This is a genomic window from Pleomorphochaeta sp. (assembly GCF_050031695.1).
GTDB lineage: Bacteria > Spirochaetota > Spirochaetia > Sphaerochaetales > Sphaerochaetaceae > Pleomorphochaeta.
The window spans coordinates 1-53,529 of the sequence record NZ_JBNAIC010000062.1 but is presented as its reverse complement, the minus strand read 5'-3'; the positions used below and the strand labels follow the sequence as shown (position 1 = coordinate 53,529).

General features: G+C 27.1%; 47 protein-coding genes. 20 read left to right on the top strand and 27 right to left on the bottom strand.

Going from position 1 to position 53,529, the window contains the following annotated elements:
* The first annotated feature begins 139 nt into the window (after positions 1-139).
* The 4 genes from pth to ACPKM0_RS11155 all read left to right on the top strand — a co-directional run bounded on the left by pth (position 140) and on the right by ACPKM0_RS11155 (position 6,330).
* The gene (gene pth, locus ACPKM0_RS11170; RefSeq protein WP_472475995.1) at positions 140-640 is read left to right on the top strand and encodes an aminoacyl-tRNA hydrolase; all 501 of its coding nucleotides are present in this window, start codon (positions 140-142) and stop codon (positions 638-640) included.
* Between the two features lie 131 nt (positions 641-771).
* Positions 772-4,104: an alpha-amylase family glycosyl hydrolase gene (locus ACPKM0_RS11165; protein WP_472475993.1), complete on the top strand. Its 3,333-nt coding sequence runs from the start codon at positions 772-774 to the stop codon at positions 4,102-4,104.
* Positions 4,105-4,214: 110 nt separating this feature from the next.
* Positions 4,215-5,483 (top strand): cation:dicarboxylate symporter family transporter, encoded by a 1,269-nt coding sequence (locus tag ACPKM0_RS11160; protein ID WP_472475991.1) that lies wholly within the window; start codon positions 4,215-4,217, stop codon positions 5,481-5,483.
* Positions 5,484-5,562: 79 nt separating this feature from the next.
* Positions 5,563-6,330 carry a hypothetical protein gene (locus ACPKM0_RS11155; RefSeq protein ID WP_472475989.1) on the top strand — a complete coding sequence of 256 codons (768 nt, stop codon included), beginning with the start codon at positions 5,563-5,565 and terminating at the stop codon, positions 6,328-6,330.
* A gap of 59 nt (positions 6,331-6,389) precedes the next feature.
* Here ACPKM0_RS11155 and gpmI read toward each other — a convergent pair whose 3' ends face one another.
* The 3 genes from gpmI to lgt form a co-directional block, all read right to left on the bottom strand.
* Positions 6,390-8,036 (bottom strand): 2,3-bisphosphoglycerate-independent phosphoglycerate mutase, encoded by a 1,647-nt coding sequence (gene gpmI, locus ACPKM0_RS11150; RefSeq protein WP_472475987.1) that lies wholly within the window; start codon positions 8,034-8,036, stop codon positions 6,390-6,392.
* 129 nt (positions 8,037-8,165) lie between these two features.
* Entirely contained in the window at positions 8,166-9,944 is a 1,779-nt protein-coding gene (locus ACPKM0_RS11145; protein WP_472475985.1) for an aminopeptidase P family protein, read from the bottom strand.
* Positions 9,931-10,902: a prolipoprotein diacylglyceryl transferase gene (gene lgt / locus ACPKM0_RS11140; protein ID WP_472475983.1), complete on the bottom strand. Its 972-nt coding sequence runs from the start codon at positions 10,900-10,902 to the stop codon at positions 9,931-9,933. The genes ACPKM0_RS11145 and lgt overlap by 14 nt, the downstream gene beginning before the upstream one ends.
* A 64-nt stretch (positions 10,903-10,966) precedes the next feature.
* On the opposite strand from lgt, the gene ACPKM0_RS11135 reads away from it, so the two are divergent.
* Positions 10,967-12,385, top strand: coding sequence for a S41 family peptidase (locus tag ACPKM0_RS11135; RefSeq protein WP_472475982.1), 1,419 nt, complete (start codon positions 10,967-10,969; stop codon positions 12,383-12,385).
* Positions 12,386-13,141, top strand: coding sequence for an RsmE family RNA methyltransferase (locus ACPKM0_RS11130; RefSeq protein WP_472475980.1), 756 nt, complete (start codon positions 12,386-12,388; stop codon positions 13,139-13,141). It abuts the gene before it with no gap.
* Positions 13,142-13,171: 30 nt separating this feature from the next.
* Here ACPKM0_RS11130 and ACPKM0_RS11125 read toward each other — a convergent pair whose 3' ends face one another.
* The 5 genes from ACPKM0_RS11125 to murA all read right to left on the bottom strand — a co-directional run bounded on the left by ACPKM0_RS11125 (position 13,172) and on the right by murA (position 17,776).
* Complete coding sequence (locus tag ACPKM0_RS11125) at positions 13,172-13,303, bottom strand: FeoB-associated Cys-rich membrane protein (protein WP_472475979.1); 132 nt, start codon at positions 13,301-13,303, stop codon at positions 13,172-13,174.
* Positions 13,304-13,312: 9 nt separating this feature from the next.
* A complete protein-coding gene (gene feoB, locus ACPKM0_RS11120) occupies positions 13,313-15,349 on the bottom strand; it encodes a ferrous iron transport protein B (protein WP_472475977.1) in 2,037 nt (678 codons plus the stop codon).
* Between the two features lie 23 nt (positions 15,350-15,372).
* Entirely contained in the window at positions 15,373-15,600 is a 228-nt protein-coding gene (locus ACPKM0_RS11115; RefSeq protein ID WP_472475975.1) for a FeoA family protein, read from the bottom strand.
* A 45-nt stretch (positions 15,601-15,645) separates the two neighbouring features.
* Positions 15,646-15,858: a FeoA family protein gene (locus tag ACPKM0_RS11110; RefSeq protein WP_472475973.1), complete on the bottom strand. Its 213-nt coding sequence runs from the start codon at positions 15,856-15,858 to the stop codon at positions 15,646-15,648.
* Positions 15,859-16,492: 634 nt separating this feature from the next.
* Positions 16,493-17,776 (bottom strand): UDP-N-acetylglucosamine 1-carboxyvinyltransferase, encoded by a 1,284-nt coding sequence (gene murA, locus ACPKM0_RS11105; RefSeq protein WP_472475971.1) that lies wholly within the window; start codon positions 17,774-17,776, stop codon positions 16,493-16,495.
* Positions 17,777-18,031: 255 nt separating this feature from the next.
* On the opposite strand from murA, the gene metK reads away from it, so the two are divergent.
* On the top strand, positions 18,032-19,186 hold the full coding sequence (metK, locus tag ACPKM0_RS11100; RefSeq protein WP_472475969.1) for a methionine adenosyltransferase: 1,155 nt from the start codon (positions 18,032-18,034) through the stop codon (positions 19,184-19,186).
* Positions 19,187-19,292: 106 nt separating this feature from the next.
* Here metK and ACPKM0_RS11095 read toward each other — a convergent pair whose 3' ends face one another.
* The 9 genes from ACPKM0_RS11095 to dnaA all read right to left on the bottom strand — a co-directional run bounded on the left by ACPKM0_RS11095 (position 19,293) and on the right by dnaA (position 27,670).
* Positions 19,293-19,874: a hypothetical protein gene (locus tag ACPKM0_RS11095; RefSeq protein WP_472475967.1), complete on the bottom strand. Its 582-nt coding sequence runs from the start codon at positions 19,872-19,874 to the stop codon at positions 19,293-19,295.
* 144 nt (positions 19,875-20,018) lie between these two features.
* Positions 20,019-20,669, bottom strand: a complete 651-nt coding sequence (gene jag / locus ACPKM0_RS11090; RefSeq protein WP_472475965.1) for an RNA-binding cell elongation regulator Jag/EloR — start codon at positions 20,667-20,669, stop codon at positions 20,019-20,021.
* Positions 20,670-20,717: 48 nt separating this feature from the next.
* Positions 20,718-22,568 (bottom strand): membrane protein insertase YidC, encoded by a 1,851-nt coding sequence (gene yidC, locus ACPKM0_RS11085; protein ID WP_472475963.1) that lies wholly within the window; start codon positions 22,566-22,568, stop codon positions 20,718-20,720.
* Positions 22,569-22,622: 54 nt separating this feature from the next.
* Positions 22,623-22,973: a ribonuclease P protein component gene (gene rnpA, locus ACPKM0_RS11080; protein ID WP_472475961.1), complete on the bottom strand. Its 351-nt coding sequence runs from the start codon at positions 22,971-22,973 to the stop codon at positions 22,623-22,625.
* Positions 22,954-23,121, bottom strand: a complete 168-nt coding sequence (rpmH, locus tag ACPKM0_RS11075) for a 50S ribosomal protein L34 (RefSeq protein ID WP_472475959.1) — start codon at positions 23,119-23,121, stop codon at positions 22,954-22,956. Before rpmH ends, rnpA begins: the two co-directional genes overlap by 20 nt.
* A 104-nt stretch (positions 23,122-23,225) precedes the next feature.
* Positions 23,226-23,534, bottom strand: a complete 309-nt coding sequence (locus ACPKM0_RS11070) for a DciA family protein (protein ID WP_472475957.1) — start codon at positions 23,532-23,534, stop codon at positions 23,226-23,228.
* The gene (recF, locus tag ACPKM0_RS11065) at positions 23,527-24,615 is read right to left on the bottom strand and encodes a DNA replication/repair protein RecF (RefSeq protein ID WP_472475955.1); all 1,089 of its coding nucleotides are present in this window, start codon (positions 24,613-24,615) and stop codon (positions 23,527-23,529) included. Before recF ends, ACPKM0_RS11070 begins: the two co-directional genes overlap by 8 nt.
* Positions 24,615-25,733: a DNA polymerase III subunit beta gene (gene dnaN, locus ACPKM0_RS11060; protein WP_472475953.1), complete on the bottom strand. Its 1,119-nt coding sequence runs from the start codon at positions 25,731-25,733 to the stop codon at positions 24,615-24,617. The genes recF and dnaN overlap by 1 nt, the downstream gene beginning before the upstream one ends.
* A 518-nt stretch (positions 25,734-26,251) precedes the next feature.
* Positions 26,252-27,670: a chromosomal replication initiator protein DnaA gene (dnaA, locus tag ACPKM0_RS11055; protein WP_472475951.1), complete on the bottom strand. Its 1,419-nt coding sequence runs from the start codon at positions 27,668-27,670 to the stop codon at positions 26,252-26,254.
* Between the two features lie 334 nt (positions 27,671-28,004).
* On the opposite strand from dnaA, the gene gyrB reads away from it, so the two are divergent.
* A complete protein-coding gene (gene gyrB, locus ACPKM0_RS11050; RefSeq protein WP_472475949.1) occupies positions 28,005-30,041 on the top strand; it encodes a DNA topoisomerase (ATP-hydrolyzing) subunit B in 2,037 nt (678 codons plus the stop codon).
* Positions 30,042-30,053: 12 nt separating this feature from the next.
* A complete protein-coding gene (gene gyrA / locus ACPKM0_RS11045) occupies positions 30,054-32,540 on the top strand; it encodes a DNA topoisomerase (ATP-hydrolyzing) subunit A (RefSeq protein ID WP_472475948.1) in 2,487 nt (828 codons plus the stop codon).
* A 521-nt stretch (positions 32,541-33,061) separates the two neighbouring features.
* Here the strand turns inward: gyrA and ACPKM0_RS11040 are convergent.
* Positions 33,062-33,280, bottom strand: a complete 219-nt coding sequence (locus ACPKM0_RS11040) for a NifU family protein (RefSeq protein WP_472475946.1) — start codon at positions 33,278-33,280, stop codon at positions 33,062-33,064.
* Positions 33,281-33,419: 139 nt separating this feature from the next.
* Between ACPKM0_RS11040 and ACPKM0_RS11035 the strand changes: the two genes are divergently transcribed.
* From ACPKM0_RS11035 to radA, 4 genes are all read left to right on the top strand, one after another.
* Positions 33,420-34,181 carry a ParA family protein gene (locus tag ACPKM0_RS11035; protein ID WP_472475944.1) on the top strand — a complete coding sequence of 254 codons (762 nt, stop codon included), beginning with the start codon at positions 33,420-33,422 and terminating at the stop codon, positions 34,179-34,181.
* On the top strand, positions 34,171-35,106 hold the full coding sequence (locus ACPKM0_RS11030; protein ID WP_472475942.1) for a ParB/RepB/Spo0J family partition protein: 936 nt from the start codon (positions 34,171-34,173) through the stop codon (positions 35,104-35,106). The genes ACPKM0_RS11035 and ACPKM0_RS11030 overlap by 11 nt, the downstream gene beginning before the upstream one ends.
* An 11-nt stretch (positions 35,107-35,117) precedes the next feature.
* The gene (locus ACPKM0_RS11025) at positions 35,118-36,065 is read left to right on the top strand and encodes a peptidylprolyl isomerase (RefSeq protein ID WP_472475941.1); all 948 of its coding nucleotides are present in this window, start codon (positions 35,118-35,120) and stop codon (positions 36,063-36,065) included.
* A 105-nt stretch (positions 36,066-36,170) separates the two neighbouring features.
* Complete coding sequence (radA, locus tag ACPKM0_RS11020; RefSeq protein ID WP_472475939.1) at positions 36,171-37,514, top strand: DNA repair protein RadA; 1,344 nt, start codon at positions 36,171-36,173, stop codon at positions 37,512-37,514.
* Between the two features lie 62 nt (positions 37,515-37,576).
* Here radA and ACPKM0_RS11015 read toward each other — a convergent pair whose 3' ends face one another.
* Positions 37,577-38,770 carry a TraB/GumN family protein gene (locus tag ACPKM0_RS11015; RefSeq protein ID WP_472475937.1) on the bottom strand — a complete coding sequence of 398 codons (1,194 nt, stop codon included), beginning with the start codon at positions 38,768-38,770 and terminating at the stop codon, positions 37,577-37,579.
* Between the two features lie 103 nt (positions 38,771-38,873).
* Between ACPKM0_RS11015 and ACPKM0_RS11010 the strand changes: the two genes are divergently transcribed.
* Positions 38,874-39,893 (top strand): LysO family transporter, encoded by a 1,020-nt coding sequence (locus tag ACPKM0_RS11010; protein ID WP_472475935.1) that lies wholly within the window; start codon positions 38,874-38,876, stop codon positions 39,891-39,893.
* On the opposite strand, the gene ACPKM0_RS11005 is transcribed toward ACPKM0_RS11010, so the two are convergent.
* Positions 39,882-40,352, bottom strand: coding sequence for a hypothetical protein (locus ACPKM0_RS11005; protein WP_472475934.1), 471 nt, complete (start codon positions 40,350-40,352; stop codon positions 39,882-39,884). The two genes, ACPKM0_RS11010 and ACPKM0_RS11005, sit on opposite strands and share 12 nt — an antisense overlap.
* Positions 40,353-40,387: 35 nt before the next feature.
* Here ACPKM0_RS11005 and ACPKM0_RS11000 point away from each other — a divergent pair, with 35 nt between their 5' ends.
* Complete coding sequence (locus ACPKM0_RS11000) at positions 40,388-41,098, top strand: M48 family metallopeptidase (RefSeq protein WP_472475932.1); 711 nt, start codon at positions 40,388-40,390, stop codon at positions 41,096-41,098.
* A 126-nt stretch (positions 41,099-41,224) separates the two neighbouring features.
* Positions 41,225-42,436 (top strand): FprA family A-type flavoprotein, encoded by a 1,212-nt coding sequence (locus tag ACPKM0_RS10995; RefSeq protein WP_472475931.1) that lies wholly within the window; start codon positions 41,225-41,227, stop codon positions 42,434-42,436.
* Positions 42,437-42,493: 57 nt separating this feature from the next.
* On the opposite strand, the gene ACPKM0_RS10990 is transcribed toward ACPKM0_RS10995, so the two are convergent.
* The 4 genes from ACPKM0_RS10990 to ACPKM0_RS10975 all read right to left on the bottom strand — a co-directional run bounded on the left by ACPKM0_RS10990 (position 42,494) and on the right by ACPKM0_RS10975 (position 47,393).
* Entirely contained in the window at positions 42,494-43,243 is a 750-nt protein-coding gene (locus ACPKM0_RS10990; protein WP_472475929.1) for a gamma-glutamyl-gamma-aminobutyrate hydrolase family protein, read from the bottom strand.
* Between the two features lie 61 nt (positions 43,244-43,304).
* A complete protein-coding gene (locus ACPKM0_RS10985) occupies positions 43,305-44,744 on the bottom strand; it encodes an aminoacyl-histidine dipeptidase (RefSeq protein WP_472475927.1) in 1,440 nt (479 codons plus the stop codon).
* Positions 44,745-44,756: 12 nt separating this feature from the next.
* Positions 44,757-45,935 carry an N-acetylglucosamine-6-phosphate deacetylase gene (nagA, locus tag ACPKM0_RS10980; protein ID WP_472475925.1) on the bottom strand — a complete coding sequence of 393 codons (1,179 nt, stop codon included), beginning with the start codon at positions 45,933-45,935 and terminating at the stop codon, positions 44,757-44,759.
* Positions 45,936-46,043: 108 nt separating this feature from the next.
* A complete protein-coding gene (locus tag ACPKM0_RS10975; RefSeq protein WP_472475923.1) occupies positions 46,044-47,393 on the bottom strand; it encodes an MATE family efflux transporter in 1,350 nt (449 codons plus the stop codon).
* A 349-nt stretch (positions 47,394-47,742) separates the two neighbouring features.
* Here ACPKM0_RS10975 and ACPKM0_RS10970 point away from each other — a divergent pair, with 349 nt between their 5' ends.
* The 4 genes from ACPKM0_RS10970 to ACPKM0_RS10955 all read left to right on the top strand — a co-directional run bounded on the left by ACPKM0_RS10970 (position 47,743) and on the right by ACPKM0_RS10955 (position 51,933).
* Positions 47,743-48,678 carry a diacylglycerol/lipid kinase family protein gene (locus ACPKM0_RS10970; protein WP_472475921.1) on the top strand — a complete coding sequence of 312 codons (936 nt, stop codon included), beginning with the start codon at positions 47,743-47,745 and terminating at the stop codon, positions 48,676-48,678.
* 150 nt (positions 48,679-48,828) lie between these two features.
* On the top strand, positions 48,829-50,253 hold the full coding sequence (locus ACPKM0_RS10965) for an MGH1-like glycoside hydrolase domain-containing protein (RefSeq protein ID WP_472475919.1): 1,425 nt from the start codon (positions 48,829-48,831) through the stop codon (positions 50,251-50,253).
* Positions 50,253-51,041, top strand: a complete 789-nt coding sequence (gene djlA / locus ACPKM0_RS10960) for a co-chaperone DjlA (RefSeq protein ID WP_472475917.1) — start codon at positions 50,253-50,255, stop codon at positions 51,039-51,041. Before ACPKM0_RS10965 ends, djlA begins: the two co-directional genes overlap by 1 nt.
* Positions 51,042-51,084: 43 nt before the next feature.
* On the top strand, positions 51,085-51,933 hold the full coding sequence (locus tag ACPKM0_RS10955) for a patatin-like phospholipase family protein (protein ID WP_472475915.1): 849 nt from the start codon (positions 51,085-51,087) through the stop codon (positions 51,931-51,933).
* A gap of 40 nt (positions 51,934-51,973) precedes the next feature.
* Here the strand turns inward: ACPKM0_RS10955 and recR are convergent, their stop codons facing one another.
* The 3 genes from recR to ACPKM0_RS10940 all read right to left on the bottom strand — a co-directional run.
* Complete coding sequence (gene recR / locus ACPKM0_RS10950) at positions 51,974-52,561, bottom strand: recombination mediator RecR (RefSeq protein WP_472475913.1); 588 nt, start codon at positions 52,559-52,561, stop codon at positions 51,974-51,976.
* Entirely contained in the window at positions 52,561-52,866 is a 306-nt protein-coding gene (locus ACPKM0_RS10945) for a YbaB/EbfC family nucleoid-associated protein (protein WP_472475997.1), read from the bottom strand. Before ACPKM0_RS10945 ends, recR begins: the two co-directional genes overlap by 1 nt.
* A gap of 86 nt (positions 52,867-52,952) precedes the next feature.
* The coding region (locus ACPKM0_RS10940; RefSeq protein ID WP_472475911.1) for a hypothetical protein at positions 52,953-53,529 on the bottom strand (577 nt) is incomplete at its 5' end.

The window sequence follows — 53,529 nt, the reverse complement described above, 5'->3', positions numbered from 1 at the left end:
AGCAGTAATCATAACCACTAACTTTACCGGCTCCTGCATCAAACATTGCAGATTTTACTAACTCTAAATGTGATGTTGGAACATATACAAATACATGATACATCTTGTAATTACCTCTTGGTATTATTATAGTATAAATATGATAAAAATGATTGTATTTTTGGGCAATCCCGGTAAACAATATTTAGACACTAGGCACAATATTGGTTTTAGTATTTGTGATTACAAATATAACAATATTTCATTTCAAAAGAAATTTAATAGCTTATTTGCCAATGTAAATTCTATAAAGATTCTTAAACCACAAACTTTTATGAATAATAGCGGAAAAGCAATTCAAGCTGCTATGTCTTATTTTTCAATTCAAAGCAATGAAATTTTAGTTGTTCATGATGATTTAGAACTTGATTTTTCTAATATAAAAATCCAACAAGGTGGAGGGTTAAAAGGACACAATGGGTTAAAAAGCATTAAAGAACAAATTAAAAAAGATGATTTTTATAGACTCCGCTTTGGTATAGGTAGGCCTAAGCATAAAAATGTTTCTTCTTTTGTTCTTTCTAAATTTGATAATGATGAAAAAATTAGTTTACCAATATATATAGAAAAAGCTAGTAAGTTAATTGATTCTTATATATAAATTGAATTTTTCTTATTACTATAAGGAATAAAATATTTTACTTAAAATAAATAAATTTACATTTTTTAGATTATTCTATTATTTAACTTGTAAAATAAAATATGTTATACTTTCTTTCAACAGGAGGCCACATGACATCAAGAGATTTTAGGCTATCAAATATTATTAGAACTGAATTAAAAGATTATTCAATTTATTTTCAAACTAACAAAAAAATTAGCTCTTTTTACAAACAAGCACAAGAACTTTCTTATAACTACAACACTACAACGTTAAAGAATGATTATTTAAGTGCTTCTAAAGTAAATGCTTGTGCAATTTTACACACTTTATACCAAAATTTAATAACTAATTATATTAAAAATTCAGATTCAAGCTTCTTTTCAAGAATGCTTCCTCTTGTTTCAAAAAACAAAGATGCAAATGAAGTTTTAGCATTTTATTCAAAAGAATTTCCATCTCCTTTATTAACAGATCAACAAGTTTCAATAGAACAATATACGGAAGAAACAATTAGAGCTTTTTTTGTTCATAGAGTTATGACTCATAACCCAGCTCTATTAAAATCAATTAGACCTTTAATTTATAGAGATGAATTAATATTTCCAAGTGCATCAAAAGCTTTATCAGCAATAATGGGAGAATTTTCCTCATCAAGACCTACTGTTGAAGGTAGTGATGAAGATTTATTTGCTTTCTTATTAACCCCTTCAAGGCTACATCCAACTTCTTTAATAGATCAAATTAGCTTTATCTTAGAAGAATGGTCACATCTAATTTCAGATGAATTAAAAATAAACCTATTAAAAGCTATTGATTTAGAAAAAGAAGAAAATAAACCAGTTTTCTTTGATAATACAGGTGGAAATGCTAATGCAGAGACATACGTTCCTGACTACTCTCATTTTAATGAAGAATATGAAGCATTTTCTGAAGATAGAAATTGGATGCCTAATGTTATCATGATGGCTAAAAGTACTCTAGTATGGTTAGATCAACTTTCTAAATATTATAAAAGACCAATTATTACTCTAGATCAAATCCCTGATCAAGAACTTGATAATCTTAGAAATAGAGGATTTACAGCTCTTTGGTTAATAGGATTATGGGAAAGAAGTGATGCTAGTAAAAAAATAAAAAATCTTTGTGGTAACCCAGAAGCTGAAGCTTCAGCCTATTCATTAAAAAATTATGAAATATCACATTCTATTGGAGGATGGAGAGCTTTAGAAGAATTAAGAAGCCGTTGTGAAGAAAGAGGGATTAGACTAGCATCTGATATGGTACCAAACCATACAGGTTTAGATAGTGATTGGGTTTTTAATAAACCAAATCTATTTGTTCAACAAAATTATCCGCCTTTCCCGTCCTATACTTATAATGGCGAAGATTTATCAAATAACCCTGATATAGAAATAAAAATCGAAGATCATTACTTTGAACAAAGCGATGCTGCAGTTACATTTAGAAGAAGAGACAAAAGAACAAATGAAACAACTTATATTTTCCATGGAAATGATGGAACATCAATGCCATGGAACGATACAGCTCAACTTGATTTTTTAAATCCATTAACTCGTGAAGCTGTTTTCCAACAAATAAGACATGTTGCTAAAAACTTCTCAATTATTCGTTTTGATGCCGCTATGACGCTTGCTAAAAAACATATTCAAAGATTATGGTACCCTAAACTCGGACACGGTGGAGATATTGCCGGTAGAACTATATATAGTTTAAGCGATAAAGAATTTGATGAATTAATTCCAAAAGAATTCTGGCGTGAAGTTGTAGATAGAATGGCCGAAGAACTACCTGATACTCTTTTATTAGCTGAAGCGTTTTGGATGATGGAAGGTTATTTCGTTCGTACTTTAGGAATGCATAGAGTATATAATAGTGCATTTATGAATATGCTTAAAAATCAAGAAAACAAAAAATATAAAGATTCTATTAAAAAAACATTATCTTTTGACCCTGAAATATTAAAAAGATATGTTAACTTCATGAGTAATCCTGATGAAGAAACTGCAATTGGTCAATTTGGTGATGGCGATAAATATTTTGGAGTATGTACTCTTCTCTCTACAATGCCAGGATTACCAATGTATGGACATGGACAAATTGAAGGTTTGAAAGAAAAATATGGAATGGAATATAAAAAAGCATATTGGGATGAATGGCCAAATGATTCTTTAATTGAAAATCATTACAAAAAAATATTCCCTCTACTAAAAAGAAGATATTTATTCAGTGGATCAGAACACTTTAACCTTTATGATTTATATAATAATGGTATTGTTTATGATTCTGCATTCTGTTATTCAAATGGAACAAATGAAGAAAAAACTTTGGTTTTATATAATAACCAATATGAAAGTGTAGAAGGCTATATTAAAACATCTACAGAAAAACTAAATAAATCAACAAACCAATTATTTACTTCAACTATATCCTCAAATCTTAATTTAACTTTAAGTGGAAAACATTTTTTAGTTTATAAAAACTTTAATGATGGCTTAACTTATTTAGCTCCTTCAATAAAAATTTATGATGAAGGCTTTTGGGTAAAATTAAACGGATACGAAACAAAAGTATTAATTGATATTCGTGAAATTGAAGATATAGATGGATCTTACTCAAGATTATATTCAAAAATATCTAATAATGGTGTTTTAGATTTAAATTTAGAAATTACAGCAATACGCTTAAACCCAATCCTAAAAGAAATGGATGCACTAAAATCTCCAGAACTATTAAATAATATAAAAAATCTATCTAAAGGTATTGTTTCAAAAACAGAAAATAAAAAATTAATTTTGCAAATAGCTCAATTATATTCAACATTACCTTCAGCTTATGATAATTTAACTGGATTTGCTAAATCTTATCTGTCAACAAAACCTAAAGAAATTGATCCAAAAAAGATGTTAGAAATATTTGAAAAATTCTCTACAGTTTTCCAAGAAAACTTATCATTAAGAAATCTTGGAAACACTTTAGATGAGTTACCAATTATTATTTCCTCTAGTTTGTTTATCTATCCGTTCTTGAAAGAAGATAGTACTGTTGAAGATATTTATAAACTTTGCAAAAAATTTATATTACATTATTTTTATAAAGATAGTTTTAAAAAATTAAATCTTAATAAAAATGAAATTGTTCATATATTAAATGGAAGTGCTATCTTTTTAAGAAGCTATAAACTTTTAGAAGAAAATCCTAGTGAATCATTTAAAGAATTATTTAATAATAATTTCTTTAAGAAATATACATTATGTAATGAATATCAAGGAATTACATGGTTTAAAAAAGAAGCTCTTCAGGACTTAATAGTTCTAACGGCTCTTTCTAAAGCTTTATTTGATTATAATAATTTTGATATTGATTCTTATTTATCAAGTCTATTATTAGCAGAAAACAAATCTGAATACCAATTAGATTTATTTTTATCAAATATTAATTAGCTGTTAAAAAACTAAATATCAAGCTTATATTTAAGGCTTAAAACCCTAAAATATAGCTTGAATATAGTTATTTAATTGACTTGTATCAAATGTTAAGGTAATCTAAATACATGAAAACTTGGATAACTTATTTAGTTGCAACATTTATGGGCTTAGCAACAACTTTACTATTAGGACAATTTGAAACCTATATTACATTTATTCAATCCTTTTCTACCTTGGTAATTCAATTTGGTGGATTTGTTTTATTTCCAATAGTATTAATTACTTTTACTTCAGGAATTGCTTCTCTTAGAAAAAATGGAATGGGTGGTAGATTAGCGGCTTCAACTTTTGTATGGAGTATTTTATCTACATTACTATTATCCTTTGTTGGTGTGTTTTTATTTAAAGTAATGCCAGTATCCTTTCCTGTTACATCAAGTGCTGGTGCTGGAACTTCAGCAGTAATTGAGTACATTAAAACTTCATTCTCATTAGTAAAAGATGTTTTTGAACCGATTAATCCTTTTTACTCAATAAGTGCGACACAGAATTTTCTGTTACCAATTGTTCTAGTAGCCTTTTTATTTGGTTATTTTTTAAAACCTTCAAGTGATGTAATTAGACCTGCATATGTTATTGTAAATTCATTTAGTGAAGTAATGTATAAAATATGTAGAGCTTATTCTTTATATGGTTTTGCTTTTGTTTATATTCTTTCTGCATCATTCTTTGCAACACTTCAAGATGAAGCAACTATTTTTGTTGCACCTAACTTTGTATTAAAACTTATATTATTAACATTAAGTGCTATATTCATCTTTTTACCATTATTATTTTCAATAGTGACAGGGTTTAAAGAAAACCCATATAAAATATTATATAGAACAACCGCTGCTTCATTAGCAGGATTATTTTCCGCAAATATTTTCTTTGCAACACCAATTAATTTTTCTCTATCAAGAATGAATTTAGGTGTTCAAAAAAGAGTATCATCTACATCCATTTCCTTGACTACTATTTTTGCTAGAGGTGGAAGTGCCATGGTTTCTTCATTTACAATTGCAGCTTTACTATATGCAGCTACTAATAAAGTTCCAGAAGTATCAATACTAATTTTCATAGCTCTATTTTCAGCTCTTATCTCCTTTATTAGCAGTGCTTTTTTAGGCTTTGAAGTATTCTTTATTATTTATTTTACATTAAAAATCTTATCAATAGATTTATATAATGCAGAAATGACAGTTGTTGGATTAATTCCTTTGCTATGTGGTCTAGGTACAATGATCGATGTAATTATTGGTGCTCTTGGAGCTGCTATTTCAAATATTTGGATATTACATAAAGAAAAAGGCTTGTCTCAGCTAATACATGTTCCTTATAAAAACATGCTCTAAATAACTAAATTATGTATCAAAAAGGGCATTTTGTTATTATTTCAAAATAGCCTTTTTTTATGAAAATATAAGAGGATTTATGAAAAAAAAAGGTCAATTATCAATAATTATCACACAATCTATAATAACAGCTTTTTTATTATTTTATATTCTTATTTCAATAGTTGATTCTTTTAGATTTTTCTCTAGTAATTATATGCTAAATTTAAAAGCATTATCTGATTTACTTCAGTTATTTTGTTACTTATATCTTTCGCTTAAGATATATCAAATGAATGAACCAAGAAGACAGACTTTTACAATTAATTTTTTATTAGTTCTCTTAAATTTATCTATAGATGCCTTTATTGTAATTACAACAAGGTATAATACTTTTAATTATGTATATTTTTCACCAATTTTTATTGGAAAACTTCATATTTTTACATTATTAAATTCTGTTCTATTTTTAATTTTATGTGGAATAAATCAAAACGGATCAAATACTAAAAATTTAAATTATGAAATTTCAATAACTTTTCTCCTATCTTTTGCATTAAGCTATATTTTTCCTGTTAATAGTCCGACTATTGAGAATCCTTCATTAATGATTAATACTTCGCCTTATTTTAAAATGCTGTTTGTTCTTCTAATTGTTATTGCTATTTTTAGCTATATACCATCATACATCCAAGATAAAACAACTCACAATAGATTAAAGACTTTATCTTTTATATTATTTACAATCTCAATTGGAATACTTAATTTCTCATTAAATACAAATTTTATATTAGGAATAATAGCTTTATTCACCCTTACCTTTTCATCAATATATTTAATTATTAATTTAAAATCATATTCTATATAAAAAAAGAGATGAAACAAAGTTCCATCCCTCTTTTTATGTTTATAAATAAAATCTATTTCTTATTTTAATGTAATAATGGACTTATCATAATCTTCAGGAGCATCTAGTCCTAAAAAGTTCATTATAGTTGCAGGAATAGAACTAATACCTAAACCTTCATTTAAATTTTTATCATATTCACCGTTATACGCTGGATCAACAACAATACAAGGAACAGGATTTAATGAGTGTGAAGTTTTAGCTTTTGGAGAACCATTATCTTTAACTTTCACATCACCATTTTTAGCATGTTCAAACATATCATCAGCATTACCATGGTCAGCAGTAATAATCATTACACCACCAGCTGCTTCTACAGCCTTTTTAATTCTACCAATTTGTAAATCCATAGCTTCCATTGAACAAATAACTGCTTCAAAAATACCAGTATGGCCTACCATATCTCCATTAGGGAAATTTAATTTAATAACATCCCATTTATTTGCTTCAACTTCTTTGATAACTCTATCAGCAATTTCTGCACATTTCATCCATGGTCTTTCTTCAAAAGGAACAATATCTGACAATACTTCAACATATTCTTCTAAAGAATCATCAAACTTACCTGTTTTATTACCATTAAAGAAATAAGTTACATGACCAAATTTTTGTGTTTCAGAAATAGAAAATTGTTTAACACCAGTTTTACATAAGTATTCTGCCATAGTTCTATCAATAGATGGAGGAGAAACTAAATATTGAGAAGGAACATGTAAATCACCATCATATTCCATCATACCAGCATATTGTACTTTAGGATGACGTTTTCTATCAAATTCACTTAATTCTTCAGCTTCAAAAGCTTTTGTTATTTCTAAAGCTCTATCTCCTCTAAAGTTAAATAAAATTACGCTATCATCATCTTCAATTGTACCAACAGGAACGTTATCTTTTGCAATTACAAAAGGAGGTAAATCTTGGTCAATCGCACCGGTTTCATTTCTTAAAGTTTCAATTGCTTCATGAGCTGATTCAAATTGTCTTCCTTCACCTAAAACATGTGTTTCCCAACCTTTTTTAACCATATCCCAGTTAGCATTATATCTATCCATAGTAATAACCATACGGCCACCACCTGATGCAATTTTTGCATCAAAATTTTCATCAGATAAATCAGCTAAGAAAGCTTCAAAAGGATCAAAATAATCGAAAGCACTTACTTCACCTACATCACGGCCATCTAATAATGCATGAACTCTTACTTTTGAAACTCCATCTTCTTTAGCTTTTTGTACCATAGATTTTAAAGTATCAACATGTGAATGAACATTACCATCAGATAATAAACCAATAAAATGTAAAGCTGTGTTTTTTTCTTTAGCGTTATTTACTAATTTAACCCAAGTTTCACCTTCAAACATTTTGCCAGAAGCAATTGAATTAGCTACTAATTTAGCACCTTGTGCAAAGACTCTACCACAACCCATTGCATTGTGACCAACTTCACTATTACCCATATCTGCATCAGTAGGTAACCCAACAGCTGTTCCATGAGCTTTTAGTTTTGTCCAAGGATATTGCTTGTATAAAGAATCTAAAACTTCAGTATGTGCTTCTTCAACAGCATCACCTGTTTTATATTTTCCAAAACCAACACCGTCCATAATTACAAGAACGACTGGTCCTTTACGTTTAATTTTACCATTAGATTTTAAGGCTTCAACCATATTTAAAGTCTCCTTATTTTATTTATTGATAATAATTTATTCATTTTATTATGTCTAGATTATAGAATATTTATACTTTAGTAAAGCTATCATATTATTGTAGTTAATTTTTTTTATAGAATATAATTATTATTTTATTTGTAAAGGTTGTGTTGCTCTAATTAAGTACTCAAGAGCACTATCATCAACAAAATCTTTTAGCTCTTCATATACCCAAGAATGATAAGAGTTAACATAATTAATTTCTTTTTCATCTAAAAGAGAAATATCAATTAATTTTCTTTCATAAGGACATAGCGTTAATATTTCAAAGTGTAGAAATTGTCCAAACTCTGTTTCAATATCATTTTGAACAGCTACAAGATTTTCTATTCTAATTCCATATCTACCTTCTTTATATAAGCCTGGTTCATCACTAATAACCATTCCTTTTTGAAGTTGATATTCATTATAAACTGTTGAAATTCTCTGAGGTCCTTCATGAACATTCAACCTATGACCTACACCATGACCGGTACCATGAAAATAAGTTAATCCATAATTCCATAAAAATTGTCTAGCTAGTACATCTAATTGACTTCCGGTTGTTCCTTTTGGGAAAGTTTGGAGAGCTAATGCAATATGTCCCTTTAATACTAATGTATAATCTCTGATTTCGTCTTCAGTAGCTTCACCAAATAATAAGGTTCTAGTAACATCAGTTGTTCCACTTTGATAAGTTCCGCCACTATCTAATACTAATAAACCATTACAGTCTATTTTTTTAGAACTATCTTCACTTACACTATAATGACATAATGCTCCATTTTCTTTAAAAGCTGAAATTGTATTAAAGGATAAATTTAAACATTCTTTATTTCTTCGTCTTTGTTTTTCTAGTTCATTAGAAAGTGCAATTTCACTATATTTTCCATCTTTAAAATCAAGACTTGCTAAGAAATTTACAAGAGCTACACCATCTAATAAATGAGCTCTTCTCATTCCTTCAAGTTCTGTTTCATTTTTACAAGCTTTAAGTCTAGTTGTAACTTCAAGTTCATTAATCACATTTAAATTTAATTCAGATATATCATCTTCTAATAAAGTATTAACTCTCTTTTCATTTAATAATATAGTTTTATCTTTTTCTATTATTTCTTTTAATTTACTTACTAATTCTTCATAAGGATATACTTCTAAATCTTTTGTAACATTTTCAAAAATTTCTGTACTAAAACGTTTTAAACTTGTAAATAAATAAGCCTTTTCCTTTGATACTAAAAGATAAGAAATAAAAACAGGATTATAATCAATATCACTACCCCTTAAGTTTAAGGTCCAAGCAATATCATCTAAAGATGAAATAAAAGCATAATCCGCTTTAGTTTCATTTAAATATATTCTAATCATATTTAACTTTTGAGCACGAGAAAAACCTGTTAATTCAACACTTAATTCATCCACTTTATTTTCTGGAATAAAATCTCTATCAGTCCAAAATTCATCTAATAAATCTTCAGTTGTAACTATTTCAACATTAGTACACTCTTTTTGATATTCTTTTTTTTCTTCTATCATAAGTGTATCTTTAGAAAAACCAATTCTACTGCCTTTTTCAAAGTTTTCTTTTATAAAAACTTTAGGTGTTGGTGTATTATTAATTTCTTGCTTCATAACAATGAATTCAGTACCTTCTGTTTGTTGATCCGCTTGAATAAAATATCTTGAATCTACCCATAAATATGCTTTATCTTTTGTTACTAATACACTTCCTGCACTTCCACTGAATCCAGAAATAAATTCTCTTGTTTTCCATCTATTACATACATATTCACTATTGTGAGGATCTGTACCATTTATATAATATGCATCTAACTTTTCTCTTAACATAATTTCTCTAAGTTTTATTAACTTATCATTTACGTCCATTTTTAGCCTCCAAAGCTTTATTCTTTCTTGATTTTAGTATTTGAGATAAAACAATACCTGAAAAAATCATAAACAAGCAAAAAATTTGCCCCATACTAATATTCAGCATTGTTTGAAATAATGCTGGATTATTTGCTTTATCATTTAATTGAATAATAAAACCTAAATTAGAATCAGGTTCTCTAAAATATTCAATAAAAAATCTAATTACTCCATATCCAATTAAATACCAAGACAAACAATATCCATTATATTTTTTTAATCTTCTTTTTCTAATAACTAACCACATAAATAAAAATAATACTATTCCTTCAAATAATGCTTCATATAATTGTGAAGGATGCCTAGGTAAATTTATAAAATCACCTGCAATATATTCAATATTTAATTTATCTGCAATATTTCTTACCCATTCATAATTAGTTGAAAACCTCTCAGCATATGGAAATAAAACAGCTATTTTACTAGCACTTACTCTTCCCCATAATTCACCATTGATAAAATTACCTAATCTGCCAAATGTGTAGCCTAAAGGTATACCAATAGTTAAAACATCTGCTAATTCTAAAAAATTTCTTTTATATTTCTTTGCAAAGATTAATCCACCAACAATTGCACCTACTAGACCTCCATGATAACTCATACCAGGAAGACCAATAAATGATCCATTTCTAAACGGCCAAAAAATTAACCATGGATGAGTCCAATAATAAGAAGTTCCATTATATATTAATACTGAGAATAATCTTGCACCTAAAAGAAGTCCAATTATACAAAACATAAAGAAAGATTGAGAATCTTCTGCATTTATTTCTATCTCATTATTTCTTGCTTGATATCTAAAGATAACGTATGCTGTTAAAAAAGCAAATACATACATCAAACCATACCATCTAATAGGTAGGTTTGGAAAAATTTCTGCACTAATCCAAGAAGGAAAATTTATAAACAAATTCATATTTCAAAGTTTACTTGTGTATTTAGGGGTGGTCAACACCTAAAGTTGCATGTATTATATTAATATGAATAAGTTTATTAAAATTTTTTGCGTTTTTAGTTTATCAACTGGACTTCTATTTGCTAATGGAAGCTCAGACAATAATGAACAATCCTCTGTTGCATTATCTCCTAATACTCAAACTATCCAGGAGAATGTTAATAACATAGCATATTTATATCAAGTTATTGATGCATTATCCATTAATGAAATAGATAATGATAAAGCTTTAGGAGGTATGGCAAGTGGATTACTTGATTCTTTAGGTGATGAATATTCTTTTTACGTAGGAGAAGAAGATTCAGAAGAATATGAAGAACAATCAACTGGACTTTATTCTGGAATTGGGACTTATTTAACTAAAAAAAATCCTCAAGTTATTGATGAAAAGGAAGATACCAATCCAAATGATTATTATATAAAAATATCTTCACCTTTCCCAGGCGGACCAGCAGATAGAGCAGGTTTAAAAGCAAATGACTATATAACTCATATAGATGGAGAACCTGTAGATAAATTAAGTGCAACCGAAGCTTCTTTACAATTAAGAGGAGAAGTTGGAACTAAAGTTGTTGTAACAATTTTAAGAGGTTCTATATCTTTTGATATTACTTTAACTAGAGCTACTGTTGAAACTCCTTCAACAACAAAAGCAATTATTGAAAACCATATAGGATATATTCAAATATATCAATTTTCTGCAATTACAGCAGAACAATTTGAAACAGATTTAAGAGCTTTATTAGTTGAAGATAATATAGATAGTCTAATTATTGATTTAAGAAATAATAGAGGTGGAGTAGTCGATGCTGCCTTAAATATTGCTGATTTATTCTTATCTGAAGATACTATATTAATAACAAAACAAAAAGAGACATTATCTAATAATACACAAATAACTAAAGCTAATAAGAATACTTTAGTAACAGATGATTTTGAGATAGTTGTTCTAGTTAATGGAGGAACAGCATCCTCTTCTGAAATTCTAACTGGTGCTTTAAAAGATAATGATAGAGCTTTAATCATTGGATCTAAAACCTTTGGGAAAGGAATAATGCAACAAACATTCCCATTTGGAAAAGGCTTTGTTCAATTTACAGTAGCTAAATATTTGACTCCAAACAGTATAGATATTCATGAAATTGGAATTGAACCTGATATTGAAATTAAAGAAGAAATATTTGAAGATGAAGAAATTCCTTTATTTGAAGAATTAATGGAATCAAACAAAGTTATTGAATTTGTTGATAATAATCCAATTTATTCTTATGATAATTTAGAAAAATTTGCTGATGAAATAAATAATGAAAATCTAAATAGAAATGCACTAAAAGTTCTTGTTAGAAATGAATATCTATCTAGAATGGATTTTGATGATAGACCAATATATGATTTATATTTAGATGATGCATTAAGAGAAGCTGTAAAACAACTGGAGAATTAAATGAGACAATACGTTTTACCAAAATATTTTCATGGAGAGGAGATATTAAAGTTAAACAAAGAAGACAGCCTCTATTTCATAAAAGTTTTAAGATTAAAAATTAACGATAAAATCTTTGCTAGAGATTTAGATGGTAATCCATATCAAATCTCTATCAAAGAAGTTAATAAAAACACCTGTATATGTAATGTTAAAAAATTAAATGAAGGTGATTCTTTTATATCAACCGACGCTTTGCCTAAAGAAAAAAAAGAATATCCTAAAATTCACCTTTTTCAATGTGTTTGTAAAGGTAAAAAAAATGAAACTATAATTAGAATGGCAACAGAATTAGGTGTTTCTTCTATATCTTTAGTTCAAAGTCAATATTGCATTGCTAAAAAAGATAAATCAAACACCCAAAGATATGAAAAGATAATAAAAGAAGCAATTCAACAATCAGGCTCTTCTATAATTACAAAATTTAATAATATATTATCATTTAATGATTTTATAAATTCTTTATCTTTTCCACTTTTTTTCTTTCATCAACAAGATATAGATAATAGGTCATTAAAAGATAAATTAAAAAATTTAAAAACAGATTCTGAACTGGGTATATTAATTGGTCCAGAAGGTGGATTAAGTGATCAAGAATGTAAAATATTAATAGAAAAAGGATGTATTCCAGTTACATTAAAAACTAATATATTAAGAGCTGAAACTGCATCTATTGTAGCTCTTAGTTCAATTCATACATTATTAATGGAGCGATAAAAAAACCCACTATAAAAGTGGGTTCTAGTATTATAAATTGCAACCATTACATCCGTTACAATTTCCGTTGCAATCTTTTTTGTTTTTTGTATCTTTTACAAACTTTACTATTCCTACAACAACTATAGCTATTGCAGCTATCGCAATAATCCAGTTAATCATAATTTTCTCCTAGAATCCTAATAGAAGACCAAGAATTCTAACAATTCCTGCAACTATATAAGCTGTTAACATTTGTACGCCAACACCACCCATTGTTTTCTTCCAAGTTTTCAATTCTCTATGCATAGAACCAACAGCAGCAAGACAAGGCATACATAATAAATTAAACAATATATAAGCTAAGCCACCACTCTTTGTTGGAATATCTCTTTTTAATGAAGGTAATGCATTACTGTCTTTTCCTTCTAATAATAATTCTTCATATATTTCATGAGCTATTTCATTATCATAAAGACCATCGTCAAATCCTAATTCTGATAATTCATTTTCACTTAAATTATCAACATTAAAATACTCTTTTAAATATTCATCAGTAATATCATCTGAATATACTTGAGCAAATGTTGTAACTACATTTTCTTTTGCTATCCAACCAGTTACAATACCAACTGTAGGTCTCCATCCATAAAATCCTAAAGGATTAAAAATAGGACTTACAAATTCACCAACAGAAGCAATAAATGAATCATCCATTTCACACATAACACTATTATTTTCATTATTAGCTTTATTAACACCATTAAATGAATTTATATTAAAGTTTGTTAAAAACCAAACTATAATTGTTGATGCTAAGATTATAGTTGCAGCTTTTTTAATAAAACCTTTAAGTTTTTCATAAGAACGATGTACAACAGAAACTAAGGTTGGAATTCTATATTGTGGTAATTCCATTAAGAAATTAGAAGTAGCACCTTTATACCATACTTTATTCAAAATAAGTGAAACAATAATTGCTACAACCATTACAATTAAATATAGTAAGAAAGTAATATTTGCAGTTTTCGATGAATCAAATAATATTGAAACAAATAAAGCAATAATTGGAAGTTTTGCTCCACAAGGCATAAATGGTGTAATAATAGTTGTAATATGTCTATCTTTTTCTTCATCTAAAGCTCTTGTTGCAGTAATAGCTGGAACACTACATCCAAAACCCATTAATAATGGAATAAATGATTTACCAGAAAGACCAAAACGTCTAAAAATTCTATCAAGAACGAAGGCTACTCTAGCCATATATCCGCTATCTTCAAGAATACTTAAAAATAAATAAAGAACTAACACTAAAGGCATAAAACCTAAAATAGCACCAATACCACCCATTATTCCATTAATAACTAAGCCTTGTGCCCATGGAGATGCATTTACTAAGCCTAAAGCTAATAAATCAGTTAAGAAACTCCATAAAGTATCAACCCAACCTGCTAAAATAACCCCTAAACCAGGAATTCCTAAGTTAAATAAATTACTACCAATACTTATTTGGAATAATAAATACATAATAATTGCAAAAATTGGTAATCCTAAAATTCTATTTGTTAAAATATTATCTAATTTACTACTTTTAGTTTCTGTATGATCTATTGTTTTATTTTTTTTATAAGCTTTTTTTACTACATTAGTGATTTTTTCATATCTAACATTTGCAATACCTTCATCATCTAAAGTTTTAATTTTATCATATAAAGGTAAATTTTTAGGCTTTATATCTTTATCAATTGTTTCTTTAACAGCGTGAAATAGTTCTTTAATTCCATGATTATTTCTCGCAGAAATTTTAACAACTTTTACACCAAATTCTTTTTCTATATAGGCTGCATCAATAGATTCACCACGTTCTTCTAGTTCATCACTCATATTTAAAGCAATAACAGTTGGAACACCTGTCTCTAAAATTTGTAAAGTTAAATAAAGGTTTCTTTCAAGATTTGGAGATTCAACAATATCTATAACACAATCTGGTTTTTCTTTTACAATATAATCTCTTGCAATTTTTTCTTCTGCACTATATGGAGAAAGAGAATAAGTACCAGGTAAATCTAGAATATTAAATTCATTATGCTTTTTCCAAAGCCCTTCTTTTTTATCAACAGTAACACCAGGCCAATTTCCTACATGTTGTTTTGATCCTGTTAATATATTAAATAGCGTAGTCTTCCCACAATTAGGATTACCCGCTAATGCTAATGTATATTTACTCATTAATTAATCCTTATTAGTAACAACTACCCAACAAAATCTATTTCAATAACACTTGCTTCAGATTTTCGTAAACTTAAATTATAGCCTCTTAATCGAATTTCTAAAGGATCTCCTAAAGGGGCTACCTTAACAAGTTGAATTTCAATTCCAGTTGTAATTCCCATATCTAATAAGCGATGTCTTAATACACCCTCAGTGCCAAAAGATAATACTTTACCTTTTTGACCAGGCTTTAAATCACATAAAGTCATAAAATTTTCCTCACTAATTAACTAAAATATAATATAAGTAACTAATTAAGCTACTTGAATCAAATGAGCTAATCCTTTGTTTAATGCTAATCTTGTACCTTTAATCTCTAAAACCAACCCCATTGAATTTAGATTTACAATCTTAACAGAATTCCCAGGAACAAATCCCATTGATAATAAGCGATCCTTTAATTCAGAAGAAGCACTAATAGAAATAATTTCTTTTGACTCTCCTTGAGATAACATTGATAACGGCATACATTCTCCTTCGTTAGATGCAACTAACTTAGTTCGTAATATATGTTAGCCTCGTATAATAAAAATGTCAATATATAAATATACTTTTATTTATACTTTTATTTCATTATATAAGAAGAAATTAATATTTTAATTTATCTAAATAAACAAAACCATTTTAAAATTTAAATTTATCTTATTATTATTCTTTTAAATTTATTTTAATCTAAAATAAAACAAATATTTATTTATATAATAAAGATTTATATAATAGTTAATTTATTTTTAATTAGTAAAATAATATTATTTACATATACCCTAATTTTACATATATTTTATTATTTATATGAGATTAACAAATATTCTTTTTTTTATACACTATTTTGTGGATAAGTAATTTTAGTTTTTATATTTATATACAATAAGTATTATATAACTATTATTATGATTTAATAATTTTTGATTTAAATCAAATTACATATATTTATAACTAATTTATTATCTTATAAGTAATTAAATTAGTTTCTATTTATTAATAATATATTTACTATATGAAGAAAAGATGTTAAGTATTTAATTAACTTAACATATGTGACACATTGTGGATAACTTGTGGATAACTTTATACAAATAGTTAATTTAACTTCAAAATAGGTTAAACTTTTTTTATTATATCAACTCCAATATTACCTAACTTTTGCTCTAAATTTTCATATCCTCGTTCAATTTGATATATATTTTGTATTTCACTTATACCATTACAACAAGCTGCAGCAATAACTAAAGCCATTCCTGCTCTAACATCAGGACTTGAAACTATAGCTGGTTTTAATGAAGTAGGACCATTTACAATCACTCTATGAGGATCACATAAAATAATATCTGCACCCATTCTAATTAACCAATCAATAAAAAACATTCTTGATTCAAACATTTTTTCATGTAATAAAATAGTACCTTTCATTTGTGTTGCACAAACGCTCAAAATTGACAACAAATCAGCCGGAAAACCTGGCCAAGGAGCGTCATCGACCTTATTAGTTAGACCACTTAAACTTTTTTTTATAATATTTTGTTGCATTTTAGGAACATATATCGACCCTTTTTCTTTTTTACTAAATTCAATTCCAATTTTATTAAAACCTAAAGCTAAGCTATTATATATATTATCATCTACACCCTTAATAAGTAATGATCCTTTTGTTGCTCCTGCTAATCCAATTAAAGAACCAACTTCCATATAGTCACAGCTTATTTTATATTCACATCCTTTTAATTTTTTAGCTCCAACTATTTTTATTAAATTTGATCCAATTCCTTCTATTTTACAGCCCATTATGACTAACATTTTACATAAATCTTGAACATGAGGTTCACAGGCAGCATTTTCAATAATGCTTTCATTAGTATTTAAAGCACAAGCCATTAACATGTTTTCAGTAGCAGTAACAGAAGCTTCATCTAAAAAAATATGATTACTTTTTAATTTTTTACATTCTACAGATAAATTTCCATCACTATTTATATATGATTCACAACCTATATAAGAAAAACCTTTAAAATGAGTATCTATTCTTCTTAATCCAATAACATCTCCACCAGGTGGAGGTAATATAACTTTATTCAATGTTGCTAGTAATGGTCCCATAAATAAAATAGAACCTCTTACTAAACCTATTTGATTTTTATCAAATAAACCTTTTCTATTACCACTTTTTATTCTTAATATATTATTTTCTATTTTATTAACACTTGAACCTAAACTTTTAAGTAAATTACACATTACTTGTACATCTTTTATATCAGGAACATTTTTTAATATTATTTCCTCATCAGTTAATAAAGTTGCGGCTAATAGAGGCAATGCAGCATTTTTATTACCACTTGCTGTTATTTCACCTTTTACAGGATTTCCTCCATTAATAATATATGAACTCATTTTTATCTCCAAAACTATTATATCAAGTATATCATAAATATTTTAGGATTTTTTATTTTTTTACCCAAATTGTTAGGTTTGTCCCTTTACCAAAAATTAAAATATAAATATTCTTACATTTGACGTCGATTTGATAGCTCCCAGCTTGCGGACGTATAAAACTGCTAAAGAGGGAACAAAAATATATTATTTATTCATGATAAATTTTTGCTTTCTCCTTCCCAGTAAATTAATTAAAATAAGGAAGGTCATTTTATGATTTCTAATTTAAATAATCACATTTTTACATCGGAAAGTGTAAGTGAAGGTCACCCAGATAAAGTTTGTGACCAAATAAGTGATGCTATTTTAGATGCTTGTCTAAAAGAGGATCCATATTCAAGAGTAGCTTGTGAAACTTTAGCAACAACTAATACTGTAATTGTAGCTGGAGAAATAACAACTAAAGCTAAAGTAGATTACGATTCTATTATTAGAGATGTAATTAAAGAAATTGGTTATACTGATAATGATTGTGGTTTTTGCTATGATAGTGTAAAGATTACTAATTTAATTCACTCTCAAAGCCCTGATATATCTATGGGTGTATCACAAGAAACAGGTTTGTTTAATGAACAAGGGGCAGGGGACCAAGGTATGATGTTTGGTTTTGCAACTAATGAAACTAAAGAATATTTACCTTTATCTGTTGTATATTCTCATAAATTATTAAAAAAGGCTGCTGAACTTCGTAAATCTAACACAGTTAAGTTTTTACGTCCTGACGCAAAAAGCCAAGTATCAGTTGAATATGATGCAGAAAACAAACCTATTAGAATAACTACTGTAGTTATGAGTCATCAACATACTGATGAAGTTACAAGAGAAGACTTAGAAACTTTTTTAATTAATGAAGTAATTAAACCAACATTAGAACCAACAAAATTATTAGATGAAAATACAAAATATTTTATTAACCCAACAGGACGTTTTGTAATTGGAGGTCCCGATGGTGATACAGGATTAACAGGTAGAAAAATAATTGTCGATACATATGGTGGTATGGGTAGACATGGAGGTGGAGCTTTCTCAGGAAAAGATCCATCAAAAGTTGATAGATCGGCTGCTTATATGGCAAGATATATTGCAAAAAATTTAGTTGCAAACAATCTTTGTAAAAAATGTGAAGTTGAATTAGCTTATGCTATTGGTGTTTCTCAACCAATTTCTATTTATGTAAATACTTTTAATACAAGTAAATATAGCATAAAAGAATTAGAAGATATTGTTAGATCAAATTTTGATTTAACACCAAAAGGTATTATTGATACTTTAGATTTATTAAAACCTATTTATAAAAATAATGTAAATTACGGTCATTTTGGAAATAAAGATGTATCTTGGGAAAAAATTATTAAATTAAATTTCTAACAAAAATTCGTAAATATATTTAAATTATACTCAATCATAAAGAAGGTTATTTTCTTAATAACCTTCTTTTATCTTATCTTTATTAACTTTATTTTTTTTTATTTTATTAATCTATAACAGAATATTCTATATCAATATCAGAGGTATAAATACCAGAAGGTAAAGTTGAATTTCCCCTCCATGCTAATACAAAAGAAACATCTATTATATTTTCATCTAAATTATGAACACCTCTAGGTATATTTAAAGAAACATTATAAGGTATATTACCTTCTGGAATATTATCATCATTAACTAAAGGATTTATTGCATTAACAAATAACTCTGTATCATAATTTTGTTCAGGAGTACCAATAGCACCTATAAATTTTCTGCCTTCTATTATAACTTCTAATGAGTTTTCTTCTAACTGATTTCCTATAATAACTATTCTAAATTCTTTAGTCCTACCTGGCTTTGAAATATCAAATTTCTGATTATTATTATCTAAAATAGTTAAGTCATTAAATAATAATTCTTCATCATAATATACTACTGCAACATAATTTTCAGTTGAAACTTCCCCTAAAACATTAAAAATAAATCTTTCGCTATCATTAATTAATATTTCAGAAGCACTAAATAAAGAAAATATATTAAATAAAAGGAAAATAACTAATAATATAATTTTTTTATACTTTTCTTTCAAAAATTTGTCTCCTAATATACATAATCGAATAAACAACAACTAACTAACACTCCTATAATTTATTACAAATTATATTAGCTGTCAATAAATCAAAAAAAGGGTAGCTTATACTACCCTTTTATGTATTAGTAAAAAATAATAAATTTACTTTATTGGAATAATTCTAATTTGTTTATATAAAGAATCACCTTCGCTTTTTGTTTCAATTCCATCAAAATCATTTAATGCAGTATGAATTAATCTTCTTTCAAAAGGATTCATAGGTTCTAATAACTTACTTCTTCCACTTTTTTTAACTTGTTCTGCAGATTTATACGCCATTCTAATAAATCTTTCTTCATGTCTTAATCTATAGTTTTCACTATCGATAATAACTTTTTGATCTTGATCTAATCTACCTACAAAAACATTAGTTAATAATTGGATTGAATCTAAATTTTTACCTTTTCTACCAATAATAATTGAAGAATTTTCACTTTCAATATTTAAACCAAGTTTTCTTTCTTGTCTAAAATTGACACTTACTTTTGCTTCGTATCCCATTTTATTAATTAAGGTTGTAACAAAAGTTATTACTTTTTCTTCAAATTCACTGTTAATTGGAGCTTCATTAAAATTAGTTTTTTCTTCATTACCATCATTATAATAAATTTTTATTCTAACGTTTTTCTTAAAAAAACTTTTTCTTTTTGGAGGGAGAATTTCTACATCAAAATCCTCCCTTTCAATTTGAAGCTCTTCCACAGCTTTAGCAATAGCTTCTTGTTCACTACGCCCTTCAAATTCTCGAGTCATATATTTCTCCGTTGCAGAAAAGAAATTAATCCTCCTGCTCAATAATTTTTACTTTTTTTTGCCCTTTTTATTTTTAGAAAAAGCTACATTAGTTTTATTCTTTTTAACCTTATTGTTATTATAAAGTTGTTGTAAAATACTAATTGCATTCATTACTGACCAATACAATAATAATCCAGAAGGAGCATTATACAATACAAAGAAGAACATAATTGGCATACCATAAGTCATCATTTTCATCATTGATGCTGATTGACCAGCTGCTGCACTTTGACCTGATTGAGTAATCTTCATTGAGAAAATCATACTAACTGTATATAAAATTGGTAATAAGTGAATTTGATTGCCTAGGAAAGGAATAGCAAATTTTAATGTAAATATTGTTTCAGGTTGTGAAAGGTCTGTTATCCAACCTGGAATAAACATTGCTCCTCTCAATTCAAAGTGTTTATTTAATAATCCATAGAAAGCAATAAGGATAGGGAATTGTATTAACATTGGTAAACATCCACTAATTGGATTTACACCTTCTTTTCTATACAATTCAGACATTTCTTTATTTAATTTTTCAGGATTATTTTCATATTTTTTCTTCAATTCTTCCATTTGAGGACTTAAAGAACTCATTTTTGCAGAACTTTGCATACTCTTTTTAGTTAATGGATTAATTAATATTTTTAATATAATAGTTAATAAAATAATATCTATACCATAATTAGGTATGATTTTATTTAACATGCTTAATGCCCATTTTAGAATATTTTCTAACCAACCTAACCAAGATGATGCATCAACAGCTTCATCCAAATTTAAGCCAGATAAGCCAAAAGCATTATCATTAGAATTATTATATATAGATAAAGTATCAGATAATTCTGGACCACAATAGAATCTAAATGTATCAGTATTATAAGCACTCTTTATTACAGGTCTTGTATAATACATTCCATTAGTTTGTGCTAAACCATCAACATTTTCTTCTTGAGTTAATGTTATATCATATTTAGTAGCATCTGGAATTGCAATTACAGCAAAATATTTTCCAGCTAATGCTGTCCACGTTACATAGTCTTCAATTACTTTTTCACCATCTACACTAATAGTTTTCTTTTTAGAATCACCATCATATTTTGTATAGAATTTTCTATATGAATAATTGTTATTACTCATTGTTTCAAATGAAGGACCTAATTGAGGTTCAAATGCTAAAGTATATGCATTATTTTCAAAATTTAAAGGAATTGCTTTATTCACACTATTTTCAATAGTTATATTTACCTCAAATAAATATTCATTTTCATTAAATGTATATGTTTTAATTATTGAAAAAGTATCACCAGCTTCTGAATTATCATCTAATAAAGCAAATGATTGTGAGAATACAATATCATTACCTTGAATAGAATAATTAAAATTAGAATCTATAGGATTAGTTCTATTATCACCTGCATACATTAAGAAAGCATTTTTATCAGAATCTCCTTTGAATAATAATTCAACAGGATTTCCTTCTGTATCTAAGTGGTCAACTAATTTTATAGATGAAACTGAAGCACCTTTAGTATCAAAAGTAATATTTAAAACACCATTATTATAAATAAATTCTTTTTCTGTATTTTCATCTAAAGCAACAAAAGATCCAGGTTTTCCAGAATTCCATGCATCATTTTCATTTACATAATTATAATTTGTACTTGTTGTAGTTAATGAAGTTTCTTTTGAAGACGAAGTGTTATTAGATAAAACACTCTCATTATTTTCACTTGTTGTTATTTCTTCTTGTGCAACTATTTCTTCTGTAGGTACAATTTCTGGAGTAAAGAAGGTTGTTTGAATAAACATACCTAATGTTACAACGACAATTGTTAGAAACATTGCCAATACTGTTCTTTTATCCATATCTACTCCTATAGATAACGTATAATGTTATATACAGGAATTGGAATAAGGAATTTATTTTTTTAAATAAATTCCTTGTTCGTCACAAATATCTAGAATTGATTTCTCTAGTGTTTTGCTATCGAAAACCTTTCCTGGATATACCAAAAAAATAAAATCATTGCCAGAAATAAAATTTTCTTTCTCTTTTCGCCAAATTTCTTTTATCCTACGACGGATACTATTTCTTTGTACGGCGTTTCCATAATGTTTTATAGGAATTACAATAATCCTATTGCGATTCAAATTATTAGGAGCTAAAATTAATTTTAAACCACGCCTAGAAGTGGATTTACCAATTTTAAAAGCATTATCTATTTCTGACTTTTTTTTTAATATCTCTAGTTTAGAAAGGCTTTTTCTCATCACAAACAGACAATTTATGTCTACCTTTAGCTCTTCTACGTGCTAACACTTTTCTACCACCTGTAGTAGCCATGCGTGCACGGAATCCAAACTTTCTGTTTCTTTTTACCCTACTAGGTTGATAAGTTCTTTTTCCTTTATAACTCATGATTATCTCCAATTCATCGCTTACGCGGATATTTCATAAAATAATTTGGGCATAGACCCTTCGAGTTGCAAAGTATATATATCATAACAATATCCGTCAAGTGCTTACCTACAAATAATATGTATTGTTTTAATATTACTTGAAGGAATTACCTTTTTTATATTTTTTAGTATAATATTTTTACTCATATTTGCTCTTTGTACCCAAGCTGGATGATCTGCAACTAGAATAAGTTTATCATTATTTATTTCTTTTATTTTCAAATGGTGTTTAAATTTATTAGATATTATATCATCCCATTTATCATATATTTCTGACTTTTTGGGACGTTCTTTTTTTAAAACAGTATTTAAATAAATATCTATTAAATTTTTTGTTGATATAGCATTGTCTTTACAAATTCTATCATCCATTTTTAATAAAAACTCCTTTATCAACATTATATACAAAACTATTGTCTAAATCAATTTTATTAAAATATTTTTCTTGTGGTAAAAAAGTAAAAAAACCTTGACTATAATCATCAAATAAAGATAAAAATTTATTTCTTTTTTCATGATCTAATTCTAAAAGAACATCATCTACTAAAATAATTGGTTCTTTATTTGTTTTTAAATTAAAATATTTACACTGTGTTGCTCTTAAAACTAAAGAAGCTAATCTTTGTTGGCCTGTTGAACCTATTGATGATAATTCTCCAAATTGTGTATTTATAGTAAATTTATCTCTATGTATACCAAAATTAGACAAAGAATATTTTATATCTCTTTCTCTATTATCTTTTAAATGTTGTAAAATGTCCTCTTGTGAATTACATTCTTTCCAAGAAGACTTATATTCAATTTTAACATCTCTTAAATCTGATACACTACTATATAAGTTAGGAAATAAATTATTCATTTCATTAACAGTTTTTAATCTAGATTCTTTAATTAAAAAACCATACTTTGCTAAATTTGAATCATATATATCTAACAAATCATATTGGTTGTTTTTTAGTATTGTGTTTCTTTGTTTTAATATTTTATTATAATATCTTAAATCATCAAAAAAAACAGGATCATACATACTCATTGTTTGATTAAAGTATTTTCTTCTAGACTCTGGAGATCCTGTAATAAAAGCAATATCATCATGAGAAAAGACAATACAAGGTATGTTATAAATTAATTGTTTTCTATCATGTATAGTTTTTCCATCAATTTTTATTTCTCTTTTTTTGTTTTTAATTTTTATAGATATTTCTCTTTTTTCATTATTGTCTGTTAAAAAATGAGAAGTAATATTCAAAGAAGGAGAAGAATAGTTAAGTAATTCTTTTATATTTGAAGTTCTAAAAGAATTACCATAACAAATAAAATATAAAGCTTCTAAAAGATTAGTTTTTCCTTGACCATTTGAGCCAATTAAAATAATTTGCTTTTTGTTTAAATCTAAAGGTTTATTAATTTGTAAATTTCTAAAATTATTACCTACAATATCTATTATTTTCATTATTTTGGTTGTATAGGCATTACTATGTGTAAATAACTTTTTTCATTTGATTCAGGTAATAGTTTAAGTGTTTTATTTGGACCATCGAAATTAATAGAAAAATAATCAACATCCATATTTTTTAATGGATCTAAAAAGAAATTATAATTAACAGCAATTTTTATTTCTTCACCATTATAATCACAATCTAAATCTTCAGAAGCTTGACCTTGTTCAGTTATATCACTTGTTAAGGTTAGTTTATTTTGTGAAATATTTAAAAAAATTCTATTACTTTTATCTAATACAAATAGTTTAACTCTATTAATTGCATCAATAGTATCTTTTAAATTTAAAAGACATTTATATTTTTGTTCTTGAGGAATAATTCTATTATAAACAGGAAATCCAACTTCGATTAAAGAAGAATATAGAAATGTTTCATCAGATAATCTTATAGATATTAAATTTTTTTCTAATGCAATTTCTATTTCTCCTGTTTCTTCAATTATTTTAGAAATAATTGAAATAAATTTAGTTGGAATAGTTACAGAAGGAAAATTTGGAACATTATCTTCGCATCTAGATTTTATAAAAGAAAGACGTTTACCATCTGTTGCAACCATGGCAATTCCACCTTCTATTTTTTGGAAAAATTGACCACATAAATAATGACGAGATTCATCTTTAGAAGCAGCAAATTGTGTTTGTTTTATCATGTCTAAAAAAGAAAGAGCATTGATTTTAAAAAAGTCTTTATTATCAGGAGTTTCTAAATTAGGAAATTCTTCAATACTGTTAGTCTTTAATTCAAAATTAAAATGTTTTTTAGAATCTTTTGGACTAATATTTAATACATCATTTTCAGTCTCTAATATTATATTTTCTATATTAGAAAAAGCTTTTAATATATCTCCGAGTTTTGTACAAGAAACAATAGCTTCTCCTTCTTCTATTGTTATTACAGGAAGATATGAAATATATCCCATATTATTATCTGTAGCTTTAATAATTAATTGATCTTGTGTTGTTTTTAAATAAACATTAGATGTAATAGAAATAGAACTTTTTGCATTCTTAAAATCATTAGCATTAAATATTTTTTTTGCAAAGGTCTCTTTATCGCACATAAATTTCATAAATTGAATCTCCTATTTTATATTATTATATATATATTTTGTTAATAATAATAGTAATAAGGCTTGTGGAAATGTGGAAAACTAGCTTATTTCCTTTTCTATAAAAAAGTTAATTACAAGTTATCTTGTGGAAAACCTTGTGTATAAAATTACTCTTATAAACAAGTTATGCACAAGCATAATATTAAGCCTTAAGTTATTAACATTTTATACACATAATATTAACAGTTTTTCAACAAGTTATCCACAGTTTTTTTATTAGTTATTAACAAGATATCAACAGGGAAAAATTAAGTTTCCACAAGTTATTAACAAGTTATCCACAGTTTATCAACAGGTTTTCCACAAGATATGCACAAATCATTAAAAGTATTAGTAATTAATAATTCTAGATATCTTATATTTTATATAATAATAAATTTAGTTTTTTGCTTTAAAAAAAGGATATATTTATAAACTTTTTTAATTTATAAATATATCCTTATATCTTAATAATAAATAATAATTCAGATTGTTTTTTATAAGTATGAAAGAAGTGATTTTCTTATTGATTCAATATTCTTTTTTACTTCTTGAGAAGTTGAATTAAGTGTTTCAATTTTTTCTATTGCATGCATTATTGTTGTATGATCTTTTCCAAAATCATAACCAATTTCAGTTGTTGAATAATCTGTTAATTCTCTTGATAAATATATTGCAATTTGTCTAGCATTTACTATTTTTTTATTTCTCTTTTTTCCTTTAATTTCAAAGGAAGTTAATTCAAAATATTCGGCAGTTGCTCTTATTATTTTATCAACAGAAAGGTTCTTTAAATTTGCTTGTTCACTTAATATAGTTGGACCAATTAATTCTTTAGTTTTATCTAAAGTGAGTTTAGTATTTGTAAAAGAATTAAATGCTGATAATTTAGTAAAAGCTGCTTCTAAATCTCTAACATTAGTATTAATATTTTGGCATAAATAATCTATAATTTCATTATTTAAAATATTATTTTTTTCTTCGTTTTTTACTCTTAAAATTTTAACTTTAGTTTCATATTCAGGTGGTCTTAAATCAACATTAATACCTCTTGAAAAACGACTTTTCAATCGATCTGTCATAGATTTTAATTCGTTAATAGGTCTATCACAAGTGAAAACCATTTGTCTTCTTGTTTCATATAAGTCGTTAAAGGTGTGGAAAAGTTCTTCCTGTATTCCTTGTTTTCTTTGCAAGAAATGAACATCATCTATTAAAAGAACATCAACTTTTCTATATTTATTTTTGAATTGATTAATTTTAGTATTACTTTCAAGAGAGTTAATAAATTCATTAGTAAATTTTTCTGCAGTAACATAAATTACTTTTAATCTATTGTTATTATTTATTATATAATTGCCAATTGATTGAAGAAGGTGAGTTTTTCCAAGACCAACACCTCCATATATTAAACAAGGGTTATAAGCAATACCTGGTTCTTTTGCTATTGCACAAGAAACATTGTAAGCTAAGCTTGTGTTGTCCCCCATAATAAAAGAATCAAAAGTATATCTTTCATTTAAATTACTTTCTTCTTTTCTTTGTTTATTTTTTCTATCAGTAAAAGTATTCTTTTTTTCAGTTAGTAAAGTTGAGATATTATGATTCTCTTTTTTTTCTACTTTATTAATTATTATTTCTTTTTCTTTTATAGTGTTTTCATTTTTTTTATCATTTACAAAAAAGACGATTTCTAAATTTTCATCACTATAATCTTTTAAAAAATTATTTAAAACTTTTGAATATTGACTAATATAAAAACCTTTTCTAAATTCTGAAACAGCATCAATATATAGTTTATTATCTTTTGCAAAAACAAAAGACATTTTGCTGTTTTTTGCAGAACTGTTTATTTTTATTAATTCTTCTAAAATTTTATTCCATAAATCAGAATAATAGTCTTGAGTATAGGTCATAAAAATATATTACTCTTTCTTAAAAAGGCTTGCAAGCGTAATTTATAAAAAGATTTTTTATCTTATTTTTATATTAATATTTTAAGGTTATTTTTTTGGGTTATTTATATTTTATAAAAGAATTTAATAATTAATTCAAAACATAGAATTACTTGTAACTTAGTTTTGATTTTGATATAATAAACTAGATTAAAGGTATTTTATTTTTATAATAAAATCTTCTTCTATTAATTAGTTTAATAGTAAAAGAAAAAACCTAAAATATGTGCGATATTATTAATATTACTTTTCTATTTTTATATATTAATTTTCTTAGCACAAACAAGGAATTATCATGATAGAAGATATTAAAAAAGAAGAATCTGTATCATCAACAGAATCCTTAAGTGAGGATTTAACTGTAGATCAAAATAATAATTACAGTGCTGGAAATATTCAAGTTTTAAAAGGATTAGAAGCTGTTAGAAAAAGACCTGGTATGTATATTGGTTCTACTGGCATTGATGGTTTACATCACTTAGTATATGAAGTTGTCGATAATAGCATTGATGAAGCTATGGCTGGCTTTTGTAATGAAATAAAAGTATATTTAGATTTAGATAATGAAAACAGAGAAATTTGTATTGTTGAGGATAATGGTAGAGGTATTCCTGTCGATATGCACCCTACTGAAAACAAGAGTTCTTTAGAAGTTGTTTTAACTCAATTACATGCAGGTGGTAAGTTTGATAAAAATTCTTATAAAGTTTCTGGTGGTTTGCACGGTGTAGGTGTTTCTTGTGTAAATGCTTTATCAGATTACTTAGAAGTAAATGTTTATAGAAATAATGATGTATTTAAACAAGTATATAATAAAGGTATTCCTCAAATGGAAGTTTCCATGGTTGGTAATACTCAAAAAACAGGTACAACTATAATTTTTACTCCTGACTTTTCAATTATGGAGAGAAATAGTTTTAGCTATGAAACTCTTTCAATGCGTTTTAGAGAGCTTGCATATTTAAATAAAGGTATTTCTATTGAAATAACAGATAATAGAGATAAACAAAATGTTAAAAATGAAAAATTCCATGCAGAAGGTGGTCTTTCACAATTTGTTTCTTATTTAAATGAGTATAAAAAAGTTTTACATGAAATACCTATTGATATTGAAGGTGAAAAAGAAAATATAAGAGTTGAAATAGCCTTACAATATAACGATAAATATGATCAAAAAATTATTACCTTTGTAAATAATATTAATACTAGAGAAGGTGGAACTCATTTATCTGGATTTAGAAGTGGTTTATCAAGAACTATTAATAATCAATTACAAAAAAATGCAAAATTATTAAAGAAATTTAGTGATAAATTAGATTCTTCAGACATTGTTGAAGGATTAACTGCTATTATTTCAGTTAAAATGCCTGAGCCACAGTTTGAAGGTCAAACAAAGATGAAATTAGGGAACTCTGCTGTATCTGGGTTAGTTCAATCTTTAGTTTATGAAAAATTAGGAAATTATTTTGATGAATTCCCTAGTGTTGCTGAAGGTATTTTAATAAAAATTATTAGTGCGGCTCAAGGTAGAATTGCAGCAAGAAAAGCAAGAGAACAAATTAGAAAGAAAAGTGATGGTGGTGGTCTTCCTGGAAAATTAGCTGTTTGTTCAGAAAAAGACCCTGCTAAATGTGAAGTATATATAGTTGAAGGAGACTCTGCTGGTGGTTCTGCAAAACAAGGTAGAGATAGATCTTTCCAAGCTATTTTACCATTATGGGGTAAAATGCTTAATGTTGAAAAAGCACAAGAATATAAAGTAATAGGAAACGATAAACTTCAACCAATTATACAGACTCTTGGTGCTGGAATTACTAGATATAATAATATGAATAGTGAGAACGACGAAGATAATACTACTTTTGATATTGAAAAAGTAAGATATCATAAAGTAATTATTATGGCTGATGCTGATGTTGATGGCTCTCACATTAGAACTTTATTATTAACTTTCTTTTATAGGTATATGCAACCATTAATTGAAGCTGGGTATGTATATTTTGCCATGCCACCTTTATATAAAATAACTATAAATAAAAAAGTGTTTTATGCTTATGATGAAGAAGCAAGAGTTAAAATTCTTGAAGATAACAATATTACAGATTCTTCAAAAGGTGTTGCTATTCAAAGATATAAAGGTTTGGGTGAAATGAATCCGGATCAACTATGGGAAACAACAATGAATCCTGAAACTAGAATGATTAGCAGAATTCAGTTAAAAGATGCGGAAGAAGCAGATAGAGTATTTTCAATGCTTATGGGTGAAGAAGTTGCTCCTAGAAGAGAATTTATTGATGCAAATGCAAAATATGTATCTAATTTAGATGTATAAAAGGATATCTTTATGGATGATGATCAAATTATAGAAAAAAATGAAAGAATAATAGATGTTGATGTTTCAAAAGAAATGAAATTATCATATCTAAACTATGCTATGTCTGTTATTGTATCTCGTGCTCTTCCTGATGTAAGAGATGGGTTAAAACCGGTACATAGACGTATATTATATGATATGTATGATATGGGATTAAGATCTAGCGGTAGTTATAAAAAATGTGCAAGAATTGTTGGTGATGTTTTAGGTAAATATCATCCACATGGTGATGGCTCTGTTTATGATGCACTTGTAAGATTAGCTCAAGATTTTTCACTTCGCTATCCTGTTGTTGCACCTCAAGGTAACTTTGGTTCTATCGATGGAGACCCTGCAGCTGCTATGAGATATACTGAGTCTAAAATGAGTAAAATTGGGGAGGAAATGCTTACAGATATTAATAAAAATACTGTAGATTTCGGACCTAACTATGATGATTCAATGACAGAACCTACTGTTTTACCTGCAGCTTTCCCTTTTTTATTAGCTAATGGTTCAAGTGGTATTGCTGTTGGTATGGCTACTAATATGGCACCTCATAATATTTTAGAAATATGTGATGCTATTGAAGCTGTAATTAATGATCCTGATATAACTATTGATGAATTAATGAGAAATCATATAAAAGGACCAGATTTTCCAACTGCTGCTAATATTTGTGGTTTAAAAGGAATTAGAGATGCTTTTACTACAGGACGTGGTAAAATAGTAGTTAGAGCTTCTTATGAAATAGAAACCCCTGATAGAGGACACGATCAAATTGTTTTTTCTGAAATTCCTTATCAAGTAAATAAAGCTGAATTAGTAAAGAAAATAGATGCATTAAGAAAAGATAATATAATTGCAGGTATTGCAGCAGTTAAAGATGAATCTGATAGAAATGGTATTAGAATAGTAGTCGAGTTAAAAAATGGTGCTCCTGCTATTGTTGTACTAAATTTATTATTTGCAAAAACAGCACTTCAATCTAATTTTAATGTAAATAATTTAGCATTAGTAAATGGTAGACCACAGCTTTTAAATTTAAAACAAATGCTTGTTTATTATATAAAACATAGAGAAGAAGTTGTTACAAGAAGAACTCAATTTGACTTAAAGAAAGCACAAGAAAGAGCACATATATTAAAAGGACTAAAAATTGGTTTAGATAATATTGATGAAGTAATTAGTATTATAAAAAGTAGTGCTAATAATACTATTGCTTGTGAGAGATTAGTTGAAAACTTTGAACTTGATGATATTCAAGCTCAAGCTATTATTGATATGAAACTTGGTAGACTTTCTCAATTAGAAGCAGGTAAAATTTTAGATGAATTAGCTGAACTTGAAAGAAAAATTGCTTATTACCAAGAGTTATTATCTGATACTAATAAAATATTAGATGTAGTTAAACAAGAGACTCAAGAATTAGCTGCTCGAACTGGTTCTAAAGATAGGAGACTTACTAAAATTCATCCTGAAGAATTAGGACAAAGTAGTTTAGAAGACTTTATCAAAGAAGAAGAAGTTGTTGTTTTAATAAGTAACAAAGGTTTTGCTAAGAGAATTCCTGTTGAAGAATATAAAGCTCAAGGTAGAGCAGGTAAAGGTTCTAGAACAACAAAATTACAAGATGAAGATTTTGTTGAGCATATGTTTGTGGCTTCTACTCATGAATATGTAATGTATGTTACTGATGCAGGAAAAGCATATTATACTAAAGTCTTCCAAATTCCAGAAGCTTCTAAAGCTGCAAAAGGTTCAAGTATTAAAAATCTGTTACAACTAAATACAGATGAAAAGATTACAACTATCTTTAATTTTAAAGAATTTGAAGAAGATAAATATTTAATGGTTGCTACTAAATTTGGTGTAGTTAAACGCTGTAGATTGGATTTATTTAAAAATGCTAGAGCGAAAGGTGTTATAGCAATCATTTTAGATGAAGGCGATACTTTATTACATTGCGAGTTTGTACAAGATGAAGATGATGTAATGCTAGTGACTCAAAATGGTTTAGCTTTAAGAATGAATGCAACTGATGTTAGATCTATGGGTAGAGCAACGCATGGGGTAAGAGGTATTAAACTAAAACCTAATGATAGTGTTGCTGGATTACTAAAAGTTGATTCTGAGAAAAGAGTCTTAATGGTTACTGATAAAGGAAAAGGTAAACAAGTTTCTTATGATCAATTCATGAATCACCATAGAGGAACTCAAGGTCAGAAAATATTTAGATTATCAATAGAAGAAAGTATGATTGTAAATGCTGTATCTGTAAATGAAGAAAACGATGTAGTTTGTGTTACTAGACTTGGACAAACTATAAGAATTCATGTAAAGGATATTTCTATACAAGGAAGAAATGCTAGTGGTGTTTGTGTTGTTAAAATGAAGAGCGATGATGATAACATTGTAGCTTTAGCTTCTACAAACATTGATGAAGATGAAGAGTCTGAAAAAACTTGTGAAGAATGAAAATATAATAGTAATTAAATAAAGGTAATGTTATTACCAATAAAAATCACCTATTAAGCACAATAGGTGATTTTTTTGTACTTTTAGTTATATTATAAAAATTTAAATTCAACTTATTTTGTAACTGTATATAGAAACAATTATTAGTTAGCATATATTTATTTCTTTATATTGTAAGTAATTATAATTTTTAATAATATATTATTTATTAAAATTTATAAAGTAAAAAATAAAATTATAAAAAACCTATTAGAAAACCATAAAATTTACACAAAATAGAGTGTTTTGTTTTTACTATTATTTAAAGAATTTTAAATTTGTTAAGTCTGATTTATTATAATAATTAAATAAATAGAGGTTGAGCTAAAAAAAATACCCAAATTTTGTTAATAAAAACAAAAAATGGGTAAGTAAATAACAGAAGACGAATGTATTTTAACTCTACTTTTCAATTTTGTATATAAAAAAATAAAAAAAATACATTGCTCATAGAGCAATGTATTATCTAAAAGTGTTTCACGTTAAACATTTTCTACTATTAGTTCTGGATCTACTTTATCTCTTAAATATCTTTCAACGCCACCTTTAAGTGTCATTTGAGACATTGGACAACCAGCGCAAGCACCTTGTAAGCTTACGAATACAACTTTACCATCTAGTTTGATAAATTCTATATCTCCACCGTCGTTTTGTAATGATGGGCGAATATCTTCAATAGCATTCTTTACTAATTCTTCCATGATAATCTCCTATTTATTATATCTTTTGTATGATAAGTATACAAAAAATAAATTCAATCGTCTATATTTTAACATTATTCTTTTTAATGTAGCTCTTTTTATTACTGACAATTTTATATATATAGCTTATATTTTATATATGAGTGCTATTAAAATAATTTTTTTAAATCAAAAAGGTGGAGTTGGAAAAACTACTAGTGTTGTAAATTTAGGTGCTGCTTTAGCTTTAAAAGGTAAAAAGGTCTTATTAGTAGATTTTGATTCTCAAGGAAATTTAACAAGTTCTTTGTCGGCAGATAATAGAGCTATGGGAACTTATGAAGTTGTTACTAGCCAAATAAAGGCAATTGATGCTTGTCAAAAAACTTTGATTAATAATTTAGATTTATTATCTTCTAATATAAATATAGCGGGATTAAATATTGAATTAGTTAACGAAGATAATAGAAATGATTTTGTAAAAAATGCTTTATCATCATTAGATGAAGAATATGATTATATTATAGGTGATTGCCCTCCCTCTTTAGGGTTAATTACTATAAACACTCTAGTGTGGACAGAATATGTTGTTATTCCTATGCAATGTGAATATCTAGCTATGGAAGGATTAAATTCATTAATGAGGACAGTATCAAGCATTAAACATTCTTTAAATAATAATTTAAAAATATTAGGTATTTTATTTACTATGTTTAGTAAAAGAACAAAATTAGCAAATGAAGTTGTTGAAGATGTAACAAACTATTTTAATAAAATCGTTTTTAGCACTAAAATTCCTAGAAATATTAGGTTATCAGAAGCTCCTTCTCATGGGTTGCCTATTTTTGCTTATGATAATAGCTGTTCAGGAGCAAAAGCATATAATAAATTAGCTCAGGAGGTTATATCTCGTGTCGAATAATAATAAAAAGAAAGGTTTAGGCAAAGGAATGGGGTCTTTACTTGATGGATATTCTTTAGAAAATATATTTAATTCAGAAATTAATGAAACTGAAATTGATAAAAAAGATATAAATAAAGTACAAGATACAGAAATTTTAATATCTTATATTAAAGTAAATAAAAATCAACCACGAAAAATTTTTGACCAAGAATCTTTAAATGATTTAGCACAATCAATAAAAGAACAAGGAATTATACAACCAATTGTTGTTGAAAAGATAAGTGAGAGAGAATTTTCAATAATAGCTGGAGAAAGAAGATATAGAGCTGCAAAAATGGCAGGTTTAAAAAAAGTTCCAGTTTTTATAAAAGATTTAAATAATTTAAATAGATTAGAGCTAGCATTGATAGAAAATATTCAAAGAGAAGATTTGAATCCAATTGAAGAAGCTAATGCTTACTATTCATTATTACAAGAATCTGGGTTAACACAAGAAGAATTGTCCAAAAAAATAGGGAAAAGTAGATCTGCAATAAGTAATAGTATTAGATTATTACAATTACCTAAAGAAATGCAAAAAGGATTAATAGAAGGTGTTTTTTCTTCTGGTCATGCAAGAGCACTATTGTCCTTGATAAATCCTGCAGATAGAATTATATTATTAGAAAAATTAAAAAAAGATGAATTATCAGTAAGAGAAGCAGAAAAAATAGCAAAAAATTTGAATTCTGGGAAAAGAGATGTTTCTAAGAAGAAAAAAGAAAAAGTATGCGATAAAGAGGTTTCAGAAATACAAGATAAATTCATTCAAGCTGTTGGAAATAAAGTACATATAAAAGGAAATCTTTCTAAAGGAAGTCTTTTATTAAAGTATAACAGTGTAAAAGAATTAAATGAATTATTTCATAGATTATCAAAAGGTGATGATTTATTTGAAGTATAAGGAGATAAAGAATGAGTACTAATTTAAGTAATGGTTTATATGCTATTATCAATACTGATAAAGGTGATATTACACTAAATTTAGAATTTGAAAAAACACCAATGACTGTAATGAATTTTGTTGGTTTAGCTGAAGGTGTTCTTAATAAAGAAGATGAAGATACTCCATTTTATGATGGTTTAAACTTTCATAGAGTAATAGATAACTTTATGATTCAAGGCGGTTGTCCTTTAGGTACAGGAACAGGTGGTCCTGGTTATCAATTCCCAGATGAATTTGATTCTTCATTACGTCATACTGGACCTGGAATTTTATCAATGGCTAATGCAGGACCAGGAACTAATGGTTCACAATTTTTCATTACACATGTTGAAACTCCATGGTTAGATGATAAACATACTGTTTTTGGAAAAGTAGTTGAAGGAATGGATGTTGTAAATAAGATTGCTCAAGGTGATAAGATAAATACTGTGAAAATAGAGAGAATTGGCGACGCTGCTGAAGCTTTTGTCGTTTCACGTGAAACTTTTGGATCTTTAATTGAAAATTCTCAAAAAGATAAAATTAAAAAATTAAAGAAAGAACGTGAAGGTGTTTTGAAAGCTATAAAAAAAGCATATCCAACAGCAGAAGAAACAGAATCTGGATTAATGTATGTTGTTAAAAAAGAAGGCGATAAAAAAGGTAGTCCTAAAATGGGTGAAAATGTAACAGTACATTATGAAGGTAAATTATTAGATGGAAAAGTTTTTGACTCTTCAAGAAAAAGAGGAGCTCCTGCTACTTTCCAAATTGGTACAGTTATTGAAGGTTGGAATGAAGCTTTACAAACTATGAGTAAAGGTGAAGAAAGAACTTTAATTATCCCACCAGAATTAGGGTATGGTGCTGGAGGATATCCTGGTGTAATTCCACCTAATGCATATTTAATTTTTAATGTAGAATTATTAGAATTTTAATTAATAGTTTATTAAATTAAGCATCTATCTATATAGTGAATATATGATAGATGCTTTTTTTATTATTTTTTAATGTGATATAATAAAATTATAGGATATATATACATGAGTAAAAATAAAACTAATTTTGTTTGCAGAGAATGCGGGAAAGTTGAATCAAAATGGATGGGACGTTGTACTTCTTGTGGGAGTTGGAATTCATTTGAAGAAAAAAAAATTGAATTTGCTGAAGATAAAGGTAAAAGAATTAATATTACTAAAACAGGCGAAGTTCAAATATTAGATGATGTTAAAATTTCAGAATCAATGAGAATGAAAACAGGGTTTAATGAGTTTGATAGAGTGCTCGGTGGTGGAATTATGAAAGGCTCTGCTATATTAATTGGAGGAGAACCAGGAATAGGGAAATCAACATTAATGTTGCAAACTATAGCCAATTGTAGTGATTCTTATAAAGTTCTATATATTAGCGGAGAAGAATCTGCGTCTCAAATAAAACAAAGAGCTATAAGATTAGAATTAGATACTAAAAAATTATTTATCTATAATGATACTAAACTAGAAAATTTATTAGATGTTATAGATCAAATAAAACCAGAAATTTTAATAATAGATTCATTACAAACCTTAACAACTAATACAGTAAATTCTATTGCAGGTTCTCCAAATCAAATGCGAAGTTGCTCAATGGAATTAATTGGAAAAATAAAGCAATTAAATTCTTCAGTTTTTCTTATTGGCCATGTTACAAAAGAGGGAAGTCTTGCAGGACCTAAAATTGTTGAACATTTAGTAGATACTGTATTATATTTTGATCAAAGTTCTAATGGACTTAGAATGGTTCGAGCTGTTAAAAACAGGTTTGGTTCTGTTGATGAAATTGGAATTTTTAGAATGAATGAAAAAGGGCTTGAATTAATATCAAATCCTTCAGGTCTCTTTGTTAATAAAAGAGAAAAAGGGCATTTACCTCCAGGTATTTCTTATACTCCTGTTATTGAAGGGTCTAGGATATTCATTGTAGAAATACAAGCTTTAACAATACCTTCTAAAGGGGGGTACTCTAGAATTTTTAGTGACAGAATAGATATTTCACGTGTAACACGAATTGCAGCAATCTTAGAAAGACATACAAATTTACAATTCAGTAATTATGATATTTATGTAAATGTTGGAGGTGGAATTAAGTTAAAAGAAGTTTCTATTGATTTAGCAATAGCAATTGCTTTAGCTTCAGCATTAAAAAGAGTTTCATTTAAAGAAAACTGTGTTGCTTTTGGAGAATTGAGTTTAGCTGGAGAAATTAGGCCAATAAATTATAATGAGAAAAGAGTAAAGGCTTCAATTGAAATGGGATTTAATGAAGTTGTAAGTCCATATTCATATTCAAAAAAAGATATAAAAAGTATTAAAGGTTTTTCTATCAAAGATGTAATTGAGTTAATTTAATAATAAACCTATTCCTTAATAAATAAGAAATAGGTTGTATAATTATTCTTTTATTATAGAAGTTAAGCTAATATATTTATTAGAACAGGGAACCCAATGAAAGTTCCAATAGCTGAACCAATAGAACAAATAAAGAAAACATATAATCCATGTAATGCTTTATTCTTATACCAACCTTTAAGGCTAAGAGCATCATCACTCATGTTATTAAAATCTTTTACATTTGGTTTTCGAAATTTATATTCTAATAGACCAGAAACTATTCCAACTCCAATAGTTGGATTTAAACTTGTAAACGGAGCAGCTAACATACTTATTATAATATTTACTGGATGTGCTAGGGCAATGATTCCTCCAATTGCTGTAAATATAGCATTTACGGCTACCCAATAACTAAACATTTTTATTCCTTGATCCCAACCTGAATTAATAAAACCAAAAGCAATAATACCAATAATTAAAATAGGAATAATATATTTCAATGATTTAGTGATTTTAGAAGATTCTGGTATTTTAGTAATTTCATCAGTATTTGTATCTACTTTCCCATTATCTAAAGCTTCTAATTGTTTTAATATTCCGTTTGTATGACCAGCACCTATAACACCAAGTTTTTTCTTTCCTTCTGCTTTATACATACTTTTTGCTAAGAATTGATCTCTTTCGTCAATTAAAACTTCTTTAACAGTTGGCAATTCTTTTGCCATTTCTTGTAGCATTGTATCTAATACATCAGCTTTTTTTAATTCAGCCAACTCCTCTTCTGATATTTCTTCTTTACTAAATGCGGCTGAAATTAATGTAGCTAAGAGTTTCATTTTATTCCAAAAATTAGATTTTCCCCAAGCTCTTTTAAAAGTTGTTTGTATTTCTCTATCACAAAAAGAAAAAGGGATATCTTTTTCTTCGGCTAATTTTGCTGCACTGAGAATTTCTTCTCCAGGTTTAATACCTGTTGAATTACCCATTCTCTTTTGAAAGGAGGCTAAAGCCATATTAGCTAGCAATAAAAAGCCCTTCCCCTCTTTTAATACTTTTGTTAATGTTTTATCAGACCAAGTTTGTTTGTCTTGTTTATTTGAATATCGTGTTTTATCTAATTCTATACAAATTCTGTCAGGTTGATATGAATCAATATTTTCTTGTACTTCATTTACACTATCTTGAGAAATATGTGCAGTACCGATTAATAATAATTCGCTATCGTCTTTGAATTTGATTAAATGGACTGTATCGCTTATTTTATTTATGTTCATGAATAAAAATATACTCTTCTATTTGAAAATCGTAAAGACTTTTATTTAGAATAATCTTTTATTCTTTATTGATTTATGTATTTTTATTCATTATTGTGCATGTATGGATACGATTATATATTTGGGAAAATTAATACTAGCTTTAATTTTAGGGGTAATTATTGGAAAAAAAATTCCATCAAAAATTTTAAAGATTTCAGATAAATTTTTAAATATAACTTTATTTGTTCTTTTATTTTTTATGGGAATTAATACTGGAGCTATTGATAATATTTTAAGTGAATTAAAAACAATAGGATATAGCGCTTTGTTAGTTACCTTATTTTCAATTGGGGGAACTATTGTTGTTTCAATAATTGCTTCTTATATTTTTGATTTTAAGAAAAAAAATATTATTCAAGAAAACGGAATGATTAAAGATACTATAAATGTAACTAGTTCAGATATTAACAATTTGTATAATTCTGGGTTACAAGACGAAGCAAAAATTCAAATGAAAAAACATTGGTTTTTTAGAATTTTTTATATAGTAAAAGAACCTTTGGTTTTGGTAGGTGTGGTTTTACTTGGAATATTAGCTAAGTTATTTACACCTTTATTTGACTGGTATACTCCTTCTATTATTACAATTCTTCTATATTTTTTATTATTCTTTTCTGGAATTGGTATAATTGAATCAAAAATTAAAATAAAAGAAATTTTTGATTCTCCTTTGCTTTTATTATTGCCTCTATGGACTATTATTGGAACTTATCTTGGAGCTTTTATTTTAGGTGTTGTATCTGATTTCACTATAAGTGAGAGTCTTGGTCTTTCTTCGGGATTTGGATGGTATAGTTTATCAGGTATTATGATAACTGATTTAGGTTTCCCCCTTTTAGGTTCAATATCTTTTTTAAGTAATATTTTTAGAGAAAGTTTTACTTTTTTCTTAATCCCAGTATTTTCTAAATTAGGAAGAAGATTTTTTTATCCTTCAATTTGTATAGGTGGTGCAACAACAATGGATGTTACATTACCAATAATAATGACCCATTATGGGCCATCATCAATGATTCCAGCAATGTATCATGGTATTACAATGACAATACTTGTGCCATTTTTAATTCCATTATTCTTCTAATTTAATTATTACTTGAGCTAATATTACAATTGAGTTTTCTTTAATTAATCTGTAAAAAAGATTTCCAGATGAAGTCGTAAAATTAGAACATGCTATTTGCATTAGTGTCGCAAATAGATTGCTTTTGTCTGGTAAAAAAGGTAATTGAATTATTTTGTAAGAACCTATATTTATTGCCATATCATGTTCCATTAATGGTATTGTTTCACCATTTTCTACAGCTTTTATAACTTCTTCTGAAGGTGTTGGAGCATATCCAACTTCTTCTATTTCAAAGCTTATCGAATCTGAAGTTTGATATTTAAAATTAATACAAGCTTCTGAAGCAATGCCACTGTTATCAAGTTTATTTAATAAATATTGATATATAGTATTAATATCTTGAGTTTGTAACTCTCTTTCTTTATTATAAACTAAAGGTTGATTTAAAGTTAAATTAATTGAATTATAGTTGTTCATAAACAGCATTATAAAGAGAATAAAAAAATAAGTCTATGTTTGATAAAAATGAAATAGAGTATAAATTAATTAAATCTAAAAAATATAAAAGACTAAGAATTTCGATTAAAGCCTCACATAAAATAGTCGTTAGTTCTCCCCAAAATGTTTCGAATAAAAAAATTGAAGAATTCATTTTTAAAAATAAAGAATGGATTTATAAAAATTTAGAAAAATTAGATTCAGAATATAATATTAAGAAACACTCTTATACAGATGGAGATAAATTTTTATTTTTAGGCGAGTTATATAAACTTTCTATAGTAGAAAATCTTGAAAAATCTATTGTTTTAGATAAAGAGAATAAGATTATACTTGTTAATATAGCTAATTCTAGTAAAGATCAAATAATAAGTAGTATTAATTTTTTATATAAAAATGAAACAATAAAAATGATTAATCAAATATATAATGATAATAATGAATTGTTAAAAAATTATCCTAAAATTAATAAAATCTCTGTTCATAAAGCAAATACTAGATGGGGATCTTGTTCTTCTAAAAATAATATTAATTTCTCATATCGATTATGTATGTTACCTTTTTGTTGTATGGAATATGTTTTTTTTCATGAGATTGCCCATCTAAGAGAAAAAAACCATAGTAAGAATTATTATTATGAATTAAAAAATTTGTTACCAAGTTATAAAGAATTAGAGACAAAAATAAGATATTATGAGAGAAATTATAATTTATCGTTAGAATAGGCTAACTTTTTTTATGATAAATAATAATTATTATTCATAATGTTCTTGAGTAATTATATTTCACTTATTATAATTAAATAAAATAGATTTTATTTCTTTATAGAATAATATTTTAGGAGAATAAATATGAACCCAGATAAGATTTTTGAAAATGTATATAGATTGCCTGCAACAGTTTGTTGTAAGGACTTGTTTGAAGGAATTTGGCCAATACCTAATGGTGTAATGCTTAATTCTTATCTTGTAAAAGGTGCTGATAAAACTGTTTTAATTGATTACGTAAAAGATTGGGATGGTGCAAAAGATAATGTTGATCAAGAATTATCTTCTTTAGATATGCTTAATAAAATAGATTATCTTGTTATTAATCATATGGAACCAGATCATACAGGAGCATTAAAAGAGTTTGCTCAAGCAAATCCTAATCTTCAAATTTTATGTTCTAAGAAAGCCGTTCCATTAATTCAAGCTTTTTATGGAATTAGTGAAAATGTAAGAGCTGTAGCAGATGGAGAGATTCTAGATTTAGGTGGAAAAACTTTACAATTTTTTATGACTCCAAATGTTCATTGGCCTGAAACAATGATGACCTATTTAGTTGAAGATAAAACTTTATTTTCTTGTGATGCTTTTGGCGCTTATGGTGTATATAAAAACAGTTATGATGATGAATTAACAAAAGAAGAATGGGATTTATTATTACCTGAATCAGAAAGATATTATGCAAATATTATTAGTTCATTTTCTGCTTTTACTTTAAGAGCTATTAAAAAGTTAGAGGCTATTGAAGTAAAGGTAATTTGTCCATCTCATGGTATAGTTTGGAGAAACAATCCAAAACAAATAATAGATATTTACGAAAGACTTGCTAATTATGGTAAAGGAAAAAGAGAAAAAGAAATAACTCTTATTTGGTCTAGTATGTATGGAAACACTCAAGCTTTAGTAGAAAGTATTGTAAAAGGTGTTGAAAGTGTAGGAGGTGTTAAGCTTCATATATTCCAAGTACCTCAAGAACACGAATCTTTTGTTCTAGAGAAAGTGTGGAGAAGTGAAGGAATTATTGTTGGAATGCCAACTTATGAATATAAAATGTTCCCACCTATGTATAACGTATTAGATCAGATGGATCGTTCACATGTAAATGGAAGAAAGATTGCAAGATTTGGTTCTTACGGCTGGTCAGGTGGAGCTTTAAAACAATTTATGCCATTCGTGGAATCTATGAAATTAGATTTTATTGGAGAAGTTGAATATCAAGGTGCTCCAAGTGAAGAAGATAAAAAGAAAGCTTTTGAACTAGCAGCTAGCATGGCAAAATCAATTTTAGAAGAATAAACTAAATTAACTTTTTAAATATAAAACCCCCTTTTTTGATATAAGGGGGCTTTTTTTCTATGTTGTACTTTGTATAAAAGATTCAAAAATAGGTTTCATTTCATCAGATTTTGAAAATAAAGTTTCGGGATGCCATTGAAGTCCTAAGATAAATCTATTATCTTCATCGCTTTCAATTGCTTCAACGAGGCCATCTTCACTTATTGCGCTTAATCTTAGGTTGTTTCCTACTTGATTAATACTTTGATGATGTAAGCTATTCACGTCTAAAATTTGTTTATTAAATAAAGTATATAGTTTAGAATCTTTATTGATTATTATTTTATGACTAGGAGTATCTATATTGTTGAGATCTAGATGGTTTTTATCTTTATTTTCTCTATTATCATATTTTAAATCTTGATATAAAGAACCTGAAAAAGCAACATTAATTATTTGAGCACCTCTACATATACCTAAGATTGATTTATTCTGTTTATAAGCTTCAAGTATTAAATCAATAGTATATTTATCATGAGTTATGTTAGTTTTTCCGCATTCTTTTACTCTTTCTTCATTGTATAAATCTGGAGTAATATCAGCACCACCAATTAACATTAGTCCATCTATAGTAGAAATATATTTTTCAATTATATCTTGATTATAATTAGAAAGAGAAGGAATAATGATTGCGTTTGTGTTTAGTTTTTCGAAAATTGAAGTATATGTATCAACACAACCTTGTCTTCGAAAATTTTGAAAAGCAGAATTAGGAGAAGGAGGAGAGCTTTCTCCTAAAATTCCTATTAAGGGTATTTTATTAAGCATTTTATAATCCAATAAAATGAGATTAATTAATGATAATTAACCTCATTTTCTAAAAAGTTATTTATTCAATTATTGAAAGCAAGTGTTTTAAAAATTCACTGGTTCTTTTTGTAGATGAAATGGAAAGTCTTTCTTTAACAGAATGAACATCAAACATATCTGGTCCAAAAGAAACAGAATCCATTCCAGGAATCTTAGAATTAATAATTCCACACTCTAGCCCTGCATGAATTGCAGTTAATATAGGTTTTTTCTTTGCATATTCTTCATATGCTTTTGCACAAAATGCTGTTAGTTTTGAAGAAAGGTTCGGCTTCCAAGAAGGATAAGCTCCAACTTGAGTTACTTCTGCACCACAGGTTTCAAAAGCTTTAGCACAAACTTCTGCTATATTATCTCGACTACTCATTATGGAAGATCTATGTGAGCTAATTGCTTCTAAACCTTTTTCATTAGTATTAACAATTGCCAAATTTGAAGAAGTTTCAACAACTCCTTTTAATTCCATACTCATTGAAGCAACGCCATGTGGAGAAAGAAGAATAGATCTAATAAATTTATAACTCTTTTCGTTAGAGAAGGTCTCATTTGCGGTCTCTTTTTCTAAAGTTATTGAGATATTAGGTTCTTGTGTTGAATATTCATCTTTATAAATTTTTTTTAAATTCTCTATATTTTCTTTTAGTAAAGTTTCTTCATCTTTTGAAATAGTAAAGATACATTCACATGAGGATGGAATTACATTTCTTTTTATTCCACCGTTAAATGAAGCGATTTTTAATGATGATAAATTAAATAATCCTCTCGCAATAAGTTTAATTGCATTAGCTCTTTGCATATGGATTTCAGCACCACTATGACCACCTAATAAATTTTTAATAGTTAAGTTATAAATTAATTCATCATTATTAATTTTTTCTCTATCTGCTGCTAAAAAAGCTTGAGTTTCTATTCCACCAGCACATCCTATATAAATTATTCCTTCTTCTTCACTATCTAAATTAATTAATTTTCTGCTATTTACATATTCTTTTTCAATGTTAAAAGCACCAGTTAGTCCTGTTTCTTCACTTATCGTAAAAATTCCTTCTAAAGGGCCATGCTCACATGTTTTATCAGTGAATACATCAAGTGCCATAGCAATAGCAATACCATTATCTCCACCTAAAGTTGTGTCTTTTGCTTTTAAGAAATCTCCGTCAATTTGTAGATCAATTGGATCTTTTAAAAAGTCATGTTTTGATTCTAAAGTTTTAACACATACCATATCCATGTGACCTTGAAGTGCTACAGTGCTTTTATTTTCATACCCTTTAGTAGCTGGTACATAAATTATTACATTACCAATTTTATCGACTTTAGCTTCAAAGTTATTTTTTTTTGCAAAATTTAATAAATACTGTCTAACGCCTTCTTCATTACCGGATTCTCTTGGTATATCAGATATATCTTTGAAATAAGAGAAAAGAGCTTTTGGTTCCAATTCATTGTAGTTTTTCATTTTTTACTTCCTTCATGCGAATCTGTCTCTTATTAGCTTACCCCCAATGAACAAAGCTTTCAACTGTAATTTTTCATCTAATATTGTTAAATCTGCTTTATATTCTGGAATGATAGAACCAATTCTATCCATAGAGTATATTCTTGCTGGATTTGAAGAGGCCATTTGAACTGCATCATCTAAAGGAATTCCCCATTCGGTCATATTTCTTAAACCTTGTAACATTGTTAAGGCACTACCTAAAAATAAAGATGGATCTTTTTTGCTTACAAAAGCGCCTTCTTCATTAATTGCAGCTTCAACACCATTTGCTAATAATTTACCAATTCTTTGTTTTGTTGGTTTTAAAGAATCTGTGACCATAACTATATTATCAATAGGTTTATCTCTAATTAACAATTTAACAAGTTCTGGATGTACATGAACGCCATCACAAATAATTTCAGCTTTCATATTATTTTGAATCATAATAGCGCCAACAGTACCTGGGTTTCTATGGTGTAATCTACTCATAGCATTAAAAAAATGTGTTGAGTGAAGAATCCCACATTGCATTCCTTCTATTATGTTTTCATATGTAGCATCGGTGTGGCCTGCAAGTAAAACCACGTTATGTTTTCTAGCTTCAAGTGCAAGTTGTCTCATATGCTTAAGTTCAGGTGCAACAGTCATACATGTTATATGGCCTTTGCCTACTTCAAGAAATTTATGAAATAAATCTAAATCAACATCTTTTCTACCTTTAGGATTTTGGGCACCTAATCTTTTTTCTGAAATAAAAGGACCTTCAAGGTTTACTCCATGAATCCTTGCACCTTTTTCTTTACCCATTGCCTCAACAATAGCTTTTGTTCCAGCAATCATATTTTCTTCAGTATCAGTGTATATTGTTGGCATAAAACTAGTTACACCAAAGTCAGCTAATCTTTCACTCATTCCTAAAATTGAGTCAGGTGAATTATCTTCTGTACCATATCCTCCAATACCATGAATATGTGAATCAATTAATCCTGGAATTATATAACTGTTTTGAACATCAATTATTATTGTTTCTGTTGAGTATTTTTTTTGTGAGAATCTTTTCATATTAAAGATATCACTAATATTTCCTTTATTATCTATATGAATTGCACAGTCTTTTAGTTGGGCATAACCTGTTAAAACTGTACCATTTATTAATATTGTATCCATGAAAACTCCTAAATCGTCTTAAGTATAGAGAACAATATAGTAATGGTCAAATTTTTAAAAATAGATAAGGTAAAAAATGTAAATATAATGGATAATAGTGTAATTAATTTAAGTTAAATCTTTTATCCAAGTTTTAGATTTGATTTTTCTTAAACCTATTAATGATTTTCCAACTTCTTCTAATCCCATAGCTAAGTAAACCATAGGTAATGGGAGGTTAAAAATAAATATTGAAATAAATACACTTGGAACACCAATTAACCAAACGCAAAAAGCTTCTAAAATAAAAGCGAAAGTTGTACTTCCTCCACCTCTAATTGACCCTACTATTATGGCTGTAGTTAAAAACTTTATAGGTAAAAGTAAGGCAAAAATAGATAAAGTATTGATAATTAGATTAGAAATTATATCTTCTAATGCAAAAAAATGAGTTAAGAATGGAGCAGATAAATAAAGTATTAAACCCATTAGTATGCCACTTAGTATACTAATATAATTGAATCTTATAGCATAAGATTGAGCTAAATCATAATTTTTTTCACCAACTTTATTTCCAACCATAATTGAAGCAGACATACTAAAGCCCATGGCAACGACAAAGAATAACCCTGTAATTGATTCAGTTACCTGAACAGCCGCTAATACATTAGTACCCATTTTAGAGAAGGCATATTTATAAGCTACCATACCTAAAGCCCAAGTTAATTCATTTAAAACAACAGGAGAGCTTCCTTTGATATATTTTTTAATAAAATCTTTAGAATATTTATATGCTTTTATATTTCTTATACCTATTACTATATTCTTTTTATTGTAGGATAATAGAATAAGTAAAAAAACTTCTAGAAAACGACAGAAAGTAGTAGCAATTGCAGCTCCTCTTACACCTAATTGAGGAAAAGGTCCAATACCAAATATTAGTAAGTAATTTCCGATAGTGTTTATTGTTAATGCAATTGTAGCAATAAATAATGGTAATTTAGTATTATGTGCAGCTCTAAAGGCAGTTGCATAAATATAACCAATAGCTGAAAAAATATAACTAATAGAAACTACTTTTAAATAAGAAACTCCTAAAGAAATTACTTCTTTGTCTGTTGTGAAAAATCCCATTATATATTCAGGAAAGAAAAATGAGGCTAAACAAAAAAATAAAGAAAATAATGAACTAAAAAAAAGAGCAATAATAAAGGTCTTTTTAAAATCCTTTATTTTTCTAGCACCCCAAAATTGTGAAAGTAAAACACCTGTACCACTTCCTAAACCAAAATATATTAAATTGATTAAGAAAAACATTTGGTTAGCTAAGCCAACTGCAGCAACACTTTTTGCACCTAATTGTCCTATCATTAAAGTATCAATGAATGACACCGAATTTAGTAATAATTGATGTAACATCATTGGAAGTGATAATTGTAATAATTTTTTATAAAACTGTTTTTTTTCTAAATTTATCATTTTTGTTCTCTAACTGAGTAGTATAGTAATTTAGAAAATGAAACAAGTCTTTTTGAATTAAATTTATTAATAATATTATTTTTTATTTATATATTAATATAGAAAGAAAATTATCATTAAATCAAAAAAAATTATAATGAAAGATAATTATATAAAAGAATATTTATATAAAAGAATATTTATATAAAAAACCTTGTTTTAGTAAAAAAAAAGAAAAGATGAAATATTTATATAGAAACTGCCTAAAATAATATTTTTATAAAAGATAAAACTTGTTTCTAAAAATTCAATAGTGTAAAATATTTTCATATGTGCCCATGCATATAATCAAAAATAAGTAGGTATTTTAATGAAAGGACGAGGTTTAGTAATTTTAAACCCAAATGCAAATAAAGGAAAAGCAACTAAATTAGAAAAAAGAATTAAAAAAGCTTTTATTAATCAAGGTTTTGATATTGATTTAGTTAAATCTAAAGGGATTGAGGATTGTAGAAAGCATGCATATGATGCTGTGGGAACTTATTCTTTAATCTGTGCTGTTGGTGGAGATGGAACCGTAAATGAAGTTGTCGATGGAATTTTGATAAGAGCAAATAAAGAATCTCTTAGTATAGATAAACTTCCTTTATTTGCAATTATTCCAATTGGTAGAGGTAATGATTTTGCTTGGATGTTAAAGTTAAGAGATAAATCAATAGAAGAGATGGTCGAAAAAATAAAAGAAGAAAAAACAAAAACTATTGATATTGGGTATTGTGTTGGTGGACAATATCCAAATGGATGTCATTTTGTAAATGGGTTGGGAATAGGATTTGAGCCATCTGTAAATTTTATAGCTAGTGAATTTAAAAATGTTTCAGGTACTTTAAGCTATATTCTAGCACTGATAAAAATGTTAAAAAAATATCCAAAACCAATGGATTTATTAATTGAAAAAGAATCTGGTGAATTTTTAGTTAAATCTCAACAGTTATCTTTGGGAAATGGACAAAGAATGGGAGGTGCTTTTTTAATGACTCCTAAAGCTGTTTTAGATGATGGCTATTTAGACTTTGTATATGCAAATAAACCTATTCCCAAAAATAAAATCTTATTAAAAGCGTTAAAGTTTTTGTCTGGTAAACAGATAGAAGATGAAATATTTTCTTTCGAAAGAGAAAAATGGGTTAAAATTACAGCACAAAATTGTGGCATGCCAATACATATTGATGGTGAAATGGTTGGTAAAAATGTAGAAAAAATAGAAATATATATAAAAAATAAAGTTCTAAAAGTTATTATTTAAAAAAAATAGAAAATTTTTGTTTTTTTTTGTTAGAAAAAGTAAATTATAGTGTATTATAATAAGGCTTGCTATTAATTTGCCTATTGAATGGTTTATTATTATATTGTATTTTATTAGATTCTAGATAAGAATTTATTTGAGGAGAAAACAGTGGTTAAGGAATTAGTTCCAGCAATACACTTTTATGATCAAGATTTTGTCGACATGTATAATCGAACATGGGTTTGGATTAATGAACAATGGCAAAAAGGAACCGACCAAAACGGTTTTGTCGGTGATTATTTAGCATATCCAGATCAGAAGACATTTAATCAATTTGAATCATGTATGTCTGCATTATTTTTGGTTTATAGTAATCAAAAATATTCTCCTTTTGCGCTAATGGATTATTTTTATTCAAAGCAAGAAGAAGATGGTGCGATAAGAAGTGATTACTCAGTTGAAACAGGAGAACCTATTAATGTAGCAAATAATCCTTTAGGTCTTGCTCCTTGTTTATTAGCTTATGTAGAATTTACATTTTTCCATAAGATTGGTAATAAGAAAAGATTAAAAGAAGTTGTTCCAAAGTTAGAAAAATATTTTGAATGGTTAGATATTAACTTTAAAGATGAAAATGGATTATATTCTGTTCCTCTAACAGCTTGTGTTAGTGGAAATATTCCACGTGATAATTGTGTTTATCCTATTGATTTTAATGCTCAATTGGCTATGAATGCTTTATATATGTCTGCAATTGGAGATATATTAAATGATAAAGAATTAAGTTTTAAATATAAAAAAATGTATTTTGGCTTAAAAACTAGAATTAACACACAAATGTGGGACGATAATACTAAGTTTTATTATGATCTAAACGGAAAAGGTGATAAAGTTGGTGAAAAATTTATTGGAGCATATTGGACTTTATTAGCTGAAATTCCTAATGATGAAAGAGCCTCTTTTTTAATAGAAAAACTTCATGATTCTAATGAATTTGGTACGGATAATCCATTCCCAGGCCTTCCTGTAAGTTCTCCTAATTATAGTGAGAAAGGAAATGGTTGGTGTGGTGGAGTTATTCCAATTAACACATTTATGGTTGTTAAAGGATTAATTAAATATAATGAGTTTATTTTTGCAAGAGAATGTGCAATTAGACATTTATATTTTATATTAGATACCTTTCATCCTGATACTGATAAAATTGATGACGTTTGGGAAGGATACTTACCAAACAAAGAAGGAAAGTCAGTAACTACTGAAATAGCAAATTTTCCTAGAAGAAGATTTTTACCAATGCATGGTTTAATTACTATTTCATTAATGATAGAAAATATAATAGGTATGGAAATATCATTACCTAGAAAAACTGTAGATTGGACTATGACAAGTAGAGAAGCTATGGGAATAGAAAATTTATCATTAAAAAGGAATATGATTACTATTTTGAGTAATAAAAATTCACGTGGTTGGGAAATACGCCTAGAAAGTGAAAAATTGTATTATTTTACAATTGAAATAATCGATGAAGAGAAAAAGAAAACATTGCCAATTCCTTCTGGTAAATGTTCAATGTTGGTAGATAAATTATAATGGCTTGGTTTGGTAAAGTAATAGGAGGTCTTGTAGGATTTACTCTTGGGGGACCTCTTGGAATGATTGCAGGGATTGCCTTTGGCAATCTTTTTGATAATGCAGATAACTATAATAATAATTCTTATTCACAAACGAAATATTATGAGTTTGGACAAAGAAGAATGAATAGAGTTGAACAAAGGAATATGCTTTTCTTTGTTGGTGTTTTTTCTTTATTAGCTCGACTATCACAAGCCGATTCAAAAGTAAGTGATGAAGAAAGAGCTGCAGTAAATAAATTTATAGAAAATGATTTAGGTTTAGATTCTGCTTCTAAAGATGCTGCAAGAAGAGTTTTTGAAGCAGCATTAACCAATAATGGAACAGTAGAACAATTTGCACGACAATTATATTCAGGATTTAGTCACGATCAAGCTATTCTTCAATTAACAATTGATGCATTATTTAAAGTAGCTTATTCCGATGGTTCTTTATCAACAGAAGAAGCTAATATTATAAAACAAGTTATTGCAATATTTAGATTCTCTCCATCTTATTTTGATGGTATGAAAAATAAATATTCTTCTACAAAAACAACATCTTCAGCTTATGCTGTTTTAGGTTTAACAAAATCTGCAACTGATTCTGAAGTTAAAAAAGCTTATAGAAAATTAAGTATTGAATATCACCCTGATACGATTGCTTCAAAGGGTTTACCTGAAGAATTTTCAAAAATGGCTACAGAAAAGTTTAGAGAAATACAAGCCGCTTATGAAAAAATAAAAGAAGAAAGAAATATAAAATAAAAATATAAAACATGATTTAATATCATGTTTTTTTTGAGGTTATATGTATATTGATGGGACTATTATATTAGAAGGCGGTGCAAATCGTGGTGTTTTTACCGCTGGTGTTATTGATTATTTAATGGAAAATAATATTTATTTTAAAAACATTATTGGAGTATCTGCAGGTGCAGCAAATGCTTTAAATTATGCATCACATCAAATAGGTAGATCTAGAAAGACTATTGTAATTGATAAAAAAGAAAATAGGTATATTAATAAATCAAAATTTATTACTTCTCATATTTTAGATATGGAAAAATTATTTGATACATTTCCTAATATAACTTTCCCCTATGATTATACTTCTTATATTAATAATAATCATAATGTTTTGATAACCGTTACGAATTGTAGTACAGGATTATGTGAATATCATAAAATTGATCCATATAATAAAGATTTAACGGCTTGTGTAGCTTCTTGTAGTATGCCTTTTGCAGCGCCAATAGTTGATTATAATTTAGGGAAATATGTAGATGGCAGTGTTTCTAATTCTATTCCCCTAGATCAAGCTTATAAAATTAGTAATAAGAATTTAGTTTTAGTATTAACTCAAAAAGAAGGATATATGAAAAAACCTATTAGTACTTTTAATAAGAAAATTATTAAAAGAAAATATAGTAAATATCCTAAAATGGTTGATAAAATGTTAGAGCGACCGACTAGATATAATAATAGATTGCTTGAAATAAAAGAAAAAGAACAGAATAAAAAAATTTTTGTAATTAGACCAGAAGTTGATACTATTTCACATTTAGAACAAGATGTTGGTATATTAAATGATTTTTATAATCATGGAAGAAAAGTAATTGATTTAAAATTTAATAGTTTATTAGATTATTTAAAATAAAAAAAATAACAACATATCAATTGATATGTTGTGTATGTTATTAAAAATTAATTCTTCCTCTTAAAGATCTAGCTATTGTAACTTTATCTGCATATTCTAAATCTCCACCGATAGGTAATCCACTTGCTAATCTTGTAATGTTAATATTAGAATCTTTTAGCATTTGTCTAATATATAAAGCTGTAGTATCTCCCTCTTCAGTAGGATTTGTAGCAATAATAACTTCTTTAAAGTCTCCATTTTTTAATCTTTTGAAAAGATTGGAAAAGTTTAATTGATCAACTCCAATTCCATCAATTGGACTTATTGCTCCGCCTAAAACGTGAAACATACCATCGTAAACTCCACTTGCTAATAGAGTAACAACATCTTGTGGTTGTTCGACTATACATATAGTATTGTGATCTCTACTTTGATCTGAGCAAATAGGACAAGGATCTGTTTCAGTAAAGCTACCACAAATGCTACAAGGGAAAATTTTTTCTTGGATTGACGCAATTTCATCTCCTAACAATTTATTATACCCACTATCTGTTTTAATTAGATGGTAAGCTAATCTAGAAGCTGTTTTTGGTCCAATACTTGGTAATCTACTTAAATGTTCTATTAATGATTCTAATGCACTCATTAATTTTGTCCAAAAAGATTCCCTAAATTACCTAAATTACCTGCCATTTTTGTGCTTTCTTCTTGGATTTTACTTTGTAAGTTTTGAGAAGCACTATTAAATGCAGCAGCAATTAAGACTTGAAGGGTATCAACATCATTTGGATCTACAATAGCTTTATCAATTTTTATATCAGTGATTGTATATTTTCCATTAATAGTAATTTCAACCATTCCAGCACCAGCATTCCCTGTAGCAAAAATAGTTTCTAATTGATTTTTCATTTTATCTACATTTTTTTGTAGATCTTTCATATTTTTCATCATGTCAAAAGGGTTCATAAATTAGTTAAGCAAATTAATGCTTCCTCCTATAATATATATAATAAGATAAATATAATAATTATTATAAATTAGTCAATTTCTTCAATCTTTCCACGAAACATTTTTCTTGTTTCTTCAACAAAAGGATCAGAATTCATTTCCGATTGTTTTTTTTGTATAACTTGTTCGAGTTCAAAATTAACATAACCTGTATAACCACAAATTCTTTTAATAGCAGCTCTAATTATATTTTCATTTGCCTTCATTATTGTGTAGTTGAAATTATAAGGTGTATATATAATTAAATTGTTATTATTTTGTTCTACTTTCGTTATTTTATTGCAAGCTGTCGATACTTTTAAATATTTATTTTTCATTAATTCAATAATCAAAGGAACTTTTTCCATATTAAATATACCATCTTGTATATTTTCTATATTAGGTTTTGTTTGGTTTTGCCTTAATTTCGCATTTGTATCTGTTTTAATTTGTTCGGAAATAATTTTAGATTGAATTTCAGATTGTTGTAGTTCAGCTTGCTTTTGTAATTCAGCTTGCTTTTGTAATTCAGCTTGCTTTTGTAATTCAGCTTGCTTTTGTAATTCAGCTTGCTTTTGTAATTCAGCTTGCTTTTGTAATTCAGCTTGCTTTTGTAATTCAGCTTGC

What these genes read in the sequence shown, in the direction of transcription:
- yidC (WP_472475963.1), bottom strand. Translation starts at nt 22,568, where the DNA reads ATGGATAAAAGAACAGTATTGGCAATGTTTCTAACAATTGTCGTTGTA.
- gyrA (WP_472475948.1), top strand. Translation starts at nt 30,054, where the DNA reads ATGGATGATGATCAAATTATAGAAAAAAATGAAAGAATAATAGATGTT.
- ACPKM0_RS11110 (WP_472475973.1), bottom strand. Translation starts at nt 15,858, where the DNA reads ATGCCGTTATCAATGTTATCTCAAGGAGAGTCAAAAGAAATTATTTCT.
- gpmI (WP_472475987.1), bottom strand. Translation starts at nt 8,036, where the DNA reads ATGGTTGAAGCCTTAAAATCTAATGGTAAAATTAAACGTAAAGGACCA.
- ACPKM0_RS11070 (WP_472475957.1), bottom strand. Translation starts at nt 23,534, where the DNA reads ATGGATGATAGAATTTGTAAAGACAATGCTATATCAACAAAAAATTTA.
- recR (WP_472475913.1), bottom strand. Translation starts at nt 52,561, where the DNA reads ATGAGTGCATTAGAATCATTAATAGAACATTTAAGTAGATTACCAAGT.
- ACPKM0_RS10995 (WP_472475931.1), top strand. Translation starts at nt 41,225, where the DNA reads ATGAACCCAGATAAGATTTTTGAAAATGTATATAGATTGCCTGCAACA.
- jag (WP_472475965.1), bottom strand. Translation starts at nt 20,669, where the DNA reads ATGACTCGAGAATTTGAAGGGCGTAGTGAACAAGAAGCTATTGCTAAA.
- ACPKM0_RS11135 (WP_472475982.1), top strand. Translation starts at nt 10,967, where the DNA reads ATGAATAAGTTTATTAAAATTTTTTGCGTTTTTAGTTTATCAACTGGA.
- metK (WP_472475969.1), top strand. Translation starts at nt 18,032, where the DNA reads ATGATTTCTAATTTAAATAATCACATTTTTACATCGGAAAGTGTAAGT.
- ACPKM0_RS11160 (WP_472475991.1), top strand. Translation starts at nt 4,215, where the DNA reads ATGAAAACTTGGATAACTTATTTAGTTGCAACATTTATGGGCTTAGCA.
- dnaA (WP_472475951.1), bottom strand. Translation starts at nt 27,670, where the DNA reads ATGACCTATACTCAAGACTATTATTCTGATTTATGGAATAAAATTTTA.
- dnaN (WP_472475953.1), bottom strand. Translation starts at nt 25,733, where the DNA reads ATGAAATTTATGTGCGATAAAGAGACCTTTGCAAAAAAAATATTTAAT.
- murA (WP_472475971.1), bottom strand. Translation starts at nt 17,776, where the DNA reads ATGAGTTCATATATTATTAATGGAGGAAATCCTGTAAAAGGTGAAATA.
- ACPKM0_RS11155 (WP_472475989.1), top strand. Translation starts at nt 5,563, where the DNA reads ATGAAAAAAAAAGGTCAATTATCAATAATTATCACACAATCTATAATA.
- recF (WP_472475955.1), bottom strand. Translation starts at nt 24,615, where the DNA reads ATGAAAATAATAGATATTGTAGGTAATAATTTTAGAAATTTACAAATT.
- radA (WP_472475939.1), top strand. Translation starts at nt 36,171, where the DNA reads ATGAGTAAAAATAAAACTAATTTTGTTTGCAGAGAATGCGGGAAAGTT.
- ACPKM0_RS10985 (WP_472475927.1), bottom strand. Translation starts at nt 44,744, where the DNA reads ATGAAAAACTACAATGAATTGGAACCAAAAGCTCTTTTCTCTTATTTC.
- nagA (WP_472475925.1), bottom strand. Translation starts at nt 45,935, where the DNA reads ATGGATACAATATTAATAAATGGTACAGTTTTAACAGGTTATGCCCAA.
- rpmH (WP_472475959.1), bottom strand. Translation starts at nt 23,121, where the DNA reads ATGAGTTATAAAGGAAAAAGAACTTATCAACCTAGTAGGGTAAAAAGA.
- pth (WP_472475995.1), top strand. Translation starts at nt 140, where the DNA reads ATGATAAAAATGATTGTATTTTTGGGCAATCCCGGTAAACAATATTTA.
- feoB (WP_472475977.1), bottom strand. Translation starts at nt 15,349, where the DNA reads ATGAGTAAATATACATTAGCATTAGCGGGTAATCCTAATTGTGGGAAG.
- ACPKM0_RS11115 (WP_472475975.1), bottom strand. Translation starts at nt 15,600, where the DNA reads ATGACTTTATGTGATTTAAAGCCTGGTCAAAAAGGTAAAGTATTATCT.
- ACPKM0_RS11145 (WP_472475985.1), bottom strand. Translation starts at nt 9,944, where the DNA reads ATGGACGTAAATGATAAGTTAATAAAACTTAGAGAAATTATGTTAAGA.
- ACPKM0_RS11035 (WP_472475944.1), top strand. Translation starts at nt 33,420, where the DNA reads ATGAGTGCTATTAAAATAATTTTTTTAAATCAAAAAGGTGGAGTTGGA.
- rnpA (WP_472475961.1), bottom strand. Translation starts at nt 22,973, where the DNA reads ATGAGAAAAAGCCTTTCTAAACTAGAGATATTAAAAAAAAAGTCAGAA.
- ACPKM0_RS11130 (WP_472475980.1), top strand. Translation starts at nt 12,386, where the DNA reads ATGAGACAATACGTTTTACCAAAATATTTTCATGGAGAGGAGATATTA.
- ACPKM0_RS11165 (WP_472475993.1), top strand. Translation starts at nt 772, where the DNA reads ATGACATCAAGAGATTTTAGGCTATCAAATATTATTAGAACTGAATTA.
- ACPKM0_RS11005 (WP_472475934.1), bottom strand. Translation starts at nt 40,352, where the DNA reads ATGAACAACTATAATTCAATTAATTTAACTTTAAATCAACCTTTAGTT.
- ACPKM0_RS11125 (WP_472475979.1), bottom strand. Translation starts at nt 13,303, where the DNA reads ATGATTAACTGGATTATTGCGATAGCTGCAATAGCTATAGTTGTTGTA.
- ACPKM0_RS10990 (WP_472475929.1), bottom strand. Translation starts at nt 43,243, where the DNA reads ATGCTTAATAAAATACCCTTAATAGGAATTTTAGGAGAAAGCTCTCCT.
- djlA (WP_472475917.1), top strand. Translation starts at nt 50,253, where the DNA reads ATGGCTTGGTTTGGTAAAGTAATAGGAGGTCTTGTAGGATTTACTCTT.
- ACPKM0_RS11000 (WP_472475932.1), top strand. Translation starts at nt 40,388, where the DNA reads ATGTTTGATAAAAATGAAATAGAGTATAAATTAATTAAATCTAAAAAA.
- ACPKM0_RS10970 (WP_472475921.1), top strand. Translation starts at nt 47,743, where the DNA reads ATGAAAGGACGAGGTTTAGTAATTTTAAACCCAAATGCAAATAAAGGA.
- ACPKM0_RS10955 (WP_472475915.1), top strand. Translation starts at nt 51,085, where the DNA reads ATGTATATTGATGGGACTATTATATTAGAAGGCGGTGCAAATCGTGGT.
- ACPKM0_RS11010 (WP_472475935.1), top strand. Translation starts at nt 38,874, where the DNA reads ATGGATACGATTATATATTTGGGAAAATTAATACTAGCTTTAATTTTA.
- ACPKM0_RS10975 (WP_472475923.1), bottom strand. Translation starts at nt 47,393, where the DNA reads ATGATAAATTTAGAAAAAAAACAGTTTTATAAAAAATTATTACAATTA.
- lgt (WP_472475983.1), bottom strand. Translation starts at nt 10,902, where the DNA reads ATGAATTTGTTTATAAATTTTCCTTCTTGGATTAGTGCAGAAATTTTT.
- ACPKM0_RS11025 (WP_472475941.1), top strand. Translation starts at nt 35,118, where the DNA reads ATGAGTACTAATTTAAGTAATGGTTTATATGCTATTATCAATACTGAT.
- ACPKM0_RS11040 (WP_472475946.1), bottom strand. Translation starts at nt 33,280, where the DNA reads ATGGAAGAATTAGTAAAGAATGCTATTGAAGATATTCGCCCATCATTA.
- gyrB (WP_472475949.1), top strand. Translation starts at nt 28,005, where the DNA reads ATGATAGAAGATATTAAAAAAGAAGAATCTGTATCATCAACAGAATCC.
- ACPKM0_RS11015 (WP_472475937.1), bottom strand. Translation starts at nt 38,770, where the DNA reads ATGAACATAAATAAAATAAGCGATACAGTCCATTTAATCAAATTCAAA.
- ACPKM0_RS10945 (WP_472475997.1), bottom strand. Translation starts at nt 52,866, where the DNA reads ATGATGAAAAATATGAAAGATCTACAAAAAAATGTAGATAAAATGAAA.